Source organism: Variovorax sp. HJSM1_2, assembly GCF_049316285.1.
Lineage (GTDB): Bacteria > Pseudomonadota > Gammaproteobacteria > Burkholderiales > Burkholderiaceae_C > Rhodoferax_B.
This window is the reverse complement of sequence record NZ_JBMOXA010000012.1, coordinates 57,672-114,780: the sequence shown is the minus strand read 5'-3', so window position 1 is coordinate 114,780 and position 57,109 is coordinate 57,672. Positions and strand designations below refer to the sequence as shown.

The window sequence follows — 57,109 nt, the reverse complement described above, 5'->3', positions numbered from 1 at the left end:
ATCGCCAGTTGCTGATGGACCGGCTGCGCAAAGCACTCGCCGACTGTGGCCGCACCCGGCGTGGCGGGGCCTTGCTGTTCATAGACCTGGACAACTTCAAGACGCTGAACGACTCCCTGGGCCACGACAGCGGCGACCAGCTGCTGCGCGAGGTGGCGCAACGCCTGGCTGGCTGCGTGCGCGCGTCCGACACCGTGGCGCGTTTGGGCGGCGATGAATTTGTCGTGCTGCTCGAGCGCCTGGGCGTGGATGCACAAGAGGTCAGCCAGCAAACCAAGCTGCTGGCCGAAAAGATACTGAGCAGCCTGAGCCAGCCCTACCAACTGCATGGCAACGAACACATCAGCACCTGCAGCATAGGTGCGACACGTTTCAGTTCACCCGACGATGTGGTCGGCGACCTGTTGAAGCAGGCCGACATCGCCATGTACCAGGCCAAGGCCGCTGGCCGCAACACGCTGCGCTTTTTTGACCCCGGCCTGCAGGCGGCCGTGATGGCCCGTGCTTCACTGGAGAGTGAACTGCGCGCCGCGCTGGCGCAAGGCGACTTCCAGGCCTACTTTCAGCCGCAAGCCGGAGCCGGCGGGGTGTGTACGGGGGTTGAAGCCCTGGTGCGCTGGCGCCATGCGGTGCGTGGCATGGTCTCGCCCGCAGAGTTTGTGCCGGTGGCCGAAGAAACCGGTTTGATCCTGGAGCTGGGCCGCCAGGTGCTGGAGCAGGCCTGCCAACTGCTGGCGCGCTGGGCGACATCTGTGGATCTGGACGGCGCCGATCAACTCACGGTGGCGGTCAACGTCAGCTCGCGCCAGTTCAAACACCCGGAGTTTGTCGCGCAGGTGGTCGACACCTTGCGCGCCACCGGCGCCAACCCCGCGCGGCTGAAGCTGGAGCTGACCGAGTCCATGCTGGTGGAAGACGTGGAGATGGTGATCGCCAAGATGACCCAGCTCAAGACGCTGGGGGTACGCTTCTCGCTCGATGACTTTGGCACCGGCTACTCGTCTCTGGCCTACCTCAAGCGTTTGCCGCTGGACCAGTTGAAGATTGACCAATCGTTTGTGCGTGACGTGTTGACCGACCTCAACGACGAGGCGATTGTGCGCACCATCATCCGCCTGGGCCAGAGCATGAACCTGGCGGTCATCGCCGAAGGGGTGGAAACCGGCGAACAGTGCCATTTCCTCAACAGCCACGGCTGCCAGGCCTACCAGGGCTACTTCTTCAGCCGCCCCTTGCCAGTCGAGCAGTTACACACCTTCATGGCAACGGCGCGCTTGCCGGGTTCGCCAGCCAGTGTTGCCAGCCAGGCCGAAGAAGAGCCGCTGCAAGCCTTGTTGACCTTGATCTGAGGCCGCGTCAATCCCAGGCCGGTGCCAGGCCATCGGGGCTGACCAGGCGCTTGTGCTGCGCGCCGAGTGCCTGGATGCTGGCCATCTCGTCGGCGCTCAATTCAAAGTCAAACACCTGATAGTTGGACACGGCACGGGCCGGCTGCACGGTCTTGGTCAAGGCCAGCACATTCGGTTGCTGCACCAGCCAACGCAGCACCACCTGCACGGCGCTTTTGCCATGGCGTTGGCCAATGGCTTGCAGTAGCGGGTCGTGCACCACCGTGCCATCGGCCAGGCCGAAGTAAGAGGTCACGGTCATGCCCAATTGCCGGGCGGCGGCCAGCACCTTGTCCTGGTTCAGGTAGGGGTGGTATTCGACCTGGTTGGTCACCAGCGGCGCGGTGCTTATGCGTGCGGCTTCTTCCATCATCTGCGTGTTGAAGTTGCTCACACCAATGTGCTGCGCCAGGCCGGCCTGGTGCACGGCGTTCAGGCCTTCGAGGGTCTCAGTCAGCGGCACATTGGCATTGGGCCAATGCAGCAGCAACAAGTTCACGTGGTCGGTGCGCAGCTTGCGCAGGCTTTCGTGCACGGATGCGACCAACGCATCGGCACGGTAATGTTCCACCCAGACCTTGGTGGTCAGGAAGATGTGATTGCGCGGCACCTTGCTGCCCGCCATGGCCTCGCCCACTTCGGCTTCGTTGCCATAGATCTGTGCGGTGTCGATGTGGCGAAAACCGGCATTCAAGGCGTGCGGCAGGATCTGCAGCACTTCTGCGCCCGGGATGCGAAAGGTGCCGAAGCCTAACGAGGGGATGGTGGCCGGGCCGGTGCCCAGGGTTTTGCTTGTGGTCATGATGGGTTTCCTATGGAGTTCAAATTTCAGTGCGCGGCCACCGTGTGTTGGCTGCGTGGCATGGCGGGCAAGCGGCGGTCCAGCCAACCGCTGTAGGTGGTCAGGCCAAGCGCACCCAGCACCACCAGGGCGCCCATCCACGGCGTGTGTAGCAGGCCCAGGTGTTCGACGATCAGGCCACCGGCCCAGGCACCACCGGCAATGCCGAGGTTGAAGGCGGCGATGTTCAGGCCCGAGGCTACGTCTACCGCTTGTGGCGCCACACGTTCAGCTTGCTGCACCACATACACCTGCAGGCCGGGCACATTGCCAAAGGCCACAGCGCCCCAAAGCAACACGGTGGCCAAGGCCAGCCAGGAGTTGGCGGCGGTGAACGTCAGCACAAACAACACGGCAGCCAGGCCAAGGAAGATGATTTGCAGCGCACGGATGGCGCCGTGTTGGTCGGCCAGCTTGCCGCCCCAGATGTTGCCCACAGCCACCGACACGCCGTAGACCAGCAACACCAGGCCGACCGCGTTGGCGCTGAAGCCCGAGACCTGCTGCAAGATAGGCGCGAGGTAAGTGAAGGCTATGAACGAGCCACCGTAACCGAGTGCCGTGGTGGCATAAACCAGCAACAAACGCGGCTGGCCCAGCACCTTCACCTGCTGCAGCAACGAAGCCGGTGGCTGGTGCGCAATGTTCCTGGGCACAAACAACAGGCTGCCCACAAAGGCGATCAAGCCCAGGGCGGAAACGGCCAGGAAGGTCTGGTTCCAGCCAAAGTGCTGGCCTATGAAGGTGCCCAGCGGCACACCCGTGACCAGGGCCACGGTGAGGCCGGTGAACATGATGGCAATGGCGCTGGCGGCCTTTTCCTTGGGCACCAGGCTGGTGGCGATGGTGGTGCCAATCGAGAAAAACACACCGTGCGCCAGCCCGGTCAAGATGCGCGCCAGCACCAGCGTGGTGTAACCCGGTGCCTGCCAGGCCAGCAGGTTGCCGGCGGTGAACAACAGCATCAAACCCAGCAGCAGTTGTTTGCGCGGCACACGGCCGGTCAGGGCGGTGAGCACGGGCGCCCCAATGGCCACGCCCAAGGCGTAGAGGCTGACCAACAGGCCGGCCGATGGCAGGCTGACGTGTAAGTCTGCGGCGATGACGGGCAGCAGCCCAACGATGACGAACTCGGTCGTTCCTATGGCGTAGGCGCTGATGGTCAGCGCCAATAAAGCAAGAGGCATGAGATGGCTCCAGTGGAAAAGTGGAGCGAAGTGTGCGCGTAAGTCTTTTGCAGAAAAAGACGGTAATTGGCAAAATATCATTGATTAAAAATCAACAATAAAGAGACTGCTCTCATGAAAACCACGCTCGATGAACTGCTGGCACTCACCACCGTGGTAGACAGCGGCTCCATCACCGCCGCAGCCGAGCAACTCGGCCAGACCACCTCGGGTGTGAGCCGTGCACTCGGGCGCTTGGAAGAAAAGCTCGCCACCACCCTGCTGCAGCGCACCACGCGGCGCATCGAACTCACCGAAGAGGGCCAGGCCTTTCTGGCCCAAGCGCGCAAAATTCTGGCGGCGGTGGACGAGGCCGAGGAGCAGATGGCCGTGCGCCGCGAAAAGCCCGCCGGCCGCTTGCGGGTCAACGCCGCCACGCCCTATATGCTGCATGTGGTGGTGCCGCTGGTGGCCGACTTCCGCGCGCTATACCCGGCGATCACGCTGGAGCTCAACAGCAGCGACCAGATCATCGACCTGCTGGAGCACCGCACCGACATCGCTATCCGCATCGGCACACTGCAAGACTCCACGCTGCACGCGCGGCCCCTGGGCAGCAATCGGCTGCGTGTGCTGGCCAGTCCGGCCTACCTCAAGGCGCATGGCCGCCCCAAGGACGTGGCCGCGCTTGTAGGCCACAGCTTGTTGGGCTTTGCGCAACCCGCACACCTGAACCGCTGGCCTTTGCGCACAGCGGCGGGTGACGCGCTGGAGATCACGCCCGCCGTCATCGCTTCCAGCGGCGAAACCTTGCGCCAACTGGCCTTGGCGGGCGCCGGTGTGGTCTGCCTGGCCGACTTCATGACCCGCACTGACCGCGCGCGTGGCGACCTGGTGCAGCTGTTGCCACGCGACACCCAGGAGGTGCGCCAGCCGGTGCATGCCGTGTATTACCGCAACACCGCGCTTTCGGCACGGATTGCGTGTTTTCTGGACTTCATGGCCGCGCGCCTGGCGGCGCAGAGCGAATAGAGCCGGTCAGAGCGTGAGGGGCATCACCATCTCATGCCAGGCCATGCCGCCGTGTGCCGAATCGGAAGGCCGCACATAGCGATAGCCCATCTTCTGGTACAGCGCCACGTGCTGTGTGCGGCACATCAGGTGAATCGCCTCTTTGCTGCACTCGTGCATCTGCGCGACGAAATGCCGCATCAGCAGGCTTGACCAGCCCTGGCCCTGGTAGTCCGGGTGTACTACTACCGACATGATCACCACTTGCGGGCCGGCCGGGTTGTGGCCTATCAGTTCCTTGAAGGCCTCATCGGCCATCTGCACCTCGAACGTACAGCCCGAGTTGATGAAACCGGCGATCACACCCTGCACTTCCAGCACCAGAAAACCTTGGGGGTACTGGGCAATACGGGTGGCGATCTTCTCGCGTGTGGCGGCCTCGTCACCCTGGTACGACGTGGTTTCGATATGGAAGCAGCGGTCTACATCGGTCGGAGTGGCGTGGCGGAATATGTGTTCGGGTTTTGTCATGAGAGGGTGCAGTCTAGAGTGCCGCAAACAGGCCAAAGGCTTGCCGCGCCACCACCACGCCCAGCACCGCCATCATCAGCGCTACCGTCGCGTCTATCCAGCGCCAGGCACTCGGCCGGTTGAGCCAGGGGGCCAGCATTCGTGCGCCAAAGCCCAGCGCGGTGAACCACAGCAGGCTGGCGCAGGCCGCGCCGGCGACAAAAAACCAACGCGCCTGGCCCGGCTGGGCCGCACCCACCGAGCCCATGAGCATGAAGGTGTCGAGGTAGACGTGTGGATTGAGGAAGGTGAACGCGCTCAACTGCAGCATCACACCAGCCAGGGTGACGCTGCGCCCGGCGTTGCCCGCCACCTGCAGCGCGTGGTGTTGCAGTGCGCGGCGCATGGCCATGGCCGAGTAGGCGAACAGAAATACCGCGCCGCCCAGGGCCAGCCAGGCCGCGAGCGCCGGGCTGGCCGCCAGCACTTGCGACATGCCGGCCACACCGGCAAACACCAGCACGGCATCGGCCAGGGTACAGAAGGCCACTACGGGCAACACATGTTCGTTGCGCAGGCCCTGGCGCAGCACAAAGGTGTTTTGCGCGCCAATGGCGACGATCAGGCCGAAGCACAAGGCCAGGCCACGGGTGAAGGCAGAGAGATCGGCAGGTTGAAAAGTCAGCATGGCGCGCAGGATGCCAGCGCTCAGAGGTTTAGCCCAGTTAAACTTTCTATTGATAGTTAAGGAATACTAAATATGCTCGACTACGTTTCGCTCGAAGCCTTGTCCCAGGTGGTACGCCAGGGCAGCTTTGAGCGTGCGGCGCGGGCCTTGCACGTCACACCCTCGGCGGTGTCGCAGCGCATCAAGCTGCTGGAAGAACGCCTGGGCCTGGCGCTGGTGGTGCGCGGCACGCCCTGCAGCGCCACCGAGGCCGGCCATTGGCTGTGCCGCCACATGGAGCAAGTGGGTATGCTGGAGGCCGAGCTACAAGGCAACCTGCCCGCGCTGGCGGCACTGCGCAGCGCCGACCAACGTGTGACGCTGCGTGTGGCGGTCAACGCCGACAGCCTGGCCACGTGGTTCATCAGCGCTGCGGCCGCCTTCACGCAGGACGCGCCTGCGCTGCTCGACATCAGCGTGGACGACCAGGACCACACCGCCCAATGGCTGCGCGACGGCACGGTGCTGGCGGCGGTGACCAGCGATGTGTTGCCCATCCAGGGCAACCGCGCCGTGCCGTTGGGCCGCATGCGCTACGTGGCCGTGGCCAGCCCGGCCTATGTGGCGCGCCATTTTGCGCGCGGCATCAGCGCGGACAGCCTGGCGCTGGCGCCCTGCCTGGCCTTCAACCGCAAAGACCAACTGCAGGCGCAATGGGCCGAAAACGCCTGCGGCCAGCGCGTGGAAATGCCGCAGCACTGGCTGCCCTCGTCGCCCGGCTTTGTGAGTGCCAGCCTGGCGCACATGGGTTGGGGCATGTGCCCGGTGGACGACGTGCGCCAGCACCTGGACAGCGGCGCTTTGGTGCGCCTGCTGCCGCGCAGCGACTTGCTGGTGCCGCTGGCGTGGCAACACGCGCGGCTGAAGATCCCCATGCTCGACCGGCTGACCGATGCCGTGGTGGCCGCTGGGCGGCGCGTGTTGGAGGCTTAGGGCAACGCTGAACAAGTTCCTCGTGCGCCGCGTTCCCTCGTTTTGGGCGATCTGCTGCGTTGCAAATCCGCGCCATAGCTACGGCTATGGCTGTGGTTTGCGCCTTGCATCTCATCCCAAACCGAGGTTCGCGTCATCACGGGGACTTATTCAGCGTCGCCCTAGCCTTCGTTACTTGATGCGTGCCGCCACCAGGCCCAGCAAGGCCATCAAACCCGTCAGCGCCAAGATCACCCCGCCCGCCGTCCACTGCGCGGCGAATACGCCTATGGCCAAACCGGCGAGCGGCTGCGAGAGGTTGTTGAGCATCGCCATGACGCCCGTGGTCTTGCCGAAGTCGGCCAGAGGGATGAGTTTTTGCCGTGTGCTGCGCAGGTAGACGTTGAACATTTTGTCCAAGCCAATCACCAGCAGATAACCCAGCGCATAACCCCACACGCTGGCGCTGAGAGCCGTGAGCAAGCCACCCAGGACCATCAACACAAACGCCGCCAGCCCCATGCGCCGCACTGGCAGGCTGATGTGTGCAATGCCCAGCAAGATGACCACGGTGGTGATGGCCCCGGCCGTTTGCAACACGCCGTAGCGGGCGGCCGATTGGCCATGCTGGCCGGTAAAGAGCGCGGCCGACGAAGCCAGTGTGACGCCCACCACCAGGTTGATGCCCGCCGCCTCGATCACCAGCTTGCGCAGGCCCGGGGTGAGCACGATATGGCGCAGCCCGGCCAACATGGCGGCCCAGGCGGTGGTATGGCTGGCGCCGCGTGCGTGCAGCGGTACGAGGTTGCTGTGCTGCCACCACAGCAAGGCCAGGTCGCCCAGCAAAAAGATGCCTGCGGTGGCGGCCACTGCCGTGGGCCATTGCCACAGCGCCAAAAAGCCTGCGGCCAGCACCGGCCCGAGCACGGCGCCCACTTGGTCAGCGGTTTGTGAATACGCCAACACCTTCTCGAACCGGTGGCGTTGAAAAGCCTGCGGCAAAATCACCTCGCGCGCCATGGCGCCCTGGGTGGTCAATACACCGCAGATGGCCGACAAGGTTATCAACCAGGCCAGCCCGCCTATGCTGGCGCCACCGATAGCACCACCCACACACACCAGGGCGCGCCACAACTGGCTCCAGCGCATCAAGCGCACCGGCGAGATGCGGTCGCAGAGTGCGCCACAAATCGGAAACGACAGGAAGCGCGGAAACGCCTCCAACGCAAACGCCAGGCCCGACCAGGCCACATCGCTGGTGCTTTGAAACACCACCAGGGGCACCAGGAACAGCAACACCTGGTCGGCTATTTTGGAGAGGAACAGCGACGCCAGAAACGCAGTGAAGTTGCTGTGTGAAGAGGCGGCTTCGGCGGCGCCTGGTGATGCGGGCATGGTGGGCGACGGCGATGCAATCCAAGGGAACAGGCGCGCAGTGTGCGTGTTTTTGTCTGTGCCCGGGTTCCGAACCGGTTACGAACATGGGCCGTCTGGGCCACGCAATGAGGCTGGAGCTGAATAGGCCTTTAGCGCCCAGCCATCAAGTGCCAGCAGCTATACAAAAAATAGTCAGCTGTGCGCACCCAACACACGTATCTGATCCGCCATGGTGTGCGCTTCGGCCTGGTTGTGGGTCACCAGCACCGCAGTCTGGCCCGCGCGGTGCAGGATGTCGCGAACCTCGACCGACAAACGTTCGCGTGTGGCGCTGTCCAGGTTGGAGAACGGCTCGTCCAGCAGCAGCAGCGCGGGCGTAGGCGCCATCGCACGGGCCAGCGCCACACGTTGTTGCTGGCCGCCGGACAGCTCGTGTGGGTAACGTCGGCCCGCATCGGGCAGGCCCACCAGCGTCAGCATTTCGGCCACACGTGGGCTGATGTCGGCGGCAGCCCAGCGGCGTAACCCAAAGGCCACGTTCTGCGCGGCGGTAAGGTGCGGAAACAGCGCATATTCCTGGAACATCATGCCCACACGGCGCCGCTCGGGCGGCAGGTGTATCTGGGGTGAAGACAGCAGCACATCGCCCAGCCGTATGCTGCCTGCGCTGAGCGGCTCAAACCCGGCAATGGTGCGCAGCACGGTAGTTTTACCGCAGCCCGAGGGCCCGAGCAGACAGGCGATCTGCCCGGCTTCCACGGCCCACGAAAAGTCTTGTACCGCCACGTGTTGGCCGTGTGCACCTTGGTAGGTCACACGCAGGTTGTCTATGCTGAGGGCGGCGGTCATGACAGATTCTCTAACGGGTTGGCGGCTTCTGCGGTGGCGGAGCCGAGCTGTGTGCGTGCGAGCACCACCACGGGCAGCAGGCCCGCCAGCACAATCAACAACGCGGCGATGGCGCCCTCTTCATAGGTGCCGCGCGCGGCCTCGGCGTAAAGCCAGGTGGCCAGGGTGTCGAAGTTGGCGGGACGCAGCAGCAGTGTGGCGGGCAGCTCCTTCATGGTGTCGACAAACACCAGCAGCGCGCCCACGGTGATGGCTGGGCGCAGCAGCGGCAAGTGCACGCGGCGCAGCGTGCCGGTGGCGGTTTCGCCCAGCAGGCGCGCGGCTTGTTCCAGCGTCGCGGGAATACGTGCCAGGCCGGCTTCAATGCCGCCTATGGGCATGGCCAGGAAGCGGATCACGCAGGCGGCCGCGAGCACCGCGCCCAGGCCCATCAAGGGCAAGCCCGGCAGGCGCAGCAGATCGGCCAGTTGTGCATCCACAAACAGGGCCGGTGTGAGCAGACCAATGGCCAGCACGGTGCCAGGAATGGCATAGCCCAGAGACGCCGCCCGTGCCTGCCAATGGCTGGCGCTGGGGCGTGAGCCTATGCGCCGGCAAGCCCAGGCCACCACCAGCCCGCTGAGCACGGCGATGCAGGTCACGCCCAGCGCCAGGCCCAGGGTGTTGCCCAGGCTGGACCCCAAGCCGGCCGAGGGCCGGTAGCCTTGTAACAAACGCTTGACGGTCTCAGACACCAGATAAGCCGCTGGCGCGCCGAAGCCAATCACCACCGGTGCCGTGGCCGCCGCCGTGGCGGCCCAGCCCTTGGCACCCGAGAGCCGCTGGGGGATGATGGCGCGCATGCGTTGCACCGAACCAAACTGGCGGTGCCGTCGGCCATGGCGCTCCAGCGCGACCAGGGCCACCACAAACAGCATCATGGTGCAGGCGATCTGCGCCGCACCGGCCAGGTCGGAGCGTGTGATCCAGGTGGTGTAGATGGCCACGGTCAAGGTGTTGACGCCGAGGAATTCAGAGGCGCCAATGTCGTTCAGCGTCTCCAGCAAGGCCAGGCTCAGGCCCACCGCCAGGGCCGGCCGCGCCATCGGCAAGGCGACGCGACGAAACGCGCCCCAGCGGCCTTCGCCCAGGGTGCGTGCGGCTTCCAGCAGGTGTGCGGGCTGCGTGATGAACATGGCCCGCGCCGCCAGGTACACATAGGGGTAGAGCACAAAGCCGAGCACAAAGATGGCACCACCCATGGAGCGTAAATCGGGCAGGCGAAACTGGCGCGGCGAGTCAAAACCCAGCAGCCAGCGTATGGCCCCTTGCACGGGGCCAATCGGGTGCAGCAGATCGAGGTAGGCAAAGGCCACGATGTAGGTCGGCATGGCCAGCGGCAGCAACAACGCCCAGTGCAGCACGCTGCGCCCGGGGAAGCTGTAGGCCGTCACCAGCCAGGCACAACCAGTGCCTACCAGCAGCACCAGCACACCTACCCCGGCGAGCAGCAGGGCGGTGTTGAGCGCGGCCTGTGGCAACACGTGTTGCGCCAGATGCGCCCAGTGGGCGAAGTCGCCACCCAGCGCCATCCAGGCCAGCGATAGCACCGGCATCAATACCGCCAGCGCAATCAGCAGCGTGGCCAAACGCCAAATGCCGCCTACAGCATGCAGCCGTGGCGGCAATTTCAAACGCCCCAGCAGCGGGGCGGGCGGCACATTACTTGTCGAAGCCAACCTTGTCTATCAGCACACTGGCTTGTTTGCGGTGTTTGGCAATCTCGGTCAAGGGCAGCGGATCGACCTTCAGCTCACCAATGGTTTTGCCGATGATGGGGTCCAGGGCCACACCCTTGCGCACCGGGTATTCGTAGTTGGCGTCAGCGTACAAGGCCTGGGCCGATTCAGACACCAGGAACTCCAGCAGCTTGACGGCGTTGTCGCGGTTCGGTGCGTTCTTGGCCACCGATGCGCCGCTGATGTTGACGTGGGTGCCACCCGATTTGCCGTTGGCAAAGGTCGGGCGCACCACCTGGATGGCGTCGCCCCACTTGCGTGCGTCTGTGCCTTCCTTGGCCGACTTCATCTGGCCCACGTAATACGAGTTGGCCAGGCCCACATCACAGATGCCGCCCAGAATGTCGCGCGCCACATCGCGGTCGCCGCCGGTGGCTTTGCGTGCCAGGTTGGCCTTCACACCCTGCAGCCATTGCTCGGTCTTGGCCTCGCCGTCGTGCGCAATCATAGAAGCCACCAAGGCGGTGTTGTAGGGGTGCTGGCCGGCGCGGATGCAGACCTTGCCCTTCCACTTCGGGTCGGCCAGGTCTTCGTAGCGGAAGGCGCCGAGCTTCAGGTCTTTGTCGGCATACAACACACGGGCGCGCAGCGACAGGGCAAACCACTGGCCATCGGCGCCGCGCAGGTTGGCGGGGATGGCGCTGTTCAAGCCGGCGGACTTCACCGGCTGCGTCACGCCGCCCTCGACCAGGTCCATCAGGTTGCCAATGTCCACCGTCATCAACACGTCGGCGGGCGAACGCGCGCCTTCGGCCTTGACGCGTTCCAGCAGGCCGTCCTTGACAAACACCGTGTTCACCTTGGTGCCGGTGGTGGCGGTAAACGCCGTCAGCAGCGGCTGTACCAGACCGGCTTCACGCGTGGTGTAGAGCGTGACTTCCCCTTGGGCAAAGGCAGGCATGACGCTGGCCGCCATCAATGCGAAGGCGCCGGTGAAGTGCTTGACGGTAGGTTGGCCCATGGTTTCTCCCAGATGATTTCGATCTATAACGAAAAGCGCACACCGCGAGGTGTGCGCCACATGTTGAGAACGATTATCAACCGCGAGATTCGAAAAATGGCCGCAATCACCTACCTGTTACAGGGATGTGTGGCCTGTCTTGCGCCGCTGTTATGCGGCGCCGAGCCGCACTTCACGCTGCTGTTCGGCCGACGCCAGCAGCGCCAGGCAAACCTCCAACGTGGCGCGAGCCCACTGGCCGTTGTGCAGCGGGGTGGTGTTGTGCAACACCGCCGCAACCAGCTCATCCAGCACCTCGGCGCGCGGCACGCTGGGGGCGGGCAATGGATGGTGTTCTCGCAAGGCATTGCCGTAGACCCACAAGCCCTCGGGCAGGGGGCGGATGTCGCCACGTTCGCAGCTCACCACGATGGGGCCGAAGTGCTGGTGCGCGGCCGGCTGTGTGGCGCCCGGCATGCCCGCCGCGCCCTGCGCCTGGTAGGTCGGGCCGCCGTAGGTGGCCGCGGCTTTGGCGGCCGCCTCTTCCGCCGGCGACTGCACGGCCGCCAGGCGGCGCCGCGCCGCGCCATAGGCCGCGGCGTCTTTGACGGCGCCGAGTTCACCACGCCAGCCGCACCATTCGTCAGAATCAAAATGCCCGTAGCCGCTATAGGTCAGGCTGGCAAAGGCGCCGTTGTCAAACCATAACAGCGCCGAATAGGCCCCTTCGGTGTTGCGCTGCGGTTCCCAGTTGCCGGTGACCGCGCGCACGCTGGTGACGTTGCCGCCGACCAGCAGGCGCACCACGTCCACCTGGTGCGCGGCCTGGCTGAAGACCACCCCGCCACCGTCCTCGGTGCGCAGTTCTTCGGGCCTGCGCGGGCGGTACAGGAAGTCGGTGTAGTTGAGTGCGTGAACCATGCGCACGCGGCCCAGGCTGCCGCCCTGCACCAGTTCGCGTGTGCGCAGATACGGGGTGTCGAAGCTGTGGCAATGGCCGACGATCAGGTGCACGCCCGCATCGGCGCAACTTTTGATCATTGCGTTGCACTCGTCCAGGCTCAAGGCCATGGGCTTCTCCACCAGCACGTGTTTGCCATGGGCGGCGGCAATACCTGTGTGTTCGGCGTGGAACTGGTGCGGGCTGGCGATGTAGATGGCGTCTACCGTGGGCTCTGCGGCCAGGGCTGCGATGTTGTCAAACACCGGCGCGTTGAAGTCTTTGGCAAACTGCTGGCGCGCCTCCTGGCGTGGGTCGCAGGCCGCGACAAGCTGGATGCGGGTGTCAGCCACAAAGGTCGGCAGCATCAGGGTGAAGGCGCGCCCCAGGCCGGCAACGCCTAATCTGAGGGGGCGGGCGGGCAGGGTTTGAGGCATCACAGGTCCAACACCAGTTCGGCCGACTTGGCGCGCGACACACAGACCATGATGTGGCGGTCCATTTCTTCTGGCATCAACACCATGTCGCGGTGGTCGGCCTCACCTTCCAGCAAGCCGGTGCGGCAGGTGCCGCAGGTGCCGCTTTCGCAGGACGATGCGGTATTGCAGCCGTGCGCCCGCATGGCGCCCAGAATCGACATGCCCACGGGCACCTCAAAACTTTGGCCGCTGCGCGCCAGGCGCACTTGAAACGCTTTGTCGTCGGGCAGGGTTTTGCCGCCTTCGTCAAAGCTCTCGAAGTGGATGTTCTTGGGTGACCAGTGGCCGGTCATGTCGCGCACGGCTTCCATCAGTGGGCGCGGGCCGCAGCAATAGACGTGGGCGGTATTGGGCTTTTCCAACGCCGGCCACAGATCGAACTCCTGGTCGGGCTGGCCTTCACTGTGGTGGATCTTCACGTTCTTCTTCCACCCGGGCTGGCCCAGTTCGTCGAGGAAGGCGGTGGTGTTGGCAAAACGTGAGAGGTAGATCAGCTTCCAGGGGGCGGGCGCCAGATCGCCGAACGAGCGAATCATGGACAGCAGCGGCGTGATGCCAATGCCGCCCGCAATAAAAAGGTAGGCCTTGGCGTTGTCGACCAGGGGAAAGGCGTTGTCGGGCAGCGACGTGGGCAAGGTGTCGCCGACTTTCAGATCGTCATGCATGCTGGCCGAGCCGCCACGGCTCAGCTCTTCACGCTTGACGGTGATGACGTAGCGGTGGCGTTCTTCCGGGGCATTACAAAGCGAGTATTTGCGCAGCAGGCCGTTGGGCGTCTGGACCTTGATGTGGGCACCGGGGGTGAATTCTGGCAGCGCCGCGCCATCGGGCAGCATCAGTTCAAACGACCTAAGGCCCAGGGCCACATCGTAGGCGCGGTCCACCCGCAGCGGCATGGGGGTGTCGGCGTGGAGGTCGGCGCTGTTCTGGGATTGCATGGCAGTGGCGGCTTTCTATCAATCGGCTTTCAGGTCGGCGCGTTTGGCCGCGTCCTGCACACGCTTGGCCTCCGAGCGCAGTGCGGTCGCCAACTGCTCGGGTGAACCGCCTATGGGGTCCACGCCGGCGGTTTCCAGCTTCTGCACCACTTCTGGGTACTTCACGGCCTTGGCAAACTCGCTGCTGAGGCGCTGCACCACTGCAGGTGGTGTACCCACCTTGGCCAGCACGGCGACATTAAACGCAAAGTCAAAGCCCGGAATACGCTCGCCCAGCGTCGGCACATCGGGTGTCAGTGGCGAGCGTTTGGCCGAGTTAATGGCGAGCAACTTCACCTTGCCCGATTTCACAAAACCCATCAGCGACGGTGGCGAGGCAAATGCCATGTCGACCTGGCCTCCCACCAGTGCAGGAATGGAGTTGGCACTGCCTTTGAACGGCACATGGGTCACGTTGATGCCCAGGCCGTGGTTCATGGCCTCGGCCGTCAAATGGTGGATGCTGCCCAGTCCGGACGAACCGTAATTCATCTGCCCTGGTGCGGCTTTGGCTTGCGCGATCAACTCATCCAGTGTGTTGGCTTTGACGCTGGCATTCACCGCCAGGTACAAGGGCGCAACCCCTACAAGCGACACCGGCACGAAGTCTTTCTCGGGGTCGTAAGACATCTTCTTGACCACCAGCGGAGTGATGGCCAGCATCGGGCCGTCGGTCAGCATCAAGGTGTAGCCGTCCGCTGGAGACTGCGCCAACACACCGGCGGCCACGGCGCCGCTGCCGCCTGGCTTGTTCTCCACCACCACGGTCTGGCCCAGGCCTTCCTGCAAACGCTGCGAGACGATGCGCGCCACTGTGTCGGGCAGACCACCGGGCGAATAAGGCACAACCAGGCGCACCGGTTTCGATGGAAAGTCCTGGGCTTGGCTGGCCAGCGGAGCGGCCAGTGTGGCGCAGGCCAGGGCTGCGGCGCTGAGGGCTTGGGAAAGGCGTGAAGTGTTCATGTGTTTGTCTCCTGTTGTTATGTGGGGCGGGGAAGCTGAGGTCTAGATGCTGTAGCTCTCGTAGGTGGCCGGATGGAACAGCTCTTCCACCGCCACCAAACGTTCCGACAGTCCCTGTGCATGGTGGTGGCGCACAAAGGCTTCCAGCGTCTTGCGCGCAGGCGCCACGCCGTAGGACCAGTAGTCGTCGCCCATGCTTTCACGTGCCGCCTTGAGCTGTTCTTCGACAAACGGCAAGGTGACCTTGGTGGCGGAGGTGTCGCCCAGCAAGGCCAGTGCTGCGGCCTTGGATTGGCTGAAGGCTTTCACCACCGCGCCCGGCAGCCAGGGGTGTTGCTGGGCGAGCTCTTTGCGTATGCCCACCACGTGCATGATGGGGAAGATGCCGGTGCGCCGGTAGTAGTCCTTGGCGACGGCGGTGGGGTCGTCGAACAGCCAGCCGATGTTGGGGTTCTGCAGCGCCTTGCCACCCGGTGGGCGCGGGCCTATGAAGCCGTCGATCTCGCCGCGGTCCAGCAGCTCGGAGATGGTGCTGCCTTCGGGCGCGGCTTCCACGCGTACATCGGGCGGCAACTGCAGTTTGATCTTTTCCGGCCGGCCGGGTGTGTCTATGCCACCGCGCACCCAGGTGATGTCTTCGGGGCGCACACCAAAATCGTCTTGCAGGATGGAACGCGCCCAGACGTTGGCCGTGAGCTGGTATTCAGGCAGGCCGACACGGCGCCCTTTTAAATCTTCGGGCTTGTGTATGCGGTCCTTGCGCACGTAGATCGAGGTATGGCGGAACGCCCGCGACAAGAAGATAGGCACCGCGATGTAGGGGCAATCCCCTTTGGAATGTTTCACCAGGTAGCTGGAGAACGACAGCTCGGCAATGTCGAAATCCACACTGCGCATGGCGCGGAAGAACATCTCTTCCGGGTTCAGCAGCATGTAGACCGGGTCCACACCGTCGATCAACACACGGCCATCGAACAGCGCACGTGTTCGGTCGTAGTCGCCCATGGCGACGGAGAGTTGCAGTTTGGCCATGTTCAAGCTTTCACGGAGTAAGAGGGTTCCATTTCGGGGTGTGGGCCGTCGTTGGCCCAGATGTATTTGACGTCGTGCGCGCGCCAGTCGGTGGTCTTGGGCACGATGGCCTGGAACGCACAGACGCTGGCGGGAATCGCCAGGTCACCGGTGCCGATGGCGGGCTCGCCGCGTTGAAACGCCTGCACCGCCTCTAGCATTTGTTTGCGGAATTCGACGATGGCCAGGTCGCTGGCACCCAGCCGATCGTGGCTGCGGTCGGCAATCGGCCCCATGGTCAGCCACATAGCCACATCCTGGTTGGGGAAGCCGGTGATGCCGGTGAAGTTGCCGGCCTTCATGGCCTGGCGGTCCTGCCAGAAACGGTTTTCCTGGGTGCGCAGCGGACGGTAGTGCTGGTCCAGGTCTATGCCCACCGTTTGGCGCAAGAATTTGCGCCAGGTTTCGGTCTCCGGCGTCTGCGCCGGATGGCCCCAGGCCATGAAATAAAACACCGTAGAGGTGTCGTCCATAGGCACATTGATGTTGGCGACGTTGTAGAGGTTGTTCGGTGGAATCAGCGCCGTGGCCGGTGCCACGAACACGGTGGAGCGCACGTAATCGTTGGTCGCCGCGTTGCTGATCGGGCGGCGCAGCGCGGCGTAGCGAAAGCCGTAGCCCGTGCGCTGCACCTGCATGCGCGGCGCCTTGTCGGTGCTGGGGCGCAGCCAAGTGTTTTCGGTGGCTTTGGCGCCATCGACACGCGCTGGCACCATGTCGGACGAATGCAGGCTGGAGCTGTGCGCCGAGTCAATCGCGCCTTCCAGGATCTGCGCCCAGTTGCAGGGCAGCAGCACCTTGGCGATGCTCACGCGTGTATCGGCGGTGGGCGCCCAGGCTGGCGGCTGGAATGCGGGCACGCTGTCGGCCGGGCCCATGTAGGCCCAGACCATGCCGCCCCACTCCTGCGTGGGGTAGGCCTTGTGTTTCACCTTCTCGGCCATGCCGCTGGCCGCGGGCTCGGACACCATTTCCAGCACATTGCCTTCCACGTCCATCTTCCAGCCGTGGTACAGGCAGCGTAGGCCACCTTCTTCGTTGCGGCCATAAACCAGCGAGGCGCCACGGTGCGGACAGTGTTCGTCCATCACGCCGACGCGGCCGTCGCTGTCGCGGAACACCACCAGGTCTTCGCCAAAGGCGCGTGCTTTCACGGGGTCGCCATCCGGCTCGCTCACCTCCTCCAGCAAACAGATCGGTGTCCAGTGGCGGCGCATCAACTGGCCCATGGGGGCATCACCCTCCACGCGGCACATCAAATCGTTTTCTTCTTTGGTCATCATGGAAAGGTTCCTACACAAAAGAGGGCGCTGCGGCAGTGACCGCACGGGCGCGTGAATGAAAAACCAGTGGCTTGGCGTTCCAGGCCTGCTTGCAGATCCAGCTGGCCAGCGCCGAGTCGAGGTGCTGCACGTGGGGTGGAAACCAGGCTGCAAGTTCTGCGGCAAAACGGCGTGCAGGTTGGATCTCGCCACCGTTGAGTCGCTGGCGCACGCCCAGCGCCGAGCGCAGCACGGCAGCGTGTTCGTCCATATGGCATTGCTGGGCCGGAAAGTTCAGGCGGCGCATCCAGGCGTCTTCCTCCGCGAAGTGCGCGCTGGCGTGGCTGATGAGTTCGTCCAGGCAAACAGCCAGGCTGTCGTCGGGCGCGGCCAGCAAGGCCGCCAGCAATTGGGCGAAGGCCTGGTGCTCTTCGTCCAATTGCGCGTGGCCGACGAGCCATGTGTCGCGCCAATCAAAAACGCGCGTGTCGCTTGAATTCATCATGAGGCCGGTCCGGTGGGGGGCGGCTGCGCCGCCGGCGAATGGCTTGCGCCATTTCTCTTAATTTGCTTAGATGACTAAGATTTTAAGTGCCGCAGTGCCAGATACACAACCACCGGAATTAAGTGTTTTCCCTGAAGCCTGCGACCAACAAAAAAGCCTGCATTCACCGGGTTCGGCGCCTGCGAAGGCGGAACCCGGTGAATGCAGGCTGGCTGCGTCTGGCCGTGTGTGGTGGGTGTTGGTCGGGCAGCGCTGTGTTTTGACGTGGTTTCTGGGCGTCGCCGTCAATAACGGATCTGCATCAGCCATTCGGCCACCAGGGCCGGGCGCTCGCTGCCCGCGACACGCGCCTCCACCTTCCAGCAGCAACGCGCCTCGTGTTCACCAACACGCTCGACCTTGAGCAGTTGAAACCCTGCGGACAACAAAGAGCCCTGGGGTACGGCTGCGGTGAAGCGGACCTTGTTGAAGCCATAGTTCAACAGCATCTTGGCGTTGGGATAGTCGAAACAATCAAAGTGCCAACTGGTCAACATGGACAAGGCCAGAAAGCCGTGCGCAATCGTTGTCTTGAACGGCCCCTGCTGCGCTGCACGCACGGGGTCGGTGTGGATCCACTGGCGGTCATTGGTGAGGCCGCCAAATGCGTCAATCATGGGCTGGTCTATCAGCGTGGGCGCGCTCTGGCGCGGTGCCTGCCCCAAGAAGGCTTCCAGCGCAGGCAGCGAATCGAATGGGTGTTTGGTCGGTTGTGTGCTCATAGACGCTCGAAGATTGCGGCAATGCCCTGGCCGCCGCCAATACACATGGTGACCAAGGCATAACGCCCGGCCACGCGCTGCAGCTCATGCAAGGCCTTTACCGTAATGATGGCGCCGGTAGCGCCCACGGGGTGGCCCAGCGCAATGCCCGAGCCGTTGGGGTTGACCTTGGCGGGGTCGAGCCCCAACTCCTTGGCCACCGCACAGGCTTGGGCGGCAAAGGCCTCGTTGGACTCGATGACGTCCAGATCGGCTACCGTCAAGTTGGCTTTCTTCAAGGCCGCGAGTGTCGCGGGTACCGGGCCTATGCCCATGTAGCGCGGGTCCACACCCGCGTGGGCATAACTCACCAGCCTGGCCATGGGTTTGAGCCCGCGTGACGCGGCCAGGCCGCGTTCCATCAGCAGCAGCGCGGCTGCGCCGTCGTTGATGCCAGAGGCGTTGCCCGCGGTCACGCTGCCGTTTTCCTTGGCGAACACCGGCTTGAGCTTGCCAAGGTCGGCTGCGCTCACATTGGGGCGGAAATGTTCATCGGTGTCAAAGACTTCTTCCTTTTTGCCACGGCGCACGGTGATGGGAACAATCTGCTCGACAAAGCGCCGCTCGGCGACCGCCGCCGCCGCCCGGCGGTGGCTCGCTAGCGCCAGCGCATCCTGTTCCTGCCGCGTGATGGCCCATTTGGTGGCAACGTTTTCGGCCGTGATGCCCATGTGGATGTGATGGAACGGGTCGTGCAGCGCCGCCGTGAGCATGTCGGTCATCTCGGTGTTGCCCATGCGTGCGCCAAAACGCATGGCCTGGCTCAGGTAGGGTGCACGCGACATGCTCTCGGCCCCGCCGGCCAGCACGCTCCCGCAGTCACCGAGCTGTATGAGTTGTGCCGCAGAGACCACGGCCTGCAAGCCCGAGCCACACAGCCGGTTGACGTTGAACGCGGGGGTGTGCTCATGGCAGCCACCTTCCAGTGCGGCCACGCGCGAGAGATACAGATCGCGTGGCTCGGTCTGGATCACCTGCCCGAAACAAACGTGGTCGACCACATCGCCTGTGACTTCAGCCTTGGCCAGGGCGGCGCGCACAACGTTTGCCGCCAGGGTGGTGGGCGGCACATCTTTCAGGCTGCCGCCAAAACTCCCGATGGCGGTGCGTACCGCCGACAGGACTACAACTTCTTTTGGGTTCATGGTGGGTTCAGCCTGTCAGGCGTTTTCTGCCTGCTGGGCCGGCTGCAGCGCCGCCTTGTGTACACGGGCCTTGGCAATTTCGTGGCGCAGTTGGTCGAAACCTGTGGCGGGCACTTGCTCCTCGTGGCGGTCAGAGACTTCTGCGAGCCGTGTGATCAACTGGCTGGCCTGAGACTCGGAGCGCGGCAGGAAGATGCCCTTGGTCATGGTGATGTTGGCCTGCTCAAAACCACCGGCGCCGGCCAGCAAGATACTGCGTGTGGGCGCGTCTTCGGTGACCAGCGCCACCAGCGCGGGGCTCACCGATTCGGGCGCGAGCAATGCCAATTCCTCGGCGGCCAGCAAGGTCTCGGTCATGGCGGTGGCGGCGGTGGGCGCCAGGCAGTTGACGCGAATATTGTTGCGTTCTCCCTCCAGCGCCAGGGTTTGCATCAAACCGACCAAGGCCATCTTGGCGGCGCCGTAGTTGGCCTGGCCAAAGTTGCCGTACAAGCCCGAGGACGAAGACGTCATCACGATGCGGCCGTAGTTCTGGGCACGCATCAGGTTCCAGACCGCCTTGGCGCAATGCACGGCGCCCATGAGGTGGACTTCCATCACCAGACGAAAATCATCCAATTCCATCTTGGCAAAACTCTTGTCGCGCAAGATGCCCGCGTTATTGACCAAGATGTCCACGCGACCCCACTTGGCCACAGCTTGCTGCACCATGGCTTCGACTTGTTGTGGACTGGTCACATCCGCATCGTTGGCAAAGGCTTCACCGCCCAGGGCCTGGATGTCCTGCACCACGGCTTGCGCCGAAGAGCCCGGCTGGCAAGCGCCAATGTCGTTCACCACCACGCGTGCGCCGTGGCGCGCCAGCTCAAGCGCATGGGAGCGGCCCAAGCCTCGGCCAGCGCCGGTGATGATGGCTACACGATCCTGCAGAAGTTGCGACATGTTTTCTCTCTTTTCTTTCACGATTAAGTTGTCTATCAAAGCGCGGCCGTAGGCTGCGCGGCCAACGTGGCGGTGCGTATCACGCCGGCAGCGCGTAGCGCGGCGATGGTGTCATCGGAAACACCGTCTTGTTTCAACACCGCTTCGGTGCTCTGGCCCAGCGTTTCGGCGCCCAGGGTGGTGGCTTCGCCGTCATCGGCAAAGGCGAAGCCTATGCCGCATGTGCGCACGCTATGGCTGGCTTGCTGAAAGCGGAAATCGGGCAATTCCACGCAGCCGGTTGCGTCGGCTTCGCGCAGAAATTCGCCCAGCCTGCGTACACGTGCCGCAGGCACACCAGCGGCGCTGAGTTGTTCTTCGAGTTCAAATGCGTTGTGGCTTTCAAAAGCCGATCGCAGCAAGGCCGTCACATAAGGCGTGTCTTTAGGCACCACAAAACCGTTGGGGGCGTTAAACGCGTCGAGGTCCAGGGCGCGTGGGTCGTTGCACAGTTCTTCAATGCCCAATACCTTAGTGAGTTTGCGAAACTGCGCCGGGGTGTTGGCCGCGACGGCCAGCCAACCCTCTGCGCAGGCATAGGTGTCGGCCGCGGGGCTGCCGGTGTAGCCACGGTTGCCGGTGCGCGGGGCTTCCACACCATCGGTCAGGAAGGCGCTGGTATTCGGGTACATCAACATCAGCGAGGCCTGCACCATGGATGAATCGATGTATTGGCCCACGCCTTCGCGCGAGCGGCGGTGCAGCGACGAGACGATGGAAAGCGATGCCAGCATGCCCACCGCCACATCGATCACCGGAAAGCCGACCTTCAGCGGCGGAGCGTCCTGCCCTTCGCCCGACATCATCATCATGCCGGTCAGCGCCTGCACCACGTGGTCGTAAGCGCCGCGATGCGACCAGTCGCCCTGCTGGCCAAAACCGGAAATCGAGCAATACACGATGTCCGGCTTCACGGCCTTGATGGACTCAAAGTCCAGGCCGTATTTGGCGACCACCCCAGGGCGAAAGTTTTCGATGAAAACGTCTGCCGAAGCGGCGAGTGAACGCACCAAGGCAGCACCCTCGGGCGTTCGAATGTCCAGCGCCACGGAATGTTTGCCCGCATTGCAGGCGACAAACCCGGTGGGGGTGTCGCTGCCTGGTGTGGCCTTCATCGAGCGCATGACCTCGCCTGCCAGCGGGGGTTCGATCTTGATGACTTCGGCCCCCAACTGGGCCAGATAAAAAGAGGCCAGCGGACCGGCGATGACGTGCGACAAATCAAGCACGCGCACGCCGCTAAGTGGTTTAGACATAAGACGCTTTCTCTTTATCTCACGAACTGGCGGTGACACCGGTGAGCTTGATGATCTCGGTCCACTTGCGGTTTTCAGCCTGCACAAACGCCGCATCGGCCTTGGGGCTGTCGCTGTGGATCACGCTGTTGCCGGTCAACTCGAATGCCGTTTTGACAGCCGGGTCGCCCAGCGCCTGTATGGTGGAGCTGTAGAGTTTGGCAATCACCTCGGCCGGTGTCTTGAGCGGCACCCAAAGGCCGAACCAGAACTCCTGCACCGTCAATTCGCTGCGCATCACGTCGCGCAGCGGCGGCACGTTCGGCAGCTCCTTTAATGGGGCGGCACTGGTCACGGCCAGCGCGCGCAGCTTGCCGCCCTTGACCTGCGGTATCGCCGTGCCGGCAATGGTGAACGCGAAATCGGTGTCGCCACGCAGCAGCGACAGCGGAATCTCCACCGAACCTTTGAGCGGCACGTGCACGGCATTGCCGTTGACCAGCGACATCAGCGTGGCGCCCCCCAGGTGGGCGGCGGAGCCTATGCCGCCCGAGCCGTAGTTCAATTTCCCCGGCTTGGCCTTGACCGCAGCGACCAGTTCTTCCACCGAGCGGTAAGGCGAATTCGCGGCCACCACCAACACGCTGGGTGAGGTGCCTATCGTCGTCACGGGGATGAACTCGGTGGTCGGGTCGAACTTCAGGCTGGGCTGCAGAATTTTCTGGATCAGATGCGAGTTCGAGCCCACCAGCACGGTGTAGCCGTCTGGCTGCGCCTGCGCCGCGTATTGGGCGGCAAGCACACCACCGGCGCCGACCTTGTTCTCTATCACGGTGGCTTGGCCCAATGCCTCGCCAAGCTTGGGGCCGAATTGCCGCACCATCACATCCGGCCCACCGCCTGCGGCGTACGGCACGATGATGCGCACCGGCCGGCTCGGATAAGCCTCGGCAGCGTGTGCCGCGGTGGCCGATAAAAATGCGCCAGAGAAAGCGCTTGAGGCTGCGCTCAAGCAGAAAGTGCGACGGTCCATGGTTGTCTCCTTGTGGGTTTGGGCCAAGCATAGGATTGCTGGGGAATAATAAAAAGTGATATCTTTTTATATGTTGAAAGCTTTTCGTTAAGCCTCGTGCCATACCAGACCGTGACTCGCCATGCCTTTATCCACTGACGCGGAACACCTGATCTCCCGGCTGCGCTTTCGGCATCTGCGCCTGCTGACCGAGTTGCAGCGTGGTGGCAGCCTGCGTGCGGCCGCCGAGGCACTGAATCTGACGCAGCCTGCGCTCAGCAAGGCGCTGGTCGAAATCGAGACCGCCTTTGGTTTTGCACTGTTTGTGCGTACACCGCGTGGCCTCAAACCCACGGACCAGGGCGCAGTGGCGATTCGCGGCGCCGCGCTGTTGCTTAAAGAGTTGACCCATGTGCAACGCGAAGCCACAGCGGGCGACCGCTTTGCCGCCAGCTTGAGGATAGGCGCGCCACCCTTCGTGGCGCAAGGCTACCTGCCCGAGGTGCTGAAGAAACTGGTACAGCGCAACCCGCCGGTGCGTGTGCACTTGCTGGAGGAACGTGTGCCGGTGCTGATGCAGGCCTTGATGAAGGGCGAGGTCGACGCGCTGCTCACCACCTATCCGGCGCAACTGCCCGAGCCCGGTGCAGTCGCCCTGCACTATGAGAAATTATTCGAGGTGCAGTTCAGCATCATCGCCCCGAAAAAACATCGCCTGGTGCGGGCGCGCAGCGTGAGCTGGCAGGACCTGTCTGCCGAACCCTGGGTCTTGCCGGCGCAAGGCGCCATGGCGCGGCGCGTGGTGGAAGACTGCTTCATCCGTGCCGGTGTGATGCCGCCCATGCCCATCATCGAATCTGCCAGCCCGGTGACCAACGTGGAGCTGGTCGCGGCCGGTGTGGGCCTGGGCATTGCACCCGATGTGACCTTGATCGCCCATGCGAAAAACCTGAACCTGGTGGACCAGCTGAGGGTGGGGCCTGCTGTGCCGTCCGGCCCGGTGGCGTTGATCCACCGCGCCGGTGTGAGCAGCCCGCGGGTAGACCTGTTCAGGCAGGTGCTGGGATTGGCTGCATACATCTGAACTGCCATCCTCTTGCCAATCGCGCTCCTATAATCGCGCCCGGCATGCCGAGCCACTTCAAGTGCGCGGCCTGCCACGGTTGCCAGGTGCCTTGCATGTTCTTCTGGAACATGCGGGGTTAAACGGGAAGCAGGTGCGCCACGTCGTTGAAGACATGGCAATTCCTGCGCTGCCCCCGCAACGGTCAGCGGATAAGGAAACCCCAAGTCGATGCCAACGGCATCCACAGCCACTGCGCTTCAAGCGTGGGAAGGCGGGTGTTTCTGGTCTTTGGTGCACACCATGGGTGTAGCACCCAAAGATGCTCCGCGAGCCCGGATACCGGCCTGCGCCACCGCCTTCGGACGTTGCGGGAGTGCGTCGGTCCGGGCCGGCCGCTGCTTTTGCTGCGGCCTGCTTCGACGTGTGCCTTCAGCGTGCTTTTTGATGTCTCGATTGTTCCGCGGGGTCGCGGAACATGCTGGAGCCGCGCATGCGCAAACCATTTCCCTTTTATGTCTCTACCAGGGCCGTTGCCCTCGCCTGTCTGTCGCTCGCCGCTGGCGACGGCATTGCCCAAACTTCGGATGGCCTCAAAGAGGTTTTTGTCACCGCCACCGCGCGGCCTGAAGAGCGCAGCCGTATTGCCGCCACCACCCAGGTGATAGACCGCGCGGCCATAGAGCGCTCAAGCGCGCAGTCGGTGACCGATCTGCTGGCCGAGAACGCCATAGGCTTCTTCAGCGAATGGACGGCGGCCCAGACCTCGATCAACATCCGTGGTGCCACCAGCGACGGCCAGGGCCGCGATTTCAAGAGCCAGGTGCTGGTGCTGGTGAATGGCCGGCGTGCCGGCACCGCCAACATCTCCAAGCTGAGCACGGCCGAGGTCGAACGGATTGAAATTGTGCGTGGCCCGGCCTCGGTGATCTACGGCAGCCAGAACATGGGCGGCGTGATCAACATCATCATGAAAAAAGGCTCGGATGCGCCGCCGAACCAGGTCAGCGTGACCGGCGGCTCCTGGGAGCTGGCCACCCTCAGTGCACAAACCTCGGGCACCGCAGACAAACTGGATTGGTACCTGGGCCTCTCGGGTGGCCAGCGTGGCGATTACGACTCCGGCAAGGGCGGCAGCAGCATGCTCAACACCGGCTGGGAGCGGCGTGCGCTCAGCGGTGCGCTTGGTTTGGAGATCAATGCGCTGAACCGCGTAGACCTGCAACTGCGCACAGACGGCATCTACAACGCCGGTTTCCGTGGCTCGGGCGCCAACACCATCAGCCAGGACGACCGCAGCAACGCCTCGTTCGACGCCACCTACGAAGGCCGCAGTTCTGACGAACGCATCAGTTGGATGGCGCAGGCTTATGCGGCGCAAGACGAAGACGAATTTAAATGGGCCTCACCGGTGATCCGCAGCGGCACCGCCGCCGTGCCCGGTACGCGCAGCGACTACAACCTGCGCAAGCTCGACATCGCGGGCACACGCCTGCAGCCGCGCTTCAAGCTGGGCGCGGGCAATGACCTGCTGCTGGGCTACGACTATGAGCACAGCAGGTTGCGCTCGGACCGTGTGCGTGTGGCCATGCCCGGCGGGCCTGGTGGCCAGGTGGCACCCTATGACAACAACCAGACCGAGCAGGTCAACGCGCTGTATTTTGAAGACGCGCAGAAACTCTTCAACGACCGCGTGACGCTGCGCGGCGGCGCACGCCGCACCTGGGGTAGCACCGACTTCGACCTCACGCCCAACCTGGCGCTGCAGCGCGGCGGCAGCCAGTCGTACGAAGTGACCACCTGGTCTACCGGGGCCGTCTGGCGCGCACAAGAGACGCTGAACCTGCGCACCGGCATTTCCACCGGTTTTCGCGCGCCCACCGCCAGCGAGCTGGGCGCCGATTTCACCGCCGTGGGTGGTGGTCGAACTTTTGGCAACCCCAACCTCAAGCCCGAGAGCAACCGCCAGATCGAGGTCGGTGGCACCTGGCAAGCACCAGCCGGGCAGATCGACATGGCGCTGTTCCAGAACACCATCGCCAACCGCATCATCACGGTGTCGCGTGGCGCCAGCACCAACACCTCGGACTACGCCAACAACACGGCCGATATCCTGGTGCAAGGGCTGGAGCTCAGCGCCGATGCCGATCTCGCCAAGCTGCTGAATTTCGACAAGACGCCACACCGGCTGAAGCTGTTCGCCAACGGCTACTACAACTTCAAGATGCAGGACAAGGGTGCCACCACCTTGGCCACCGACTTTGTGCAACGCATGTACAAATACGAGGCGTCGTTTGGCATGCGTTATGCGCGTGGCTCGGGTGCACAGCCCGACGACTGGAGCCTGCAGATAGGCGCATTGCTGCGCGGCCCGATGTGGTACGACACCGAAGAAGCGCTGCTGATCCCACAGGGCGAAGCCAACAGCAGCTTTATCCACCGCAAGGGCGCGTTCACCACCTGGAATCTGCGTGGCGACTACCGTGTCAACAAGTCGGTCAAGCTGTTCGCACGGGTCGACAACCTGTTTGACATCAACCGCAGCCCGATCTTTATTGCGCTGGATCAGAGGCCGTGTATCGCCGACCCACGCTTCCAGAACGGCGGCTGTGGCACCTCGATGCCGGGCCGGGCGTTGCAGGTCGGCATGCTGGTGAACTTCTGATGCTGCGCAGGGCGCGCCCTCTGCGCAGGCTTGTGAGGGTGCTGGCGCTGGGCGCGCTGGTCTGGGCCCATGCGCTGTATGCCGCGCCCATCGAGGTGCGCGATGCCTTGGGCCGCAACGTGGTGCTGCCGGCCGCGCCGCAGCGGCTGGTGACGATCTTTGCGTCCAACACCGAGTTGGTGGCCTCGCTTGGCCTGGCGGAGCGCATTGTGGGCATTGAGGACTTCACGCGTTTTCCGCCCGAAGTGCTGTCGCGGCCCAAGGTGGGCGGGCGCCTGGGCTTCTCGGTGGATGCGGTGGTGGCGCAGCGCCCCGACCTGGTCATCGTCACACCCGCGCGGCAAGCGGCGCACCAACTGGTGGCGCCTATGGAGCGTATCGGTGTGCCGGTGCTGGTGCTGCTGAGCCGCAGCGTGGGCGAGGTGCTGGACAACATCCGCCTGGTGGCGCGCGCCACGGGGGTGGCGGAACGCGGCGACACGCTGGCCGCATCGCTGCAACGGCGGCTGGATGCCGTGGCGCAGCATGTGGCCGGCCGCGCCGCGCCGCGCCTTGTGATGGTCACAGGCCGTGTGGGCAACGGCATGTTGCTGGTGGCGCGCGACGACAGCTACACCGGCGAGGCCTTGCTCAAGGCCGGTGGCCGGTTTGCCTTGGCCGGCCGAGGTGCCGTGCCCCAGGTGTCGCCCGAGGCGGTGCTGGCTTCCGACCCCGACGTGCTGCTGTTCGCCGGAACGCGTGTCGCTCTTGAGGAACTGATCCGTCAGCCCGGCTGGCGCGACATGCGTGCGGTGCGTGCGGGCCGGGCCATCACGGTCTCTCGCAGCGAATTCTTGATTCCCGGCCCACGCACCATCGATGGCATCGAAGCGTTGGCGCACATTCTTCATCCGCAATGACTACAAGTGCCTGCAACTCTTTTTCTGGCCAGCCATGGCGGCCATGGCTGATCGCGTTTGCGGTGCTGGTCTGCGCCTTGGTGCTGGCGGCTTGCGCCGGCCATCAATGGGCGTCACCGGTCGACATCTACCGGGCGCTTTTGGGCGACGACAGCCTGCGCAGCCGCTTGCTGCTGCAATGGCGCCTGCCACGTGTGGCCGCGGCGGCGCTGGTGGGGGCCTTGCTGGGGCTTTCGGGGGCGGTGTTCCAGGGCGTGTTTCGCAATCCACTGGCCGAGCCGTATCTGCTGGGTGCTTCGGGCGGCGCGGCATTGGGGGCCACGGTGGCGCTGCTGGTGCCGCTGGGTGTGCCACAAGTGTGGCTGTTGCCGGTGCTGGCTTTTGGTGGCGCCTGGGGCTCAACCATGTTGGTGCTGGCCGTGTCGCGCGTGGCTGCTGCCTTTGATGCCGCAGGCATGCTGCTCGCGGGTGTGGCGATTGCCGCCATGCTGGGGGCGCTGCGCTCGTTTTTGATGCTGGCGCTGTCCGACGAAACCGTGAGCCTGCAGGTGGTGATGAGCTGGGTGCTGGGGGGCATTCAAACACCGGCCTGGCCGGGCCTGGGTTTGCTGGCCCTGCTGTGTGTGGCCAGCCTGCTGGCCACAGCCGCGATCGCGCGTGGCCTGGACCTGCTGGGGCTTGGCAGCGCTGCAGCGCAAGGTTTTGGGCTGGACGTGGCGCGCTTCACGCCATGGGCGGTGGTGGTGGGCTCCCTGGTGGTGGCGGCTGCCGTGGCCTATGGTGGTCTGGTGGCCTTTGTGGGCTTGGCGGCGCCGCATATTGCACGCTGGATGGTCGGGCCGCTGCACAGAGTGTTGCTGCCCGCCTCGGCGCTCACCGGCGCCATTGTGGTCACGCTGGCCGACGCCATCGCCCGTGCTGCTTTGCCGCCGGCAGAAATTCCTCTGGGGCTGGTGACGGCCGTGGCTGGGGGGCCCTTCTTCATTCTGTTGCTGGCACGGAGGCTGCGCGCATGAGTGCATCACCCTGGCGCTTGGAAGCGCGTGGTCTGGGCCTGGTCCGCAGAACGTGGACTGTGCTTTCAGAGGTGTCGCTGGCATTGCCCGCGCGTGGTTCGGTGGCCGTCATCGGGCCCAACGGGGCCGGCAAATCCAGCTTGCTCTCGCTGCTGGCCGGGCTGCTGCCGGCCCACAGCGGGCAGGTGCTGCTGGATGGCCGAGACATCGCGCGCGTGCCGGTGGCAGAGCGGGCGCACAGCATAGGCTTCATGCCGCAGCACTTTGAACCACATTGGGATTTGACCCTGACCGAGCTGCTTGGCATGCGGCTCACGGGGTCGCGAACAAGCACCGCTGAGCAGGTCATGGAACGCGAGGGGCTGGCCGAGTTCCGGCACCGGCGCTGGTCCACCATGTCGGGCGGCGAGCAGGCGCGCGCACTGCTGGCGACGGTGCTGGCCCCAGACCCGCCGGTGTTGCTGGCCGATGAGCCCGGCGCCAACCTGGACGTGCGGCACCGGCTGGCGCTGGTGGAAACGTTGGCCCGGCGTGGGCGTACACAACTGGTGGTGGTGGCCATGCACGATCTGGATCTGGCGTTTCGCCACTTCGAGCGTGTGGTGGTGGTGGGCCGGGGCGGCATCGTGGCCGATGGCGGGGCCGAGTTGGTCCATGAGCCTTTGCTTGATCACATCTTCGGGGTGGCGTTCGAGCGCATCGCGGCTTCACCCGGTGTGTTGCTGCGCGCCAATCTGCACGTGTTATCTGGTGAGCAGGGAGCCGCTTGATGCGCATAGACTTGGCGGGCTGGACACGTGACGCGACACAAGGCGACCCGCGCACTTTTTTCTCGATGTTTGAAGCTGCTGACCGCTGGGGTTTTGATGGTGTGTGGTTCAGCGAATTCCGCTTGTCGGCCGCCAATTGGCCCTACCCGTCGCCACTGCTGCTGGCGGCCGCGCTGTTGGCCAGGACCGAGCGGCTGCGTATTGGCACAGCGGTGCTGGTGCTGCCGCTGCACCAACCGCTGTTGCTGGCCGAGGAACTGGCCCAGCTGGCCTTTCAAAGTGGTGGGCGTCTGGATGTGGGGCTGGGCCGCGGCACCGAGGCGGCCACGCTGCAAGCGTTGCAGATAGACCCCAGCGAAACACGTGAGCGGTTCGAGCGGGCCTGTGAACATCTGCTGAGCGTGCCGCATCCACCGCTTTATATTGCGGGTTCCACGCCCGAGAGCATTGGTTTTGCGGTGAAGCAAAACCTGCCGTTGCTGCTGAGCCTGGAGCCGCCCGAAGAACGCCAGCTCAGCCAGCTGGACGCCTTGGCCGGCAACGCCGCAGCGGGCTTGCGTGCACGTTCCTCGCTTGCGCGTTACGTTTGTATTGGCGCTTGCGCCGAGGCTGTTGCGGCCCAGCTGGACGCGTTATGGCCGCGGCTTTATGAGCGCAGACTGTTTTTCGCCGCAAAACGCGGCGTGCCTGCCAGCGAGGTTGCGCCTATCGACGTGGCGCGCACGCTGCGTGAGCAATTTATCTATGGTGACCCGGCGGCCTGCCACGCGCAAATTGCGGCGCTGCGCGAGCGCACGGGTATCGCTAGCCTGCGTTGTGTATTTAATGCCAATGGCCTGCTGGGCAACGATGCGGCGCTGGCCAGCATGCAGCTTTTTGCTCGGGAGGTGCTTCCGGCCTTGAAGGGCCCACCTTAGCGCTTGCTGCCGCACGCAGCGTTTACGGCTGCGGCCGCAGATGCGGCAAGAAATCGATGCCCGTACGTTCAACCAGCTCGCGGTAGCTGATGGGGCGGCCAGCCTTTTCCCCTTCCTGGTTGGCTTGCCAATGGGCCCATGCGCGATGGCTTGTGGCGTCGTAGACCAGCTTGTACAAGTGGCTGGGCACGGCCACGCCATTGGGCCCGATGCGCGGGCTGGTCCGGCTGAAGACCGGCCCGGTGATGACATAAACATCACCCTGGGCGCGCAGGATGTAGCGCCGCGTGTCCTGCTCAATCTTGGCCCAGGCACCGCTGTTGTGGTTCGCATTCTGCGGAACCATATTGGCCAGCGAGAAGCTTTGTGCCATGGCCGTTGGTGAGGGCATGTCGCCAGCGGGCGCCATGTGGCCGCGGGAGTAGCCTGAACGCCGGTAGTCCTCTAGCTCGGCCCGCTCACTTCGGGGCAAGCGGGCGTCCGCAAAAAACGTGTCCGAGCGCTTGCCACCATTGGCCTGCAGGCTTTGCCGGCTGAGGCGTTGCGCCACAAAGAGGGGGGTGCGTGTGTTGCCGTTGTGCAGCACCGCAAAAGCTTCGTAGCACAGCTCGCGTTGCTGGGCTTGACGCTGCACAACGGGTGGACGGCCCTCGGCAAAGAATTGAGGGCATTGCGCAAAACTGGAGGCATAGGCCGACGTCTCAACGCGGGGGCCCCTGTGGTCGAATGCGTGGGCAGCCGAAAGGCTAAAAACAAGGCTGGCGACGAGGGCGGCGCCTGACCGTGCCGCCGCTCTGAAGAGGGAAGAATGCATAGTCCATAAGCATACTTACCAAAAGTGCGATTCCGGCGATTCCGGCGCTATGTCCACACAACGCGTGCGTTTCACACCCAGGGTGTTCCTCCGGGACGGTGCTTGGTGCAACGCCCGCCGTGGCCTGTGTCAGCCCGGCCGAAGCGCCGTTCCGGGCCGTCAGCTTGAAGACATTCGGGCGGGCGATACTGGTTGGTGTTGTTACATTTGGATCTTTGAGAAAGCTGGACGATGGACGCGCAACCGAGCACTTTGATGGTCAACCATTTGTTGCTGGGCCTGGCTCGGCAGTCCATGGCCGCAGGTGAATTGCACAAGGGTTTTGAGCTGGGCCATGCCGTTCTGACCCGCAGCTTCAAGGAACACAACCACCCTCTGAGTGCGGAATCGATGTTGCTGCTGGCCCGCGGCCAGGTCATGGACTTCGAACTGCAGCGCGGTTTTCATTTCAGTGCATTGGCCGCGCAGTTGTTCAGTGCGCAGGGTAATCCGGTCGGGCTTGTGGAGGCGCTTTCGGTCGTGAACTACACCGCCAGCTCCCTGGGGCTGCCTGATGCCCGCCAGGGACGCGAAGACCTGTTGGCCCTGCTGGAAGATGGGGCCGCAGGCCATGCGGTTCATGCGCTGGGGCTGAACTACCTGGGTGTGTCCGCATTCTGGGAAAACGACTTTCAAGCATCGGCGCATGCGCTGGAAAGCGCGGTGATGCTGTCGCAGGTCAGCCATGGTGGCCCGGCCATGCTGCAACCCTTGGTGAACGCGAGCTTCTTGGAGGTTTTGAGTTTGTCTAAGCTCGTGCGCCAGCACCAGGATTGGGGAGACGGGGCCAAGCTCGTGAAACTGGTCGCCGCAGCCCAAACCGCCTCAAACCAATGGTATTCGCAGTTGCCAGAGCGACGCACGGCGCTGATTGGGACGGTGCTTTTGCTGTTTGTCAGTTGTATCGCGGCGATACGGGATGGCAAGCTGGTTGATGCCTGTAGACACCATCAGGCCTGCCTGGAAATCGTCAACCAACTGCCTCGTCATTGCTGGCTGCGTGCCATCACCTGGTGGGCCCGTGCCGAACTGGCCGCGAGCCATGACGATTGCCGGCAAGCTGTGGTTGCCGCAGGCGCCATGAGAATTGCGGCCCGGGTGGGGCAGCATCAGCGGCTGGAAGTTGTTGCCGGCGAAATGGAGCTGCACTACCGAACATCGAGTCGGCTCAGGGGGGCTGGCGAGGTTCTTTGAACAGTGTTGTTGTAAACCGCTGCCTCGAACCAGCTAGGCGAAACAGGCATCGTGGAAACGGCTACCTCCGATTCGACCAGGCTTCTACATTCGGCCAAAACCAGATTTTTATTGGCGAGCTCTGAATTCGTACCTCTCTAAGCTGAAACGGTCGAGAAAACCATGCACACCGGGCTGCCGCAGCCAACGGATTTCTGTGGTGGATGCAACGTCCCTGTCGTCGCATCGACGGCGAAGCTGACGATGCTGTCACTGTCTTCGTTCAACACATACATAAACGCACCATCAGGCGCTAGCGCAAAGAAGCGAGGCGTTTGACCGTTAGAAGAAATGGCTTCAACAAAGCTAAGCCTTCCCGTTTCCACGTCAATGCGAAACACCGCAATGCTGTCGAGGCCACGGTTGGAGGCGTACAAGGTACGTCCATCGTGTGAAATGGCAATCTCTGATGCTCGGCTGTTGCCGACATAGGTGTCTGGCAAAGAGGACAGGACCTGCAATGCTTGCAGTGTGCCGGTCGTGTCATCAAATCGGCAAGCCAAGACGGAGGAGTCCAGTTCGTTGATGACATAGGCAAATGGTGCCGTGGGATGGAATGCCACATGGCGTGGGCCTGCGCCTTCCCGGCACACCATCCATGGGCTTTCCGCAGGCGTGAGTTGCCCATCTGCAAACCGAAAAACGAACACCCGGTCCAAACCTTTGTCGGGCACCACCACAAAGCGCCCGCTTGGGTCAAAGGGATTGAAGTGAGGTTTGGCGTGTGGTTGTTCTTTGCGGTGTGGGCCCGGCGCACCGGGCAAAGACACACGCTGCCGAACAGTCCCTAAGCGGCCGTCGTTGTGTACGGGCAGCACAACCAAGCTGCCACCTTTGTCACCCAGATGGTCGGAGACGACAAGAAACCTCTCCGTCGGGTCCAACACAAGGTGTACGGGATTGAGCCCGCCACAGACCTGCCGCTGCATGAACTGCAATGTGCCATCATGCGGAGACACGGCAAAAACACTGACCTCATGGCCGTCGCCGTGCACGCTGTAAAGCCGACGGCCCGATGTGTTCAGGCACAAGTACGATGGGTTGACCAGGTCCTGCACAAGCTGGACCAGGGCCAGGCCGCCGTCGTGGGCATTGACTCGAAAGACGCTGATGCCTTCCCCACGTGCATTACGTTCGCGCGTGGTGCGCGAGCCGACGTAGGCATACACGACGGAGGGCTGGGCTGCGGGCGCGCTGCTCATGCCTGTGCGGGCGCCACCGACGCGCCTTGAATGCCATGGCGCACCAAAGCGTCTGCAATAAATCCGCTGGCCTTCATGTCTTCCACATACTGCCGCAGTACTGCGGCGGCGGCTTCACCGCGACCCTTGGGTAGCCCCATGGCCTGCTGAATGACCATGAAGCGGCCTGGCAGCAAGCGCAAGCCGGGCACACGCTGCGCATCCGCTTCGAGCTGCTGCTTCACACCGGCGGCGACCTCGGCGCCTTGCTCGATAAAGGTATCGACCACGGTGGGTGAAGTCGGTGAACGCAGAATCTCGGCGCGCTTCAGTTCACGTGTGAGATACAGGTCATAGGCACTGCCTTTGCCAACCACGACCCTATGCCCGTCCCGGTCGACTTCGGTGTTGTCCTTCAGCGGCGAGCCGTCTTTGACCAGATAGGCCCCTTCTATCAGGACATAGGGAGCCGTGAAGGTTATGCCTGCGCCGCGCACAGGGTCGACCGCAAAGAAGCCAAAGTCGGCCTGTTCCGCCGTCACCGCTTCAACCGATTTGCCAGCGGCATCGAACACCACCAACTCCACCTCCAGCCCCAGCAAACGCGCAAAGCCGTGCGCCAAATCAATCGATACCCCAAACGCTTTGCCGTCCTTGCCCAGGTTGGCCAGGAGGGGGTTGCCGACGTTGATGGCCGCGCGCAGTTTGCCGGTGGGCGCAAGAGTGTGCAGGAGTTCGGGTGTCACAGACATGGTGTTGGTTTGCCGATGAGGCACTAAGTTGGTGGTGGGTTAGGGGGAGACGTGTTCGACCCCGGCTGCAAGATGTCGCTGATGCGGCCCAGGTTGCGCAACGTGCTGCCCAAATGCTCACGCATGGCGGCAGACGCTTCTTCGTTGCGCTCTTGCTCCAGCAGTTGCAACACCGCCAGGTGCTGCTGGCAGTGCTCGACGTAGCGCGTGCGGTCGCGCATGGAACGGTAGGACAGCAAGCGGCGCACGCGGTTGACGCGCCGAATGGTGTCGATGAAAAACGCATTGCCCGAGGCCTCCACCAGGGACTCGTGGAACAACACACCACGGTCATGTAATTCGTCTGCGGTGGCGGTTTCAATACCGCCGTGCAGCAGATGCATCTCGGCGGCGCGGCAACGCGCAAGCACCTGTTTGTCGAGCCGGTAGCCAGGCTCCAGCAATGCGGCTGGCTCGAGTGCCAGACGCAAGCGATAAGACTTCAGCAGACTGTCGGGCGTCGTCAACATGGACGAGAACTCCCAGCCATAACCGGGCTTGCGCTCGGCCCAGCCTTCTTGCGCAATACGCGTGAGCACCGCCGTGAGTTGTGCCGGCGTGAGCTGGTAGCGGGTCTTCAGCGAGGCTTCGGAGAAGGTGTCGGGCAAACGCCCCTGCAGCCGGTCTTCGGCAATCTTGAAATAAGCCGTGCTGGTGACATCGGCCTCGCTGACGCCAACTTCCTGCAAAAGCTCGGGTGGCAATTGGGCCGTAGCCTTGGCCAGGAAGTAACCCCGGTTGCGCTCGCGCAGCACAACCCCTTTGTCCTCCAGCAACTGCAGCGCCTCGTTCACCGGCGAGCGCGATACGCGCAAGCGGTCGGCCAAGGCCTGCGCGCGCAAATGGGTACCGACGGGCCAATCCTCGTTTTGAATCAACGCAACGATTTGGGCAGATATAGGGGCAGGAGCTTTCATGGGAGAGATTGTCCCATCCAGCAAACCCGCGCCACGCATCTGCACTTCCATCTTGGTCTCGAATCTCGGTCTGGCTCGTAACGCTCAGGATGCTTGCAACTGGCGACCAACCGCATGTTCTGCGATGGTCTGGCCCAGAATCAGCGGGATGACGCCACCGCTGCGCAACAGCGCGACTTCCAACTGTGTTTCCACCGCCGCCGTGGCTTGAAACACGTCCACGGCGCCATTGGCACGCAACACCTGCACGCTGATGGCACAGCGGGGAGAAAGTGCATCTGCCGGGGCAAACACCTCGATGCGGTCGCCGGGCTGCAATTGCAAGCTTTGCGGTCCCACACCTGCCGGGAAGCGCAGCGGCAGAATGCCCATGCCTATGAGGTTGGAGCGGTGGATGCGCTCGAAGCTCATGGCCAATACCGCGCGAATGCCCAAGAGCCGTTGCCCCTTGGCCGCCCAGTCGCGTGACGAGCCGGTGCCGTAGCGCTCTCCCGCCACCATCACCACCGACTGACCCGCATCGCGGTAACGCTGCGCCACGTCCCAAATCGCTTGCACTTCGCCGCTGGGCACATGCAGTGTGTGGGCCACCGGCACACCAGGGGCCAACAGGTTCTTCAGCGTCTTGTTGTGGAAGGCCGCGCGCATCATCACTTCCCAGTTGCCACGGCGTGAGGCGAACACGTTGAGGTCGTTGCGGTCATCGCCGCGTGCGACCAGGAAGTCGGCTACCAGGCTATCCGGTGGAATGGCGCTCGCTGGAGAAATATGGTCGGTGGTGATGTCGTCACCAACAATGAGCAGCGGATAGGCGGCGTAGTGCCCCAATTGGCTGCCCTCGTCGACGGCGGCAAACGGCGGGCGCCGCAGCGCTGTCGACTTGGGGTCCCAGGGGAACAATGCGGTGTCCGGTGCCTTGAGGGCAAACCACAAGGGGTTTTGGCTGGCGACAGCAAAGTCCTTTTGGTAGTCTGCCGGGTCGGCACTCAACGCCAGATGCAGGGCAATCTCCTCTCGGGTGGGCCACAAATCCTGGAGGAAAACACGGCGCCCCTCTGCCGTGGTTTGGACCGGCTCTTCACGCAGATTGCGCGCGGCGTCGCCCGCCAAACCAAAGGCAATGACCAATGGCGGCGACATGATGAAGCTCAGTTCAATGTCTGGGTGTACCCGCCCCGGAAAATTGCGGTTGCCGGACAGGATGGCCACAGCCTTGGTTTCACCGGCTTCTTGTGCCGCTTTGACCGGTGCGGTCAACGGGCCGGAGTTACCAATGCAGGTGGTGCAGCCGTAACCCACGATGCCGAAGCCCACGGCTTCCAGGTCGTCGAGCAAGCCCGCACGCGCCAGGTAGCTGGCTGCGGCGGGCGAACCAGGCCCCAAGGAGGTCTTGACCCAATGCGGCACCTTCAAACCCAAGGCTCGCGCCTTGCGCGCCACCAGGCCAGCCGCAATCAACAATGCCGGGTCACTGGTGTTGGTGCAGCTGGTGATGGCCGCAATCGCCACGGCGTGCTTGGGCAATGGCCCGTGCGCCTTGGCGATGAAGTTCACTTCCGCCAGGGCCTTGGCACTGTCGCCGTAGTCCATCAAATCCTGTGGCCGACGCGGCCCGGCAATGTGCATGCCGATGCTGCTCAGGTCGATGTCGATGACACGTGTGTAGCGTGGGTTGGCTTCGGGGTCGAACCAGAAACCGGTACGCCGACAGTAAGTCTCGACAAAGGCAATGTGCGCCTCGCTACGGCCCGTGCCGCGCAGGTAGGCCAGGGTGTGATGGTCCACCGGGAAATAACCCGTGGTGGCACCGTATTCGGGCGCCATGTTGCTGACCACCGAGCGCTCACCGGCGGTTAATGTAGACACGCCGGGCCCAAAGTATTCAACAAACTCACCCGACACCCCAATCGCGCGCAAACGTTGGGTGGCGGTCAGGGCCAGGTCCGTGGCCAACACACCCGGCTGCAACGCGCCTGTGAGCCGCACACCGATGACATCCGGCACGCGCAGCATGGTCGGCATGCCGAACATCACGGTCTGCGCTTCCAGCCCGCCCACGCCCCAACCCAAGACGCCAATGCCGTTCACCATGGGTGTGTGGCTGTCCGTGCCAATCATTTGGTCGGGCACGGCCCAGGTGACACCATCGCGTTGCTCGGTGGTCACCACGGTCGCCAGTTGCTCCAAATTGATGGTGTGCATGATGCCGGTGCCTGGCGGGTGTACCCGCACACGGGCTAGCGACTTCGAGGCCCAGCGCAGAAAGCGGTAACGCTCGGCGTTGCGCCGAATCTCGATTTGCAGGTTGGCCGTTGACGCATCTTTTTGCGCGAACGCTTCCACCGCCAAGGAGTGGTCAACCGACACATCAACCGGCAGCCCGGGGTTCAACACCATAGGGTCGACGCCCGCTTCGGACAGTGCATCTCGCATGGCTGCGATATCGACTAGTGCGGGGGTGCTGGTGGTGTCGTGCATCAATACCCGACCCGGCTGAAATGCAATCTCCGCCTCGCTGGTGCCGGTGTCTAGCCATGCAAACAGCGCGTCAACGGCCGCCTGGCGTTCTGCACCCTGGGTGTTGCGCAACACGTTCTCCAGCAGGTGGCGCAGCACCACGGGCAATTCTTGCAGCCTAGCGCTGAACAGTGCGGGCAAGTCTGAGTAGCGAAATTCTTGTCCCGCCAGGCGGAACGCACTGGTTGGATAGGCATTGGTGTTTTCCATAGGTCGTATTTTGCATATTGAATTCATAAAATGCAATCTAGCGCAAACCCTGAGCTAATTCAGGGAGGCTTTTCGGCCGCTACTTTTGGAGACTTCATGACCACCTTTCGCAAAACGCTGTTGCTTTCGGCAGCCTTCCTGGCGTTCCCAGCCCTTGCCCAGGACTACCCATCCAAGACGATTACGGTGGTGGTGCCCTTCACCGCTGGCGGCGGTGTGGACGCCATTGCCCGCCTGCTGGCCGACAAGCTGCGCGTCTCTTTGGGGCAGTCGGTGGTCATCGACAACAAACCCGGTGCCAGCGGTATGTTGGGCGCCAACGCGGTGGCCAAAGCCAAGGGCGACGGCTACACACTGCTTCTTGGCAGTGCGGGTGAAACAGCCATCAATCCGTTGGTCTACAAGGGCCGGATGCAATACGCGCCCGAGAAAGACCTGGCGCCGATCACGCTGGTGACACGGGTACCCAACGTGCTGGTGACCTCGCCCAACCTGCCCGCGAAGAACATAGAAGAACTGGTGGCCTACGCCAAGAAGAATCCCGGCAAGCTGAGTTATGCCACCAGCGGCGTGGGCAACCCACAGCACTTGAATGGCGAACTGCTGCAGTCGCTGGCCGGCATCAAGATGAACCACGTGCCGTACAAGGGCTCGTCAGGACAGTTGGTCGACGTGGCTTCCGGCAACGTCGACATCACCTTTGTGAGCATGGCTGGCGCTGCGCCGTTCATCAAAGGCAACCGGGTCAAGGTGCTGGGCGTGACGTCCGCCAAACGCGCGAGCTTTGCGCCCGACGTACCGGCGATTGCCGAGTACGCGCCGGTGGCTTCTTACAGCCTGGAAAACTGGTTCGGTCTGTTTGCCCCCGCCTCTACGCCGCCTGCGGTGCAAGCCAAGCTGAACGCGGCTGTCACCGAAGCGCTGCGCGACCCCGAACTCGTCAAGCGTCTGGAAGACCAGGGCGGCGAGCCTGCGCCCATGACGCAGAAGCAGTTCAAGGACTTCATCGCGGTCGAGACCGCCAAGTATTCAAAGATTGTGGAGTCGGCACACATCGTCGCCGAGTAAGCACCAACCAAGCGTGTTTTGGAAGCCGCTCGTCAGAGGCGGCAAGGCCTTCTTTTGCCTCATTTTTATTCACCGAGGAGACAACATGTTCAAACAAGCTTTTAATCGTGCAGCCCCTGCCCTGGCAATGGCAGCCATCACCGCGACAGTGAGCGTCGGAACCTCTGCACAGGAGGCCGTTGCCAGCTTCCCGAGCAAGACCGTGACCATCATTGTTCCGTTTGCGGCCGGTGGCAACACCGACGTCAAGACACGTTTGGTGGCCAAGCAGTTGGGCGACATCCTGAAGCAGCCTGTCATTGTTGACAACCGACCCGGTGCCTCGGGCAACATAGGCATCGAATTGCTGACCCGCGCCGCGCCCGACGGCTACACCATCGCCATGGGCAGCTTCGGCCCGTTGGCCGTGAACCCCTGGATTTACCCCAAGGTGAACTTCGACCCTAAGACCTTGGTACCCATCATCTTGCTGGAGAAGAGCCCCCTGGTGCTCTCGGTACCGGCCGACAAACCCTTTAAAACGATTGCCGATGTGGTGGCGGCCGCGAAAGCCAAACCCGGCTCATTAAACATTGCCAACGCCGGCCCCGGCGGCGCGCACCATCTTTCGGCCGAGCTCTTTGAAAGTGCGGCTGGCATCGACATGGTGGGTGTTCCGTTCAAAGGCGGTGGCCCGGCCGCCACGGCTTTGTTGGCAGGCCAGGTCGACATGATGTTTGAGCAGACCGGAGCTGCGTTGCCGTCCATTCAGGCCGGGAAGATTCGGCCGATTGCGGTGACGTCAGCGAAACGCTTGTCGTCCATGCCGGATGTGCCAACCTTCACCGAGGCTGGCTATCCACAAGTCACTGTCTCCAATTGGATGGGCTATGTCGCGCCGAAGGGCACACCGCCAGCAATTGTGGCGAAGCTACAGGCAGCCTTCGCCAAGGCCATGGAGCACCCTGAAGTGAAAGACCGCATCCTGAGTCAGAGCAATGAGTTCGGCGGTGGCAGCAGCCAGGACTTCGCCACCTTCATCGACAACGAAAGCCTGAAGTGGTCCAGGTTGGTGAAGGACCGTGGCATCAAGATTGAGTGATGCGGTTGGGCCCCGGGTGAGAAACCGCTTTGTAGAGGGGAAAGGCAGCTTGAGGCCCAACTGCGACACTCACGCTTGCCTACAGCGGCTGTCCGGAGCTAGCGACAGCAGGGCAACCGTCTTAGTTGAGCGGCTCAATATTGAGGGGGAAAACTTCGCTGTTCAGCAGGTCAAGAATCGCGACATGGTCAAAGTCTGTTTTGTATATCGCCTGCCGGGTTATCTCAGGGATGTAGGCAGATTCGGAGCCTGAGTCCCCTGAGAGCACAAAAAGCAAAGACTGCCGCTTTGCTCGCAGCTTGTAGGCTTGAAGTCTTTTTTTTTCTTTGCGCCAAGCCGCTGTCTTACGTCGCTCGGCGACAGAGGGCCCACACTCCAACCTTCCTGCGAATACCAGCTTGTTCCCTGCAACTGGGGTAAATAGTGCACGTATAGTCGACGTACACATGCTCGCAATAGGGGCGGTTGAACTTCGATTTCTGCTTTCCACTTAATTCCCGAGGGGTGACGTGCAATTTCCGTCGAAACAGCCGTAGCCAGCATAGAGGCCAACTCCCTTCGCGCACTCGTAGGGCCAATGAAATGTTCCCTACGAAACTCGACTGCGATGCTGTAGCCAAGGCCACAGCTACAAAGGTTTCTAGCGAGGGCGCAAACTTTCCCTCTCACATCTTCTTGCGCTCTTTCTGCCTCATCGACCATTTCAGTTATTTCTACACCGTAGGACCACTCACTGCTTGTCACCACGATATCGGGATTTTCACCTTCCCCATCCTGTTCGAGACCCGCAGGGAAAAGGTCGGGCCGTAAGCCACGAGCAATTTCAAGGAACGCCACTTCTTTCATCTTCCGGTCGCTTGAGTTCACTGGCTCTCCATTCTGGTTCATGAAGTGGTGGCGAGTCCCGCAATCTGGCCCATCCTCACGGAGGCAGCTTTTGGCCGACTGCGGAAGTTTCGCCCATCCTCGAAGTACGGTTTCGCTTCTGCCTATCCAACGCAAAAGAGCCATAAGTTTCTCAACTTATGGCTCTCAAATTCTCAGCTTATGCGTCTAGCTACAAACAAATGTAGGGAGACCCATAATCTGAGAATCCCCGTCTTTTGAAATCAAACACTTAGACGCATTTGGGAAGCAAAAGTGAGAAAGTCTAGCAGCATAAGCTGAGAAATCTCACCCTGCCACTGCGGAGGTGACCCGCACCTATGGACGTCGGGAGCGAGGTTCTCCCATCACTCGTAACGGGGGATGTGACGCATACCTAGGCGGTATGCTTTTCCGAACTGGCGGTCTTTAGACTATATGCCTGGAGTCTGGGGAGGGCAAGGGCCTCCATCAATGCCTTCAACGAGCCAGCCCATTCCAGCCGCTCCTGTTCAAGTCGCACACGGCCACCCCAGGTGCCCGCGCGTAGGTGCTCATAAAGTGATTTTTCCTCTGGAGTCAACCCGTCGAAGGCCATGTTGGCACACAACGCCGATTCCTGGACCCAAAGCGGTCGATGTGCCAGAAGCGTCGCCTCATCCATCAGAATGGACCGAATCTGGGGAACCGCCTTGCGGGCGCGGTCCAAAATTGCAAAACCATGGGAGTCAATGTCTCCCCAATACACAACGTCAGCCTCCTGCAACCAGGGAAGTGCACCTAGTGCACTCACCGCATTTCCGAGCTTCATGACGAGCACAGTGTTTGCAACATCGGGAAGCGCCAGCCCTGTTTCGAGGTTCTCGACAATCACGACTGACGCAGGCGAAATCGGCAATCTACCTAGCTCGTCTACCGGTGCTTCAATATCACCCAAGCCCCCAACAATGCTGCGCAGCGTAGGACAGAGCAATCGAATGCGAACTCGATGAGCCGGCTTTTTGAGACCAACCAACGCATGGAGGTCGCCGCCATCATCCCCAGTGCCGCTTATCGCGCGAAGAAGACCAGCGACCAAGCCTGTACGCTTCTCCAACCACTTTGTATCCAGCCCCTCTACCGGGAGTTGCCGTAGATACAGTCCTGACGCCGGATTTGCGGTCAACCATGCAATCAGGGTCTGCAAGCGTTCAAAGTCCTCGGCAGAATAGTCCGCGAGCACATCGAACCGAGAAGCCAAGGCATTGCCCTTTGTCAGCACAGGCCATCGGCTCAACATCCGTTGATATCGCTCGCTGGCAATCTCCCATCGCCTGGACTGACCAACCGCAGCCGCCACGACAGCAGCGCTTTCAAAGCTCAGCCGACTGGGTAGGCGGTGCTTTCCGAACCTTGCAAACTGCCGTTCTTCGAACAGAACTTCTCCTGGTCCAGTCCGTGACTGCCAAGCGGCCGCCCATGCCCTGACTGCGGAAGCATCCTCCGCGATATCCTTATCGGTTGGAACTCCCAGCGTCACAACCAGTGGCCAAGTTCCGTCCCCAGCCAACCAGTTCTGATGCTGGTTGTTAAAGCGGCGAACCAAAAAATCGCGCGCGGCCTCAGGAGACAGTAGTTTCTTCGACATTGCGCAGGTCCTGGGTCAGTTTCAGTCGATGAGACTCACTGTCGTATTCGATGGGGATGACCGCCGACTTCTTGCGGTCCTTGATGTGCACAAAGCATGCGCCGCCAATGAATGGCTCAAGTGTCATCACGGACTTCAGCGGTGTGGCCACAATCATCTGAAATCCGAAGGTTTTGAAGATGTTCATGGCCATGGCCGTGAACTCCGCATCGGCCTTGTCGAAGGCCTCATCCAGCACAACGGTCGAGTAGCTGGGAAGTGCCCTGTCCTGCCCGCCAAGCTGGTATCGAAGCGCTGCCGCCAAACAGGTTGCGGCGAGTTTCTGGCGCTGTCCACCCGACTTCCCTGCGCCACTGCGGTAGACCTCGACCTCCAGGTCGTCCTCGTCCAGTTCGCGAGCAACGAACTCGACGTGTTGCCGCACGTCGAGCACAAGATTTCGCCAGTTCTTGTCGACGGTTTCCTGGCTCGCGAGACGTTTTACGAGGTCAGCCAACGCTTTGAAGCGCTTCTCTGCCAAGTCGCGGTCGTTTGAGAACGAGTGGCTGAGTGAATCCTTGAGGCTCGCACGGAACAAGCGCACATCCTCGATGGCCTTGTCGGTCGTGTCGATGACGAGGTGCGTCCCCGGATTGAACGGCGCCGTTCGCAGACTTTCATTGACGAGCTCCATGCGAGACCGAATGGCTGAGCGCTCCTCGTCCAGCTTCGTGGCGAGCAACGTAAGATTCTGGTCGCTCTGCTCCCGTAGAAGGCTGAAGAACCGGTCCTCGAACGCGGGCAGGTTGTCGTCCTCCAGCCGCTTGAGCTTTGCCATATAGTCGTCGGCACTTTCGAGCGTCGCATCAAGGCCGCCAGCAACGGCAGCCCACTCCCGGTTGAAATTTGCAAAACGCTGAACGATGGAATTGCGAAGGTCCGACATCCGACTTTCCAGTGTCCGCAATTCCGAGTTCAGGCCGCGCTCAACCAAGTTGGTGACATGGTCGAGGCTCTCCAGGGTGACTTCTTTCCCCGTGGTCTTGTACCGGACTGCAATTTGCTCGGCGAAGGCCGGCGGACGTTCAGAAGTCGGCCACAGCTTTGCTAATTCGTCCAGCTTCCCTCTGAAACGATTGATATCAGCAGAAATAGACTTCCCGTTGCCGTCCTCAGCGCTCTTCTTATCAGCAGCTTTGGAATATGCATCTTCTTGCTTTCCAATGCGGTCGTTCAACGCTGCAAGGTCTGGACGAGCTTCACGCTCAGCCCTCAAGCGGATGGTCAGGTCGTTGATGTGCGTCAACAGAGACCCGACGTCTACATCGTTCCAAGTCAGATTCGACAGATTTTGACAGTGCAGTATCTGTTCCTGTTGGGCATCTTCCTCTTTCCCAATCTTGCGAACGGTCTCTTCGAGTTCACTGATACGGCCACCGATTTCCATGGCCTGCTGTTTGAAAATTACCAACTTTTCCTTGTTGTCGAAGCCCAAGACCCACTGATTGCGGTCGTTGACCGAGTGGCGGTCATTCTTCTCATGCCGCATGGTGCTGTGCTTGACCTGTCCCTCGCGGGTGACTGCGCGCGAAGCATTGCGGAACGCCTGCAGTGTGTCGGCGCACTCGAAGTCGAAGGAATGCTTGAGCTCCTCCCGGACCCAGTCCCCGAAACTACCCGATGCCATGTTGAGCTTGCGCACCAAGGAGTGGGGGCCTGGTGTGCGCCCCGAGGTCTGGGGAATGGTTCGGAAGTACACCAGCCGCTCGCCGATGTTGCGTTCATTCAGGTAGGTCGATACCGCAGGGTAGTGCTTCTCGTCCACAAGGATGGAACGAGCGAAGCCACCCAGGACACGTTCGATGGCCCCGCGCCACTCCGTCTCTTCGGCTCGGACCTCGACCAATTCGCCGACAAACGGCAGCTTCTCTTCGGGAATCGAGAGGTCCAAAGCCATGCGTTCCCGCAAGTCGACCAACCTTGCTGGCAAGTTTGATTTCTGGCGCTCAAGCGCCTTGACCTCTGCGACGACCTTCAGGAAACTCTCATTTGCCCGACGCAGCTCATCCTTGACACCGTCCTTCCGTTCTTCGACCTCGTTCTTCAAGTCGCGGGCATTCAAAACCCGTTGCTTGGCAGCTTCGACACGCTGGACAAACCACACCACTGAATCAGGAACGGCCCATCCCATGGCTTTGCATGCTGCTGCCGCCAGGTCGCGCTTGCCGATGCGGATTGGCTTTTCGGTTTCGGCGGCCTTGATGTCACCTTCAAGCCGAGCAAGAACATCGGCTCCCATGTTGAGTCTCTGCCGTTGAAGGTCCGTCAGCTTCTGGAACTCGTTCTCCACAATGGACGCGAGACGCAAGGTCTCCTGTCTTGAGCCCTCCCTGTCGACTTCGAGTTCGGCAATACGCTCGTCGAGAAGAAGCTTGCGCCGGTGTTCTCGATATTGGTCAATGGCGGTCTGTATGGCCCGCAGGCCATTGCTCTCAAGTTTTACCCGGTCAAGCTCCCCGTATTCTTCGCGCGCCGGCACCAGCGTCTTAATTTGTTTACGAGCTGCGACGACTTCTTGGTGCGCCTCATTGAGCTCCCCGAATTCATTGACCAGGCTGGTGGCGATGCCGAAGGTTTCGGGCTCGTCCAACATGAAGTCCCGCAAGAACACGTTGAGGTCGCCCAGGTTCTTGGCGGACTGCGTCTTGTGCAACAAGCGCAATGCGCGCTCGTTCTCGATTCCCAGCAGTCGGCGGAAGCGTTCTTGGTAAGCGCTGAACTCCGTATGCACCTTGGCATCAGGCAAGTCGTGTTTGAAACGGCGCGCATCGAATTCGTTCTTCGCGAAGAACTCCAGCTCCTGAACATCAAACTCCCGTTCAAGCGTCAGGTACACCCGCTTGGCATCACCAGACGCGGTCGAGTTCCCCTTCACCCACAGCACTTGTGCAAGCACCACGACACGCCCTAGTTCATCACGGTAAGTCTCCGCGATGGCAGACCACGTCGTCCCGCTACGCAAGTACTGCGACACATAATCGCCGGCCTCGCCAGTCTGCTGCGCCCACGCCCCACGGAGGTAGGTCATGACGCTGCGGTCCCGACCATTGCGCTCGGCCTCGCGTGCCGCAACGTTGAAATCCACCCACTTCGGAGGCGTCAGAAGTGCAGCATGTGCATCCAGGACAGTGGACTTGCCAGAACCCGAAGGGCCGACGAAGAGGTAGCCCTCTTTTGGGATGGGGAAATCGAAGACGTTTGAGAACGTCCCCCAATTGAATGTCTGAATTCGCGTGAGGCGAAACTGGTCACTGCTACCCCCCAGCAGTTCGGCTTGAGCAAACGGGTTCATTGAGCATCCTCCTCATCTTGCACCGTCTGGACGTTGTCTTCGCCACCAGATGCCCCAGTGGTACCCGCTTCTCGACGGGAGGTAACCAACGTGGCATACGTCCGCGTGAGTTCCTGAATTTCCTCCGCGGAGAACAGGAGCTTGAGTGTTGGCGAGACCTCGTAGCGTTCCCCCGACCCGCGAATGGACTGCAACAAGCTCAACGTCTTCGCCTTGTCGACGGCATTGATGACCTGCCGACCGAACTTGGCGTGGTCGGGGTTATTCTCTTTTTCGAACACCGCCAGATGTTCTTGCATGTCTTCGAGCGAGACGACCGCCCGCTCTCCCTGCGCATCGGCCTGGGTCAGCCGCTGCCGCAGGAAAAGCAGTAGTGCCGTTTCCAGGAATGTAAGTGAAGCTTTACGTAGCAAGATGGGAACATCCAGCTCTTCAGAAACGACTTGCCTTGTGAAAGCGACCTTCTGCTCGTGGTCGATGACGACTTCAAGAAAAAAGTCATGCAACCGCGAACGGATGGCTGCCTCATCGCGCAACAGTACCGGCCACAGCTTCGATTGACGCCGGGCATCCACGGAGGGCCCCAGAAGAAGTTGAACCAGGACCCGTCGGGTGTCGATGGGCAACGTCCCCGTATCCCCTAGGAAGGTGGCAGCTTCGGCAACGGGGGAGTCCTCCCCTGCGTCGTCTACAGGAGACTCATCCATCATGTCAGTCAACGAGTTCAAGATAACGCTCCCTCATGAAATAGATGGTGGGAACCTTGGCGCGGCGCTGCACCTCGTCGTTCCCTGCCCAGACCACTAGCTCTGTCCCGTCGGTCACTTCCCCATGCTTGGAACCCAAGGCGACATAGCCGACAACACTTCCCAGACCCTGCTCCGCGGGGTACTCCGCAAGCACCTGCGCGATGGAAACCTGAGACTGACGGTCCAAGATAGCCCGTACGTGGGCCTTGAGCGTTCGAAAGTCGATTTCCGATTGTCGAACCAGCTCGCTCACCGTTTCGAGGTCCAATTCAGACGGCTCCGCCGCCTGCATCGAGGAGTCGGTCACTCGCTCAGCCGGGTCATACATCGCCCACTGCGACACGGACCGTATTCGGCTGCTGGACTGCATGAGCTCGAAGCCCACCTGCTCGTTTGGTCGCACCTCGTCTTTGGCGCTCAGCGCAGCCTGTGTCGCCGCTTTGAGAAGGCCATGTAGTCGTCGGTGCTCGAGGAATTCCCGGCTCTGGACAAAGCTTTTGAGGCTACGCGCGAAATGCTGCAGTACATCGTGCACCCCTCGTCCCTCGTTCAACAAGCCCCCCGTCAGCCCCAACAAGAACTTGCGCTCCTGCGATTCCAACTGTCGTGCGAAGGGGCGGCCTGTCACCTCATCCAACGACTCGCGCAGCGTCGCGGCCTGTTCGCTATCGGTCAGCAACCGCCAGAACGCATGAAAGGTTCGACCTGCATCGCTTTCACCAATGAGGTCAACTCCTGCAAAAAGCTGCTCCAACACATCGCCGCGGCTCCCTTCGTTCTCCATCAAACTCTGACGAAGACCTCGGTTCAACCTCTCGAATTCATCACGAACGCTTCGAAAGTCGGCTGCAAGTTCTTGCGCCAGGGCGATGACTTCGCGCGCCCGCTCTACCGCCCGGTCTGGGGCAAGCGCTTTGACCCCACCGCGTTCGACTTCCGCAATCGCCCGGTCAATGCGGTCTCGCTCGGCGCGCAAAGCCGCCAATCGCGATTGCGGATTGGTGTCGGTTTCCTCCGCCAGACGTGACAACTGGTGAATCACAACGGAGAGCCGGCTCTCGGTCGCCGTGCTACGCGGCTTCAAGAGTCCTGTCACAAAGCGCAGAGCGGTTAGTGCGTCCACCGACAGCTCGTACTCCTCCTCAGACGCCCCCGCAGGAAATCGACGAGTCAACCATCCCTGGCTGAGCCACTCTGCAACATAGGCCTGCGGTGTTTGCGGAAGCTCTTCCCCAACAGCCCGTAGCGCCTCGATATCGCGGGTCAATCGTTCGTGGAGCACTGAACTTGGAAGCGTTTGTTCGGACTCCACAAACAAGGACTGCAGCAAGGCGATTACAACAGGCCCCTTGTTGGCTGCCAGCAAACGCCAAAGGGGCTGCTCACGAAGATTGCGGAGGGCGGCCGCACCACGAAGTGCTTTCATGCCATTTCCCCGACAACGTCAAACCTGCTGACTTCTCCCACAGAGACCTCCAAGGTTGTTGACCAACGTCGTTAGCATACATCTATTTATTATTCGCGTCTATTTATTATTCTCATCTAGTTTTTGTACTCGTGAGACAATCGCGGAATGAAACAGCCAGACGCCAAGCCATCAGTTAAAGCGGAACAAGCCCCTGGTCGCTCCTCTGGACGGTGGAGCCAAGACCGCCGTTTGGAGTTCATAGATTTCCGCCTGCGCTGGGACGGTCGACTTAACCGCAGTGACCTCATGGAGTTTTTCGGGATATCCGTACCTCAAGCTTCGCTGGACATCGCCAAGTACACCAGCCTGGCACCAGGCAACCTCGTGTATGACCGCAGTTCTCGGGTCTACACCGCTCCTCCTGAATTCCAGCCACTCTATCCCTCGAGTGATGCGGGTCGATTCCTGAACGAGCTACTGGAAAACAGTGCAGGACTGCAGGCCGAAGAAAGCAGCTTTCTGGCCTGGGCCCCCCCGGTGGCAACGCTACCAACACCCAGTCGGAATTTTCGGACTGATGTTCTACTCGCACTTTTGCGCGCCATCAGGGAAGGGACTGCTATACGCGTGCAATATCAGTCCATGACACGTCCGCAGCCCACATTGCGCGCAATTACGCCTCATGCCCTGGCCCATGACGGGTTCCGCTGGCACGCTCGTGCTTTCTGTCATACCCGCAAGGAGTTTCGCGACTTCGTCATCGCGCGCATGTTGGAGGTCAGCGGGACAGGGCCTGGCCTAGCCGACCCGGCGGAAGACGCCGAATGGCACACCATTGTTCCGTTGGTATTGGTTCCTCACCCCAGACTGTCCGAATCCCACAAGCGCGCGATTGAGCTCGACTTCGGCATGGAAAATGGCCAAGTGGAGTTTCATTGCCGGCAAGCATTTCTCTTCTACGCGCTACGCCACCTTCGCCTTGAACTGGCCGAATCCTCCAAGCCCGAGGCGCAACAAATTGCACTCAGGAACCGTGCGGAAGTCGAGGCCTTGATGCCGGGATTCGTGCCGAGCACATAGTTACGTCCGAGCTTCTACTGCTTCCAGAAACCATAGTTCCATGAGCAGGCGCGTTCGATAGTTTGTGTAAACGGTGCGGGCTCCCCATCACTGGAATATCTTGCCGCGGAGGTTATCGGGAACAACTGCGGTTTCACAGCGGTAGCGGGTCGTTGTCTCCAGTGTGTTCAGCTGCGCGGCTATCCGTTCGCAGGTCTCTCCTGCGTCAAATGTCTTGACCTCCAGGTAAGTTGGGATGGAGCCAGTTGTGGATACGGCCAAAAGCACAAACAGGAGTGTCGCGGTCATCGCTCTATGCCCCCGCGTCAATTTTGAGATTTGCGGTTCATCTGGCCAATGAAGACGATGGCCGGCACGAGCAAGATGAGGAGACCTACCTTTAAGAGGGTCTTCGCGAAGCCCAGCCAAACAATGTAGGTCCCCAGCTTCACCAAGGCCACCGCCCAACCTGCGAATGTCAGTGTGAGCCAAAACATAGGTGCTTCTCCCAAAAGTTGAATGAGGGAGGAGTATTCGACCCACGGACGACAGGTGGTGTCGCATGTACTTTGTTGCTCACATCGAGTGAGGTCGGTCTTTGCGCAGGCCGAGAACGCCTACTCCAATGACCTCTCTCGCGGACTGAATCCGCGCCGTTTTTTCAGGGCAGCGCCGACGGGCGACTCTGCGGAAATTAGCTGGTGGTAACGGGAAGCACTGCGCGAACCCCAACACGAGCCAGTACCCAGATGAGCCCAAGGAACGCGATAGGGAACAAGACCGTCTGTGCGACAAAATAGCCAATCAACTTGACGATGGCGTTGGACCAGCCCGTTGCTGACTTGAGAATGTCTTCGTATTGAGATTTAGGGTCTGAGAATTTGCTTGCCCATTCCTTGAGGCGGGCCAACGAACTCATCGCGCGGTCGGCGAGGGGCTCCTTCAACACGCTCTCTGTCGACGGTGTTTGAAGAGTACTGAGCTCCTGATGGAGCTCGTCGGCCATGAACCAACGGTAGAGTGCTTCGTTCCCGATGGCGGAAACGGGGACGGCGAAACGAATCACCAGTAGAACCACCACCAGGGGTTGCAACCAACGCGAGGCAGAGTTTGCATCTCGCCAACGTGCAAGGACCATTCCGACCACAGCGACGGTCACCAGCGTGGACACGACCCAATGTGTGCCAATCTTGAGCAGCAACAGTTGAACGCCAAACGAGACGCTGGCGAACAGCATGACTTCGGCGAACTGGTCGAGAAGGTGGTCTAAGGGCTGCAGAATCTGGCCTGGCGCAAGCGCCACGCCGACCACGCCCACAGCCGAAACCTCCACCTGCGTGTGTTGGGCAACCGATACGACTGCACCGAGCGCACGGGCCGCTGCGAAGACTGTCAGCGCACGCTGCAAGCCGCCTTCCACTTCTGTCCGTGCCCGGTCTGTGACGGGAGTGAACCAACTGGCCGCTAGGACGATGACGGCCAAGAAAATGAGGACTGCTCTGCGCAGGTTTTGTGGAAGTGGCATGTCCGTGGTCTCAGTCTTTTGAAATGGAGAGGTAATCACGCAGGGTCTGTTCAAGCTCGTCTTGAAGGCCCGGAGGGCTGACAATCTGGATGTTCGGAATCCAATATCGAACGATGGGCATGACCTGGTTGGGGTGACCGACTCTGGCCTCCAGGAGGATGCTGCCATCCGGGAACTCGCGGGTAATGTGCTGGTTGGCGACCAGGGTTCGGCGTTTGAAATAGCCTGCGACCGACGGGTTGATTTTGAGCACCACATCGATGGGGTTCGCGCTCAGCCAGATGCCATCCTCCTGGGCGAGTCGAGCATCCACCGATGCGTCTGGAATGAAGGTGGTGGCACCTACTGTGATGCGCTCCAACTTGGTGAAGGAAAAGGTCTTGAGCTTCTCGTGGTGCTTGGCCGCCAGGTACCACACACCTTTGTTGTTGACGAGTTTGTAGGGTTCCACCACATAGGGCTTCAATCCAGCTTCCACGGGGTATTCGAAGGACACCTCAAGGTGGTCGGCGATGGCTTTCTCGACCGTCTTAAAGTCCTGTTCCTTGCCGCGCAAGTCCTCGTAATGATGGCCTTTGACCATCAGGCTATCGTGGACGCGGTTGTGGAAGATGTCGCGCAGAAACTCTTCGGAGAGTCCAGGAAACAAGCCCTTGACACCGGCCAGTGCCGCGAAGTGATGCACGTCCTTGAGCGTGAGTTTTCCAAGGAACGACGGATGCAGTCGGAACTTGCCTTCGCTCTGTTCGAGTGGCAAATACAGGAAGCGCTCGTGGAGGTCTCGCTGAATGGTGCGCAAGCTGACGTTGAATTCAAGCGCCAGCGCTTTAGGTTCTAACGCCTCCCCCTGATTCAGCTTACTGAGGATGGCCACCAGCCGGTGCACCAAGGTATCGTGATTCGCAGATGGCATGTTTGATGGTGGTGCTACGCGCGAACGCGGCATGAAATGGGTCGTGAGCACAAGGCGTCGCGACCATCGACCAATCGAATCAGGGAACCCTAGACCGAGGGCTGGTCTTTGGAGGCGGCCGGCTCTTCTGGCTTGTTCCAGCCCAAGGTCTTCTTTGCAGAACCCGCGAGATTGGTGGCGGCTCGCCCCGTCTTCTCATAGGCGACCCGGAGCGCATCGGATGCGGAGTTAGCCGCCGATTTCAACGCAACAGTGGTGCTCTCAACAGCCGCAGTCGCCGCGCTGCCTGCGACCTGGCGGAGGTCGTTCGCTTTGCCGGAGGCTTCGACCATCAGATTTCCCACTTTGCCAGCGGCTTCGTTCAGCGCCTTGGTGACGGCGTCGGCGTAGTCCATTACCTGCTTCTTGAACTCGCTCGCGGTTTGAGAACTAACCAGCTCTTTGGTTTGCGTAATCAGAAAATCGATAACGGATTTGATGAGCTGTGCGCCCAGCTCTAACCCACGGGTCACGCTGTCCACGATAGCATTCTGCTGGGCAGGCTCCAGTGCACGCCAACCGTAGTAGATGGCGCCCACTGCCGCACACGTCATCGCAATTGGATTGGACATCGTGGTGGCCGACACTAAGGTGCCAACTGCCGAGAGAGTGTTGCCGAGCAGATGCTGGCCGACTGCGATGACGATGACCGAGCTGAGATAGCCCAAACCAAACCCGAACTTCGCGCCCTCCAGGATGGCCCCTGTTTGAGAAGCCGTCTGGTTCTTCGAGTTCTTTAGCTGGTCGATATGACCATCCACAAAGGTGTTGATGGAGCCGGTCATGCCGTAAAGGCTGTAGATAGCTTTGGTCATACTGGGCAGTGCGGCTCCGGCGGCCAATCCTGCTGCACCTTTCGCGAGTCCTAGCATCATCTCTTTTCCTTACTTTTTTGATTCTTCGTGACGGTAAAGCTAACGTGAGTCGACTGTTGGGAGCCCTGGTAGGAGGTCCACGGAGGGACGGTACTAAAGGGCCTTCGGAAATGTAAGCCATTTGTTTCATTCGCCGTGGCCTTAGGGGACGGCAAAGGAGAAGGGGTAAGAACAGACCCAGGCGGGACCAGCACGTGCACGTTGATTTGGTGAGGGCACTCAAGCTTCTTCGATTTGGTTTTTTCCACGATAAAGGCGTAGACAAGCCCCATGCACATGACCACAGCCGCCGTCGTTAGGGCTGCCAAAAACTGCGCCCAGAGAGAACCTCCCCATCTATATGAAAGGGTTTCAGTGAGTAGGATGCACGCGCTCATGAGCAGCCAGCCAAACATTTCGGTCCCTTTCCGGAAGTGCGTTATGCCTTGCATTCTGGTCAAGGGATGCGACAGGTGGTGTCGCTGCTCCGGTACCAACCCTAGCCGACCTGGCGAAAGACTCGGAATGGAACACAATCGTCCCGTTGGTTTTGGTTCCTCATCCCAGACTGTCCGAATCCCACAAGCGTGCGATTGAGCTCGACTTCGGCATGGAAGATGGACAGGTGGCCGGCCAGCTCGTCCATCATCAACTCAAACTAGCGTGGCTCCAACATGTAGAAGGTGACTTGGTTACGGCGCATCACCGCGACCGGACGGTAACGCGCAGCTCTGAGAACGGAAGCCGGGGCTTGCCGGACCTCGGCCAAACTCGCGGTCACGTTAGTGAGAGGGTCCGCCATGAGTGCCCTTTCTATCCAGTATCCCCTTGACGGTGTCGAGGTGCGCGGACGTCAGTCCACGGTTCACTTCGCAAAAGACCACGTGCCTTTTTAACCTGGGTGATTTCAGCAGTCCTGTCCCGCTTATGGTGTCATCGAGAATCACAAATCGTTCCCCTGTCGAATATGCCGAGAGCCATCGTTCGATGGCCGTTGCGCGCGTTTCCCGTGCGTTCTGCGTGACCTCCCACTGTGGATGAAATCCTTGCGCCACGAAACCCAGACCCGTCTTGTGCAGCAACGTGGTCATGCCTGCCTTTTCCAGGAATCGCAACCATGACGTGGTGATGATGTACTGGGGGGCATGGGCAGTGTTGATTTGCCGCAGCAGGTCCGCGCACGATGGGGCAAACAGTCGTTCATACAGGTCCGGCGGCGGGTCGGGCGCCACGACGTCGTAGCCACCGTACGGCGCATTCAGGCATAGCACATCATCGAAGTCCAAGAAGACCAGTTTGCGAGGTGTGGGGGCGAGTGCAGTATCCATACGGCTAGTGGCTCACCAAATCGAGTTGCTCATATCGTTCAAGGGTTTTGCGGCACTACGTACATATCTGCCTAATTTGAAGCACTAAGTACGTGCAGGAAAACGGGATGTGACGGCAGGGGAACAGCGGCCCGCGCACAAAATGCGTTTTTGCCCAAAACCACTCGCGAAATCCCTCGCAAGGCTGATTTCATTGAAGCCAAGCAGGGTTGTCCGCAACCCCCCATCCAATCTTGCTCAGCGGGGGGAGTAATGCGCTAAGCCGTTGATGGCTGCTGTGACCACCAGCTCTCGCCAGCGACCAGGCTCCCACTCAAGTTTTAGCGCAACAGAAAGGCGTTTGAGCACCCACGTAATCTCGTCGTCTGTGTACCCCCATCCTTCGGACGCAATCTTCAAGCCGGTGCGGTCCAGTAGGAACTGTGTTGACCATGTGGGGTTCTCCCGAAGCTTGTTTTCGCAGTAGCTTGTCATCCCGCGCGTGAGGCTGCAGCAGTCAATGTATCGGCTTTGTAGTTCTTCCTCCGTTAGCCCGACAACAAATTTTCCCTGCTGGGTTTCTCGGGCGACGTATTTCGGCACTGCCCCCGGAACAACCCCTTCGTGCCCACCACGTGGAAAGTCGTCTGGAATGGTGTCAGCCATAACACGTCCTTAGAAATGGAAATCAGCTTACTGCGTTAGATGTTTTGCATCATGTCGAGTCCAGTATCCCGAGCAGTATTGTCAGACCCTCAATTTCCTCACCTCTGGCGGAATATTTCTGCGGCGCGCCACGGATGACTGTCACCTGTTGACAGCAATCGTGGCAATCACGCTGCCGGTACAAACAGGTCATGTCCGGCTTTCGCGCCAATCACTGCGAGTCGCCCCAAGTCGGCGATACGAATCAACGCACCGCGCAAAGCACCGTCAGGTAGTCGCTTCGCGCCCAAGAGCTCGACACTGAACAACGCGAGCGACAAAGTGGATGACTTTTTGTCCATGGCGCGAGCCAGGTCTGCCAGTGGGATGTAGTTCTGACGGAACGCCAGCAACTGGTGCGGTAAGACCACACGGCAGGGTTGACCACGCAGTTGAATCGACTCGCAGGCGAGCAGGCCCTCGTCCATCCAATGTGAAATGGACTCCCATTTCCAACCGGTTGCCTTGGATAGTTGCTGAATCGACATGCCTGACTCGAGTAAAGGGGTCCCGAAATACTGCGATACATCTGACATGAAGAAAGACATGTCACCCAGTGTTCGAGCCCGTGTGACCGCGGTCACTTCACCGCACGCGATGGCTTGCATCAACGATGCAATGGCACTCTTGTCACCCAGACGCCGGCTTGTAAATTCAGACCACGTGAGTGTGGTCCCCTCTTTTGCCGCAGCGGGAGTCGCCGATTGACCCACACGTTCATGCAAATCCAGCAAAGATTGCTGCTCCACTGGACCACCTTTCATCAGGTCTTCGCGCCAGCGAATATCTGAGCAAATCACCCCGGCCGCTTTCATTCTCTCGAGTACAGCAGGCGTGATACCCGCCAGCTCGCAGGCCTTGCTGTCAGAAATCCATTGGGCGCGGTGTTGCTGGATGCGTTTGACTTCGTCGCACGACACTTCGTAGACCTGACCACGGGTTCCCATACGCCGAACGCGATGTGCGCATTCGCCGAGATGTATCGCGTCATGAAGCCGGGACACGCTGATGCCAATGGCCTTGGCGGCGTCCGATGCCCGCACATGCCGGGTGGCATCTTCGGCCATGGCTTTGGCGGAGTCCAGCCCCAGCACGCATTCGGATTTTTCGGCGGCAACGTCGATGATGACTTGAAGAAATGGTTCGAGCGATGTCCCTTGGCAAGCCTTGCGTAGGCTGATGTACCAATCACCCAACTGCGTGTTCAGCGTGCGGGCCTCTTTGTTTCCGGCCGCGAGCCGTTGTTCGACATGCTCGCGCAACCCCCGGGGCCAGTCGCTCAGCAAGGCTTCCAGGGGCGCGAGAAACACGATGGCTTCGTCGACCGATTTGGGGTGAGAAGCGCCACGTGGCAATGCGGGCTTTGCCGGGTCGCCGCGCAGGCACAACGTTCGGACGACCTTCGTCAGTACATGGGTGTCAACTTCATCAAACACCGGCTTCAGGTTACTAGACGACCTCCCCCGACCTCCAAGCAGCGTAGATAACCATAGCTGTGCATGCGTTGCTGACGTCTGAGGAAGGTTTCGTAAGTCATGGCCGCACGCGCATAGCCCAATATAGAGCCGTGCCGGTGTGAGCTTTTGCTCGCATGCATTGCATCTGTCGACCAATCGGATGCGGTGGGTCGGGCACGCAGTGACATAAGCGTGTTCCCAATGGTGCCGCAAGTAAGGCGACTCCGCTAAACAAGCTGGGCACACAGCATCGGATTGGGCTCGATGAAGTCGCCCCCAGCTGCGGCAAAGTTCGTCTTGCTTGCAGGCTGATTCTGTCCACCCAGAATTCAAGCCGAGATTCCGAGCGACGTCGTCTGTGCGTGTGAGCAAGGCCCGGCGACTGGGCTCGACGCCCGCTGTTGCGGCCAAGTTGCGCCATCCAAAAAGCGCGTTGTCCGCCGCCAGCCGGCGGTAGTAGCCCAACCCCGATTCTTCGGGGTGTGGTGCATGCGTGATGATGAGACCCATTATTTCCCTCCCGACTTCTTGCGCATGGGGACCTGCGTTGAGTTCGTGGTCAGGACGTGGACGTAAGCCTGTTTCAGAGCTGCCGCGGGCACGTCCATGTCTTCGGCAGCAGAATCTTGGAATGCTAAAAGGTGGGGTGAGCCTGCATGGCTGACTTCTTCGAGCACCATCTGGCAGTCGGTATAGGTGACAGCACGCGGCGCATCCCTGGTCACTCGCCTCGCAAGCTCACGCATGAAATCCGAGAGCACGCCAATAAGTCCGCCGGTCAGCAAGTAGGTCTGCTGAGTCAACACGCGCGGTGGCACGGAAATGGGGTAGCCGGCGGCTGAGAACATGCGCGCGTAACTCGTGACGCATGCGATGTAGGCCTTCATTTGCTCGGCGTCGCAGGCGTCGTAGGGTAAGAATTCTCGCTTTGGACGAGAGCGGCGTCTCAATTGCTCGTTCGAGGAAAACAACCGTTCCAATCGCGGAATACCACACATCATCAAGGCGACCCTGGCGCGGTCAAGCAAAGACTTGAGCCAGTCGCTGGCGGCGCGCGGCGGAACGCGCGAGCCTTCGTCGACCAGATGAGAGATTTCATCAAAAATCACCATCCGCGTGCCCGCCAGCTTCAGCTGCTCCAGCATCATCGTGAGCAACGCTCGACCTGTCTGCGAGCCAGGCACCGTCAGACCGAGGGACTCCAGGACGCAGGCCGGAAGT

General features: G+C 61.5%; 49 protein-coding genes and 1 riboswitch (2 of these 50 only partly in view). Of the genes, 13 read left to right on the top strand and 36 right to left on the bottom strand.

Annotation, left to right across the window (positions count from 1 at the left end; translation table 11 throughout):
- Positions 1-1,349, top strand: partial view of an EAL domain-containing protein gene (locus ACFQ95_RS15205; protein WP_422832296.1) — the end only. The gene continues 2,788 nt to the left of window position 1, outside the view; only the last 1,349 of its 4,137 coding nucleotides appear in the window; the start codon falls outside the window, past its left edge; it ends in the stop codon at positions 1,347-1,349.
- Positions 1,350-1,356: 7 nt separating this feature from the next.
- Here the strand turns inward: ACFQ95_RS15205 and ACFQ95_RS15200 are convergent, their stop codons facing one another.
- Both ACFQ95_RS15200 and ACFQ95_RS15195 read right to left on the bottom strand, forming a co-directional pair.
- Positions 1,357-2,190, bottom strand: a complete 834-nt coding sequence (locus ACFQ95_RS15200) for an aldo/keto reductase (RefSeq protein ID WP_422832295.1) — start codon at positions 2,188-2,190, stop codon at positions 1,357-1,359.
- 26 nt (positions 2,191-2,216) lie between these two features.
- Positions 2,217-3,416, bottom strand: a complete 1,200-nt coding sequence (locus ACFQ95_RS15195; protein ID WP_422832294.1) for an MFS transporter — start codon at positions 3,414-3,416, stop codon at positions 2,217-2,219.
- A gap of 114 nt (positions 3,417-3,530) precedes the next feature.
- Here ACFQ95_RS15195 and ACFQ95_RS15190 point away from each other — a divergent pair, with 114 nt between their 5' ends.
- On the top strand, positions 3,531-4,427 hold the full coding sequence (locus ACFQ95_RS15190; protein ID WP_422832292.1) for a LysR substrate-binding domain-containing protein: 897 nt from the start codon (positions 3,531-3,533) through the stop codon (positions 4,425-4,427).
- Positions 4,428-4,433: 6 nt separating this feature from the next.
- Here ACFQ95_RS15190 and ACFQ95_RS15185 read toward each other — a convergent pair whose 3' ends face one another.
- Together ACFQ95_RS15185 and ACFQ95_RS15180 are read right to left on the bottom strand one after the other, a co-directional pair.
- A complete protein-coding gene (locus ACFQ95_RS15185) occupies positions 4,434-4,937 on the bottom strand; it encodes a GNAT family N-acetyltransferase (RefSeq protein WP_422832290.1) in 504 nt (167 codons plus the stop codon).
- A 13-nt stretch (positions 4,938-4,950) separates the two neighbouring features.
- Positions 4,951-5,604 (bottom strand): LysE/ArgO family amino acid transporter, encoded by a 654-nt coding sequence (locus tag ACFQ95_RS15180; RefSeq protein WP_422832289.1) that lies wholly within the window; start codon positions 5,602-5,604, stop codon positions 4,951-4,953.
- A gap of 72 nt (positions 5,605-5,676) precedes the next feature.
- Here ACFQ95_RS15180 and ACFQ95_RS15175 point away from each other — a divergent pair, with 72 nt between their 5' ends.
- Complete coding sequence (locus tag ACFQ95_RS15175; RefSeq protein WP_422832288.1) at positions 5,677-6,576, top strand: LysR family transcriptional regulator ArgP; 900 nt, start codon at positions 5,677-5,679, stop codon at positions 6,574-6,576.
- A gap of 171 nt (positions 6,577-6,747) precedes the next feature.
- Here ACFQ95_RS15175 and ACFQ95_RS15170 read toward each other — a convergent pair whose 3' ends face one another.
- From ACFQ95_RS15170 to ACFQ95_RS15100, 15 genes are all read right to left on the bottom strand, one after another.
- Entirely contained in the window at positions 6,748-7,950 is a 1,203-nt protein-coding gene (locus ACFQ95_RS15170; RefSeq protein ID WP_422832286.1) for an MFS transporter, read from the bottom strand.
- A gap of 174 nt (positions 7,951-8,124) precedes the next feature.
- The gene (locus ACFQ95_RS15165) at positions 8,125-8,781 is read right to left on the bottom strand and encodes an ABC transporter ATP-binding protein (RefSeq protein ID WP_422832284.1); all 657 of its coding nucleotides are present in this window, start codon (positions 8,779-8,781) and stop codon (positions 8,125-8,127) included.
- Complete coding sequence (locus ACFQ95_RS15160) at positions 8,778-10,376, bottom strand: ABC transporter permease (RefSeq protein WP_422832415.1); 1,599 nt, start codon at positions 10,374-10,376, stop codon at positions 8,778-8,780. Before ACFQ95_RS15160 ends, ACFQ95_RS15165 begins: the two co-directional genes overlap by 4 nt.
- Before the next feature lie 106 nt (positions 10,377-10,482).
- Positions 10,483-11,475 carry a Fe(3+) ABC transporter substrate-binding protein gene (locus ACFQ95_RS15155; protein WP_422832413.1) on the bottom strand — a complete coding sequence of 331 codons (993 nt, stop codon included), beginning with the start codon at positions 11,473-11,475 and terminating at the stop codon, positions 10,483-10,485.
- A gap of 195 nt (positions 11,476-11,670) precedes the next feature.
- Positions 11,671-12,876 carry a Gfo/Idh/MocA family protein gene (locus ACFQ95_RS15150; RefSeq protein ID WP_422832283.1) on the bottom strand — a complete coding sequence of 402 codons (1,206 nt, stop codon included), beginning with the start codon at positions 12,874-12,876 and terminating at the stop codon, positions 11,671-11,673.
- Positions 12,876-13,856, bottom strand: a complete 981-nt coding sequence (locus ACFQ95_RS15145) for a PDR/VanB family oxidoreductase (protein ID WP_422832282.1) — start codon at positions 13,854-13,856, stop codon at positions 12,876-12,878. Before ACFQ95_RS15145 ends, ACFQ95_RS15150 begins: the two co-directional genes overlap by 1 nt.
- 18 nt (positions 13,857-13,874) lie before the next feature.
- Positions 13,875-14,858: a Bug family tripartite tricarboxylate transporter substrate binding protein gene (locus tag ACFQ95_RS15140; protein WP_422832280.1), complete on the bottom strand. Its 984-nt coding sequence runs from the start codon at positions 14,856-14,858 to the stop codon at positions 13,875-13,877.
- Positions 14,859-14,900: 42 nt separating this feature from the next.
- On the bottom strand, positions 14,901-15,890 hold the full coding sequence (locus ACFQ95_RS15135; protein ID WP_422832278.1) for an ABC transporter substrate-binding protein: 990 nt from the start codon (positions 15,888-15,890) through the stop codon (positions 14,901-14,903).
- Positions 15,891-15,892: 2 nt separating this feature from the next.
- Entirely contained in the window at positions 15,893-17,212 is a 1,320-nt protein-coding gene (locus tag ACFQ95_RS15130) for a Rieske 2Fe-2S domain-containing protein (protein ID WP_422832276.1), read from the bottom strand.
- Positions 17,213-17,222: 10 nt separating this feature from the next.
- Positions 17,223-17,696 (bottom strand): bacteriohemerythrin, encoded by a 474-nt coding sequence (locus ACFQ95_RS15125; protein WP_422832275.1) that lies wholly within the window; start codon positions 17,694-17,696, stop codon positions 17,223-17,225.
- A gap of 284 nt (positions 17,697-17,980) precedes the next feature.
- On the bottom strand, positions 17,981-18,457 hold the full coding sequence (locus ACFQ95_RS15120; RefSeq protein WP_422832273.1) for a MaoC family dehydratase: 477 nt from the start codon (positions 18,455-18,457) through the stop codon (positions 17,981-17,983).
- Positions 18,454-19,641 carry an acetyl-CoA C-acyltransferase family protein gene (locus ACFQ95_RS15115; protein WP_422832272.1) on the bottom strand — a complete coding sequence of 396 codons (1,188 nt, stop codon included), beginning with the start codon at positions 19,639-19,641 and terminating at the stop codon, positions 18,454-18,456. Before ACFQ95_RS15115 ends, ACFQ95_RS15120 begins: the two co-directional genes overlap by 4 nt.
- A 15-nt stretch (positions 19,642-19,656) precedes the next feature.
- Positions 19,657-20,583: an SDR family NAD(P)-dependent oxidoreductase gene (locus ACFQ95_RS15110; RefSeq protein ID WP_422832270.1), complete on the bottom strand. Its 927-nt coding sequence runs from the start codon at positions 20,581-20,583 to the stop codon at positions 19,657-19,659.
- Positions 20,584-20,618: 35 nt separating this feature from the next.
- Positions 20,619-21,878 (bottom strand): CaiB/BaiF CoA transferase family protein, encoded by a 1,260-nt coding sequence (locus ACFQ95_RS15105; protein ID WP_422832268.1) that lies wholly within the window; start codon positions 21,876-21,878, stop codon positions 20,619-20,621.
- Between the two features lie 19 nt (positions 21,879-21,897).
- Positions 21,898-22,890, bottom strand: coding sequence for a Bug family tripartite tricarboxylate transporter substrate binding protein (locus ACFQ95_RS15100; protein WP_422832267.1), 993 nt, complete (start codon positions 22,888-22,890; stop codon positions 21,898-21,900).
- A gap of 121 nt (positions 22,891-23,011) precedes the next feature.
- Here ACFQ95_RS15100 and ACFQ95_RS15095 point away from each other — a divergent pair, with 121 nt between their 5' ends.
- The 6 genes from ACFQ95_RS15095 (at position 23,012) to ACFQ95_RS15070 (ending at position 30,199) form a co-directional block, all read left to right on the top strand.
- Entirely contained in the window at positions 23,012-23,953 is a 942-nt protein-coding gene (locus tag ACFQ95_RS15095; RefSeq protein ID WP_422832266.1) for a LysR family transcriptional regulator, read from the top strand.
- 68 nt (positions 23,954-24,021) lie between these two features.
- A riboswitch (cobalamin riboswitch) is annotated at positions 24,022-24,297 on the top strand.
- Between the two features lie 128 nt (positions 24,298-24,425).
- Positions 24,426-26,597: a TonB-dependent receptor gene (locus ACFQ95_RS15090; RefSeq protein WP_422832264.1), complete on the top strand. Its 2,172-nt coding sequence runs from the start codon at positions 24,426-24,428 to the stop codon at positions 26,595-26,597.
- The gene (locus tag ACFQ95_RS15085; RefSeq protein ID WP_422832262.1) at positions 26,597-27,496 is read left to right on the top strand and encodes an ABC transporter substrate-binding protein; all 900 of its coding nucleotides are present in this window, start codon (positions 26,597-26,599) and stop codon (positions 27,494-27,496) included. Before ACFQ95_RS15090 ends, ACFQ95_RS15085 begins: the two co-directional genes overlap by 1 nt.
- Entirely contained in the window at positions 27,493-28,512 is a 1,020-nt protein-coding gene (locus ACFQ95_RS15080; protein WP_422832260.1) for a FecCD family ABC transporter permease, read from the top strand. The genes ACFQ95_RS15085 and ACFQ95_RS15080 overlap by 4 nt, the downstream gene beginning before the upstream one ends.
- Complete coding sequence (locus ACFQ95_RS15075) at positions 28,509-29,282, top strand: ABC transporter ATP-binding protein (RefSeq protein WP_422832259.1); 774 nt, start codon at positions 28,509-28,511, stop codon at positions 29,280-29,282. Before ACFQ95_RS15080 ends, ACFQ95_RS15075 begins: the two co-directional genes overlap by 4 nt.
- Complete coding sequence (locus ACFQ95_RS15070; protein ID WP_422832257.1) at positions 29,282-30,199, top strand: LLM class flavin-dependent oxidoreductase; 918 nt, start codon at positions 29,282-29,284, stop codon at positions 30,197-30,199. Before ACFQ95_RS15075 ends, ACFQ95_RS15070 begins: the two co-directional genes overlap by 1 nt.
- Positions 30,200-30,221: 22 nt before the next feature.
- Here ACFQ95_RS15070 and ACFQ95_RS15065 read toward each other — a convergent pair whose 3' ends face one another.
- A complete protein-coding gene (locus ACFQ95_RS15065; RefSeq protein WP_422832255.1) occupies positions 30,222-31,013 on the bottom strand; it encodes a DNA/RNA non-specific endonuclease in 792 nt (263 codons plus the stop codon).
- Between the two features lie 390 nt (positions 31,014-31,403).
- Between ACFQ95_RS15065 and ACFQ95_RS15060 the strand changes: the two genes are divergently transcribed.
- Entirely contained in the window at positions 31,404-32,246 is an 843-nt protein-coding gene (locus ACFQ95_RS15060; protein ID WP_422832254.1) for a hypothetical protein, read from the top strand.
- Between the two features lie 137 nt (positions 32,247-32,383).
- Here ACFQ95_RS15060 and ACFQ95_RS15055 read toward each other — a convergent pair whose 3' ends face one another.
- The 4 genes from ACFQ95_RS15055 to acnA form a co-directional block, all read right to left on the bottom strand.
- Positions 32,384-33,487, bottom strand: a complete 1,104-nt coding sequence (locus ACFQ95_RS15055) for a lactonase family protein (protein ID WP_422832252.1) — start codon at positions 33,485-33,487, stop codon at positions 32,384-32,386.
- Entirely contained in the window at positions 33,484-34,218 is a 735-nt protein-coding gene (locus ACFQ95_RS15050) for an ABC transporter substrate-binding protein (protein WP_422832250.1), read from the bottom strand. Before ACFQ95_RS15050 ends, ACFQ95_RS15055 begins: the two co-directional genes overlap by 4 nt.
- Positions 34,219-34,241: 23 nt before the next feature.
- The gene (locus ACFQ95_RS15045; RefSeq protein WP_422832249.1) at positions 34,242-35,174 is read right to left on the bottom strand and encodes a GntR family transcriptional regulator; all 933 of its coding nucleotides are present in this window, start codon (positions 35,172-35,174) and stop codon (positions 34,242-34,244) included.
- Between the two features lie 84 nt (positions 35,175-35,258).
- On the bottom strand, positions 35,259-37,901 hold the full coding sequence (gene acnA, locus ACFQ95_RS15040; RefSeq protein WP_422832247.1) for an aconitate hydratase AcnA: 2,643 nt from the start codon (positions 37,899-37,901) through the stop codon (positions 35,259-35,261).
- Between the two features lie 96 nt (positions 37,902-37,997).
- Here acnA and ACFQ95_RS15035 point away from each other — a divergent pair, with 96 nt between their 5' ends.
- Positions 37,998-38,969 (top strand): Bug family tripartite tricarboxylate transporter substrate binding protein, encoded by a 972-nt coding sequence (locus ACFQ95_RS15035; RefSeq protein ID WP_422832245.1) that lies wholly within the window; start codon positions 37,998-38,000, stop codon positions 38,967-38,969.
- An 85-nt stretch (positions 38,970-39,054) separates the two neighbouring features.
- Positions 39,055-40,050 carry a Bug family tripartite tricarboxylate transporter substrate binding protein gene (locus ACFQ95_RS15030; RefSeq protein ID WP_422832243.1) on the top strand — a complete coding sequence of 332 codons (996 nt, stop codon included), beginning with the start codon at positions 39,055-39,057 and terminating at the stop codon, positions 40,048-40,050.
- A gap of 1,261 nt (positions 40,051-41,311) precedes the next feature.
- Here ACFQ95_RS15030 and ACFQ95_RS15025 read toward each other — a convergent pair.
- Genes ACFQ95_RS15025 through ACFQ95_RS15010 form a run of 4 tightly spaced genes read right to left on the bottom strand, consistent with a single transcriptional unit; the run spans position 41,312 to position 48,047 of the window.
- Positions 41,312-42,541 (bottom strand): Wadjet anti-phage system protein JetD domain-containing protein, encoded by a 1,230-nt coding sequence (locus ACFQ95_RS15025; protein ID WP_422832241.1) that lies wholly within the window; start codon positions 42,539-42,541, stop codon positions 41,312-41,314.
- Positions 42,516-45,872 carry an ATP-binding protein gene (locus ACFQ95_RS15020; protein WP_422832239.1) on the bottom strand — a complete coding sequence of 1,119 codons (3,357 nt, stop codon included), beginning with the start codon at positions 45,870-45,872 and terminating at the stop codon, positions 42,516-42,518. The genes ACFQ95_RS15025 and ACFQ95_RS15020 overlap by 26 nt, the downstream gene beginning before the upstream one ends.
- Positions 45,869-46,600, bottom strand: a complete 732-nt coding sequence (locus ACFQ95_RS15015) for a DUF4194 domain-containing protein (RefSeq protein WP_422832238.1) — start codon at positions 46,598-46,600, stop codon at positions 45,869-45,871. The genes ACFQ95_RS15020 and ACFQ95_RS15015 overlap by 4 nt, the downstream gene beginning before the upstream one ends.
- Positions 46,584-48,047, bottom strand: coding sequence for a DUF3375 domain-containing protein (locus ACFQ95_RS15010; protein WP_422832236.1), 1,464 nt, complete (start codon positions 48,045-48,047; stop codon positions 46,584-46,586). The genes ACFQ95_RS15015 and ACFQ95_RS15010 overlap by 17 nt, the downstream gene beginning before the upstream one ends.
- A gap of 147 nt (positions 48,048-48,194) precedes the next feature.
- Here ACFQ95_RS15010 and ACFQ95_RS15005 point away from each other — a divergent pair, with 147 nt between their 5' ends.
- Complete coding sequence (locus ACFQ95_RS15005) at positions 48,195-49,109, top strand: helix-turn-helix transcriptional regulator (RefSeq protein WP_422832234.1); 915 nt, start codon at positions 48,195-48,197, stop codon at positions 49,107-49,109.
- Positions 49,110-49,414: 305 nt separating this feature from the next.
- On the opposite strand, the gene ACFQ95_RS15000 is transcribed toward ACFQ95_RS15005, so the two are convergent.
- The 8 genes from ACFQ95_RS15000 to ACFQ95_RS14965 form a co-directional block, all read right to left on the bottom strand.
- Entirely contained in the window at positions 49,415-49,585 is a 171-nt protein-coding gene (locus ACFQ95_RS15000; protein WP_422832232.1) for a hypothetical protein, read from the bottom strand.
- A gap of 197 nt (positions 49,586-49,782) precedes the next feature.
- Positions 49,783-50,613 (bottom strand): hypothetical protein, encoded by an 831-nt coding sequence (locus tag ACFQ95_RS14995; protein ID WP_422832230.1) that lies wholly within the window; start codon positions 50,611-50,613, stop codon positions 49,783-49,785.
- Between the two features lie 10 nt (positions 50,614-50,623).
- Positions 50,624-51,559: a helix-turn-helix transcriptional regulator gene (locus ACFQ95_RS14990; RefSeq protein ID WP_422832228.1), complete on the bottom strand. Its 936-nt coding sequence runs from the start codon at positions 51,557-51,559 to the stop codon at positions 50,624-50,626.
- A 56-nt stretch (positions 51,560-51,615) separates the two neighbouring features.
- A complete protein-coding gene (locus tag ACFQ95_RS14985; protein WP_422832226.1) occupies positions 51,616-52,440 on the bottom strand; it encodes a hypothetical protein in 825 nt (274 codons plus the stop codon).
- Between the two features lie 761 nt (positions 52,441-53,201).
- A complete protein-coding gene (locus tag ACFQ95_RS14980) occupies positions 53,202-53,747 on the bottom strand; it encodes an HAD domain-containing protein (protein ID WP_422832224.1) in 546 nt (181 codons plus the stop codon).
- A gap of 237 nt (positions 53,748-53,984) precedes the next feature.
- Positions 53,985-54,392 (bottom strand): hypothetical protein, encoded by a 408-nt coding sequence (locus tag ACFQ95_RS14975; RefSeq protein ID WP_422832222.1) that lies wholly within the window; start codon positions 54,390-54,392, stop codon positions 53,985-53,987.
- Positions 54,393-54,559: 167 nt separating this feature from the next.
- On the bottom strand, positions 54,560-56,398 hold the full coding sequence (locus ACFQ95_RS14970; RefSeq protein WP_422832220.1) for a TniQ family protein: 1,839 nt from the start codon (positions 56,396-56,398) through the stop codon (positions 54,560-54,562).
- Positions 56,398-57,109: the 3' portion of a TniB family NTP-binding protein gene (locus tag ACFQ95_RS14965; RefSeq protein WP_422832218.1), read on the bottom strand. 254 nt of this gene lie beyond the right edge of the window; 712 of the gene's 966 nt are visible here — the last part of the coding sequence; its start codon lies beyond the right edge, outside the window; its stop codon occupies positions 56,398-56,400. Before ACFQ95_RS14965 ends, ACFQ95_RS14970 begins: the two co-directional genes overlap by 1 nt.

Coding starts and splice junctions, on each gene's coding strand:
- ACFQ95_RS15030 (WP_422832243.1), top strand. CDS start 39,055: ATGTTCAAACAAGCTTTTAATCGTGCAGCCCCTGCCCTGGCAATGGCA.
- ACFQ95_RS15190 (WP_422832292.1), top strand. CDS start 3,531: ATGAAAACCACGCTCGATGAACTGCTGGCACTCACCACCGTGGTAGAC.
- ACFQ95_RS15130 (WP_422832276.1), bottom strand. CDS start 17,212: ATGATGACCAAAGAAGAAAACGATTTGATGTGCCGCGTGGAGGGTGAT.
- ACFQ95_RS15050 (WP_422832250.1), bottom strand. CDS start 34,218: ATGTCTGTGACACCCGAACTCCTGCACACTCTTGCGCCCACCGGCAAA.
- ACFQ95_RS15160 (WP_422832415.1), bottom strand. CDS start 10,376: ATGCCGGTGCTATCGCTGGCCTGGATGGCGCTGGGTGGCGACTTCGCC.
- ACFQ95_RS14975 (WP_422832222.1), bottom strand. CDS start 54,392: ATGGCTGACACCATTCCAGACGACTTTCCACGTGGTGGGCACGAAGGG.
- ACFQ95_RS15005 (WP_422832234.1), top strand. CDS start 48,195: ATGAAACAGCCAGACGCCAAGCCATCAGTTAAAGCGGAACAAGCCCCT.
- ACFQ95_RS15200 (WP_422832295.1), bottom strand. CDS start 2,190: ATGACCACAAGCAAAACCCTGGGCACCGGCCCGGCCACCATCCCCTCG.
- ACFQ95_RS15080 (WP_422832260.1), top strand. CDS start 27,493: ATGACTACAAGTGCCTGCAACTCTTTTTCTGGCCAGCCATGGCGGCCA.
- ACFQ95_RS14980 (WP_422832224.1), bottom strand. CDS start 53,747: ATGGATACTGCACTCGCCCCCACACCTCGCAAACTGGTCTTCTTGGAC.
- ACFQ95_RS15100 (WP_422832267.1), bottom strand. CDS start 22,890: ATGGACCGTCGCACTTTCTGCTTGAGCGCAGCCTCAAGCGCTTTCTCT.
- ACFQ95_RS15060 (WP_422832254.1), top strand. CDS start 31,404: ATGTTGCTGCTGGCCCGCGGCCAGGTCATGGACTTCGAACTGCAGCGC.
- ACFQ95_RS15105 (WP_422832268.1), bottom strand. CDS start 21,878: ATGTCTAAACCACTTAGCGGCGTGCGCGTGCTTGATTTGTCGCACGTC.
- ACFQ95_RS14995 (WP_422832230.1), bottom strand. CDS start 50,613: ATGCCACTTCCACAAAACCTGCGCAGAGCAGTCCTCATTTTCTTGGCC.
- ACFQ95_RS15065 (WP_422832255.1), bottom strand. CDS start 31,013: ATGCATTCTTCCCTCTTCAGAGCGGCGGCACGGTCAGGCGCCGCCCTC.
- ACFQ95_RS15150 (WP_422832283.1), bottom strand. CDS start 12,876: ATGCCTCAAACCCTGCCCGCCCGCCCCCTCAGATTAGGCGTTGCCGGC.
- ACFQ95_RS15155 (WP_422832413.1), bottom strand. CDS start 11,475: ATGGCGGCCAGCGTCATGCCTGCCTTTGCCCAAGGGGAAGTCACGCTC.
- ACFQ95_RS15070 (WP_422832257.1), top strand. CDS start 29,282: ATGCGCATAGACTTGGCGGGCTGGACACGTGACGCGACACAAGGCGAC.
- ACFQ95_RS14970 (WP_422832220.1), bottom strand. CDS start 56,398: ATGGGTCTCATCATCACGCATGCACCACACCCCGAAGAATCGGGGTTG.
- ACFQ95_RS15180 (WP_422832289.1), bottom strand. CDS start 5,604: ATGCTGACTTTTCAACCTGCCGATCTCTCTGCCTTCACCCGTGGCCTG.
- ACFQ95_RS14990 (WP_422832228.1), bottom strand. CDS start 51,559: ATGCCGCGTTCGCGCGTAGCACCACCATCAAACATGCCATCTGCGAAT.
- ACFQ95_RS15175 (WP_422832288.1), top strand. CDS start 5,677: ATGCTCGACTACGTTTCGCTCGAAGCCTTGTCCCAGGTGGTACGCCAG.
- ACFQ95_RS15110 (WP_422832270.1), bottom strand. CDS start 20,583: ATGTCGCAACTTCTGCAGGATCGTGTAGCCATCATCACCGGCGCTGGC.
- ACFQ95_RS15145 (WP_422832282.1), bottom strand. CDS start 13,856: ATGCAATCCCAGAACAGCGCCGACCTCCACGCCGACACCCCCATGCCG.
- ACFQ95_RS15035 (WP_422832245.1), top strand. CDS start 37,998: ATGACCACCTTTCGCAAAACGCTGTTGCTTTCGGCAGCCTTCCTGGCG.
- ACFQ95_RS15165 (WP_422832284.1), bottom strand. CDS start 8,781: ATGACCGCCGCCCTCAGCATAGACAACCTGCGTGTGACCTACCAAGGT.
- ACFQ95_RS15140 (WP_422832280.1), bottom strand. CDS start 14,858: ATGAACACTTCACGCCTTTCCCAAGCCCTCAGCGCCGCAGCCCTGGCC.
- ACFQ95_RS15170 (WP_422832286.1), bottom strand. CDS start 7,950: ATGCCCGCATCACCAGGCGCCGCCGAAGCCGCCTCTTCACACAGCAAC.
- ACFQ95_RS15135 (WP_422832278.1), bottom strand. CDS start 15,890: ATGGCCAAACTGCAACTCTCCGTCGCCATGGGCGACTACGACCGAACA.
- ACFQ95_RS15075 (WP_422832259.1), top strand. CDS start 28,509: ATGAGTGCATCACCCTGGCGCTTGGAAGCGCGTGGTCTGGGCCTGGTC.
- ACFQ95_RS15085 (WP_422832262.1), top strand. CDS start 26,597: ATGCTGCGCAGGGCGCGCCCTCTGCGCAGGCTTGTGAGGGTGCTGGCG.
- ACFQ95_RS15120 (WP_422832273.1), bottom strand. CDS start 18,457: ATGAGCACACAACCGACCAAACACCCATTCGATTCGCTGCCTGCGCTG.
- ACFQ95_RS15010 (WP_422832236.1), bottom strand. CDS start 48,047: ATGAAAGCACTTCGTGGTGCGGCCGCCCTCCGCAATCTTCGTGAGCAG.
- ACFQ95_RS15185 (WP_422832290.1), bottom strand. CDS start 4,937: ATGACAAAACCCGAACACATATTCCGCCACGCCACTCCGACCGATGTA.
- ACFQ95_RS15000 (WP_422832232.1), bottom strand. CDS start 49,585: ATGTTTTGGCTCACACTGACATTCGCAGGTTGGGCGGTGGCCTTGGTG.
- ACFQ95_RS15020 (WP_422832239.1), bottom strand. CDS start 45,872: ATGAACCCGTTTGCTCAAGCCGAACTGCTGGGGGGTAGCAGTGACCAG.
- ACFQ95_RS15195 (WP_422832294.1), bottom strand. CDS start 3,416: ATGCCTCTTGCTTTATTGGCGCTGACCATCAGCGCCTACGCCATAGGA.
- ACFQ95_RS15115 (WP_422832272.1), bottom strand. CDS start 19,641: ATGAACCCAAAAGAAGTTGTAGTCCTGTCGGCGGTACGCACCGCCATC.
- ACFQ95_RS15095 (WP_422832266.1), top strand. CDS start 23,012: ATGCCTTTATCCACTGACGCGGAACACCTGATCTCCCGGCTGCGCTTT.
- ACFQ95_RS15045 (WP_422832249.1), bottom strand. CDS start 35,174: ATGAAAGCTCCTGCCCCTATATCTGCCCAAATCGTTGCGTTGATTCAA.
- ACFQ95_RS15125 (WP_422832275.1), bottom strand. CDS start 17,696: ATGATGAATTCAAGCGACACGCGCGTTTTTGATTGGCGCGACACATGG.
- acnA (WP_422832247.1), bottom strand. CDS start 37,901: ATGGAAAACACCAATGCCTATCCAACCAGTGCGTTCCGCCTGGCGGGA.
- ACFQ95_RS15025 (WP_422832241.1), bottom strand. CDS start 42,541: ATGTCGAAGAAACTACTGTCTCCTGAGGCCGCGCGCGATTTTTTGGTT.
- ACFQ95_RS15090 (WP_422832264.1), top strand. CDS start 24,426: ATGCGCAAACCATTTCCCTTTTATGTCTCTACCAGGGCCGTTGCCCTC.
- ACFQ95_RS14985 (WP_422832226.1), bottom strand. CDS start 52,440: ATGATGCTAGGACTCGCGAAAGGTGCAGCAGGATTGGCCGCCGGAGCC.
- ACFQ95_RS15055 (WP_422832252.1), bottom strand. CDS start 33,487: ATGAGCAGCGCGCCCGCAGCCCAGCCCTCCGTCGTGTATGCCTACGTC.